48 protein-coding genes, 8 tRNA genes and 1 other RNA gene are annotated in these 57149 nt (G+C 65.1%); 28 read left to right on the forward strand and 29 right to left on the reverse strand.

The window, feature by feature from the left end; all coding sequences use genetic code 11:
- Positions 1–533: cyclic nucleotide-binding domain-containing protein (locus VLT15_09775; protein ID HSR45505.1), on the reverse strand; the 533-nt coding region annotated here is incomplete at its 3' end.
- Entirely contained in the window at positions 530–2188 is a 1659-nt protein-coding gene (locus tag VLT15_09780) for an FAD-dependent oxidoreductase (GenBank protein HSR45506.1), read from the reverse strand. The genes VLT15_09775 and VLT15_09780, both read right to left, overlap by 4 nt.
- A gap of 210 nt (positions 2189–2398) precedes the next feature.
- Here VLT15_09780 and VLT15_09785 point away from each other — a divergent pair, with 210 nt between their 5' ends.
- The 4 genes from VLT15_09785 to VLT15_09800 all read left to right on the forward strand — a co-directional run bounded on the left by VLT15_09785 (position 2399) and on the right by VLT15_09800 (position 6033).
- Entirely contained in the window at positions 2399–4195 is a 1797-nt protein-coding gene (locus VLT15_09785; GenBank protein ID HSR45507.1) for a sodium:proton antiporter, read from the forward strand.
- 84 nt (positions 4196–4279) lie between these two features.
- On the forward strand, positions 4280–4474 hold the full coding sequence (locus tag VLT15_09790; protein ID HSR45508.1) for a hypothetical protein: 195 nt from the start codon (positions 4280–4282) through the stop codon (positions 4472–4474).
- 66 nt (positions 4475–4540) lie between these two features.
- A complete protein-coding gene (locus VLT15_09795) occupies positions 4541–5203 on the forward strand; it encodes a glycerol-3-phosphate acyltransferase (GenBank protein HSR45509.1) in 663 nt (220 codons plus the stop codon).
- Positions 5200–6033: a DegV family protein gene (locus VLT15_09800; protein ID HSR45510.1), complete on the forward strand. Its 834-nt coding sequence runs from the start codon at positions 5200–5202 to the stop codon at positions 6031–6033. The genes VLT15_09795 and VLT15_09800 overlap by 4 nt, the downstream gene beginning before the upstream one ends.
- Positions 6034–6071: 38 nt before the next feature.
- Here VLT15_09800 and VLT15_09805 read toward each other — a convergent pair whose 3' ends face one another.
- From VLT15_09805 to VLT15_09840, 8 genes are all read right to left on the reverse strand, one after another.
- On the reverse strand, positions 6072–6809 hold the full coding sequence (locus VLT15_09805) for an alpha/beta fold hydrolase (GenBank protein ID HSR45511.1): 738 nt from the start codon (positions 6807–6809) through the stop codon (positions 6072–6074).
- Positions 6809–7477 (reverse strand): VC0807 family protein, encoded by a 669-nt coding sequence (locus VLT15_09810; protein ID HSR45512.1) that lies wholly within the window; start codon positions 7475–7477, stop codon positions 6809–6811. The genes VLT15_09805 and VLT15_09810 overlap by 1 nt, the downstream gene beginning before the upstream one ends.
- Before the next feature lie 387 nt (positions 7478–7864).
- Positions 7865–8584 carry a respiratory nitrate reductase subunit gamma gene (narI, locus tag VLT15_09815; GenBank protein HSR45513.1) on the reverse strand — a complete coding sequence of 240 codons (720 nt, stop codon included), beginning with the start codon at positions 8582–8584 and terminating at the stop codon, positions 7865–7867.
- Complete coding sequence (locus tag VLT15_09820) at positions 8581–9090, reverse strand: nitrate reductase (GenBank protein HSR45514.1); 510 nt, start codon at positions 9088–9090, stop codon at positions 8581–8583. The genes narI and VLT15_09820 overlap by 4 nt, the downstream gene beginning before the upstream one ends.
- Positions 9090–10601, reverse strand: coding sequence for a nitrate reductase subunit beta (gene narH, locus VLT15_09825; protein ID HSR45515.1), 1512 nt, complete (start codon positions 10599–10601; stop codon positions 9090–9092). The genes VLT15_09820 and narH overlap by 1 nt, the downstream gene beginning before the upstream one ends.
- An 11-nt stretch (positions 10602–10612) precedes the next feature.
- On the reverse strand, positions 10613–14230 hold the full coding sequence (locus tag VLT15_09830) for a nitrate reductase subunit alpha (protein ID HSR45516.1): 3618 nt from the start codon (positions 14228–14230) through the stop codon (positions 10613–10615).
- Positions 14227–15024 carry a c-type cytochrome gene (locus tag VLT15_09835; protein ID HSR45517.1) on the reverse strand — a complete coding sequence of 266 codons (798 nt, stop codon included), beginning with the start codon at positions 15022–15024 and terminating at the stop codon, positions 14227–14229. The genes VLT15_09830 and VLT15_09835 overlap by 4 nt, the downstream gene beginning before the upstream one ends.
- A 78-nt stretch (positions 15025–15102) precedes the next feature.
- Entirely contained in the window at positions 15103–15609 is a 507-nt protein-coding gene (locus VLT15_09840; GenBank protein HSR45518.1) for an Rrf2 family transcriptional regulator, read from the reverse strand.
- A gap of 173 nt (positions 15610–15782) precedes the next feature.
- Here VLT15_09840 and VLT15_09845 point away from each other — a divergent pair, with 173 nt between their 5' ends.
- The 4 genes from VLT15_09845 to VLT15_09860 all read left to right on the forward strand — a co-directional run bounded on the left by VLT15_09845 (position 15783) and on the right by VLT15_09860 (position 20177).
- Entirely contained in the window at positions 15783–17399 is a 1617-nt protein-coding gene (locus VLT15_09845) for an MFS transporter (GenBank protein HSR45519.1), read from the forward strand.
- Positions 17400–17457: 58 nt separating this feature from the next.
- Positions 17458–19059, forward strand: a complete 1602-nt coding sequence (locus tag VLT15_09850; protein HSR45520.1) for an antiporter — start codon at positions 17458–17460, stop codon at positions 19057–19059.
- Between the two features lie 93 nt (positions 19060–19152).
- Complete coding sequence (locus VLT15_09855) at positions 19153–19794, forward strand: cation transporter (protein ID HSR45521.1); 642 nt, start codon at positions 19153–19155, stop codon at positions 19792–19794.
- Positions 19795–19829: 35 nt separating this feature from the next.
- Positions 19830–20177, forward strand: a complete 348-nt coding sequence (locus tag VLT15_09860; GenBank protein HSR45522.1) for a Rieske 2Fe-2S domain-containing protein — start codon at positions 19830–19832, stop codon at positions 20175–20177.
- A gap of 12 nt (positions 20178–20189) precedes the next feature.
- Here the strand turns inward: VLT15_09860 and VLT15_09865 are convergent, their stop codons facing one another.
- Positions 20190–20495 carry a putative quinol monooxygenase gene (locus VLT15_09865; protein HSR45523.1) on the reverse strand — a complete coding sequence of 102 codons (306 nt, stop codon included), beginning with the start codon at positions 20493–20495 and terminating at the stop codon, positions 20190–20192.
- Between the two features lie 104 nt (positions 20496–20599).
- On the reverse strand, positions 20600–25636 hold the full coding sequence (locus VLT15_09870; protein ID HSR45524.1) for a BTAD domain-containing putative transcriptional regulator: 5037 nt from the start codon (positions 25634–25636) through the stop codon (positions 20600–20602).
- Between the two features lie 118 nt (positions 25637–25754).
- Between VLT15_09870 and VLT15_09875 the strand changes: the two genes are divergently transcribed.
- The 3 genes from VLT15_09875 to VLT15_09885 are packed head-to-tail and all read left to right on the forward strand — an operon-like array spanning position 25755 to position 29091.
- On the forward strand, positions 25755–25940 hold the full coding sequence (locus tag VLT15_09875) for a hypothetical protein (protein HSR45525.1): 186 nt from the start codon (positions 25755–25757) through the stop codon (positions 25938–25940).
- Positions 25940–26680, forward strand: coding sequence for an ABC transporter ATP-binding protein (locus VLT15_09880; GenBank protein HSR45526.1), 741 nt, complete (start codon positions 25940–25942; stop codon positions 26678–26680). The genes VLT15_09875 and VLT15_09880 overlap by 1 nt, the downstream gene beginning before the upstream one ends.
- A complete protein-coding gene (locus VLT15_09885; protein HSR45527.1) occupies positions 26680–29091 on the forward strand; it encodes an FtsX-like permease family protein in 2412 nt (803 codons plus the stop codon). Before VLT15_09880 ends, VLT15_09885 begins: the two co-directional genes overlap by 1 nt.
- Before the next feature lie 77 nt (positions 29092–29168).
- On the opposite strand, the gene VLT15_09890 is transcribed toward VLT15_09885, so the two are convergent.
- Positions 29169–29867 carry a DUF6544 family protein gene (locus tag VLT15_09890; GenBank protein ID HSR45528.1) on the reverse strand — a complete coding sequence of 233 codons (699 nt, stop codon included), beginning with the start codon at positions 29865–29867 and terminating at the stop codon, positions 29169–29171.
- Positions 29868–29965: 98 nt separating this feature from the next.
- Positions 29966–30040, reverse strand: a tRNA-Arg gene (locus VLT15_09895).
- An 87-nt stretch (positions 30041–30127) separates the two neighbouring features.
- On the opposite strand from VLT15_09895, the gene VLT15_09900 reads away from it, so the two are divergent.
- A complete protein-coding gene (locus VLT15_09900) occupies positions 30128–31798 on the forward strand; it encodes a DUF885 domain-containing protein (protein ID HSR45529.1) in 1671 nt (556 codons plus the stop codon).
- A 90-nt stretch (positions 31799–31888) separates the two neighbouring features.
- On the opposite strand, the gene VLT15_09905 is transcribed toward VLT15_09900, so the two are convergent.
- The 3 genes from VLT15_09905 to VLT15_09915 form a co-directional block, all read right to left on the reverse strand.
- Positions 31889–31978, reverse strand: a tRNA-Ser gene (locus VLT15_09905).
- Positions 31979–32088: 110 nt separating this feature from the next.
- Positions 32089–32178, reverse strand: a tRNA-Ser gene (locus VLT15_09910).
- 37 nt (positions 32179–32215) lie between these two features.
- Positions 32216–32306 (reverse strand) — tRNA-Ser (locus tag VLT15_09915).
- A 57-nt stretch (positions 32307–32363) separates the two neighbouring features.
- Between VLT15_09915 and VLT15_09920 the strand changes: the two genes are divergently transcribed.
- A complete protein-coding gene (locus tag VLT15_09920; protein ID HSR45530.1) occupies positions 32364–33575 on the forward strand; it encodes an arginine deiminase in 1212 nt (403 codons plus the stop codon).
- A gap of 64 nt (positions 33576–33639) precedes the next feature.
- Here the strand turns inward: VLT15_09920 and VLT15_09925 are convergent, their stop codons facing one another.
- Positions 33640–34098, reverse strand: coding sequence for a nucleoside deaminase (locus VLT15_09925; GenBank protein HSR45531.1), 459 nt, complete (start codon positions 34096–34098; stop codon positions 33640–33642).
- 22 nt (positions 34099–34120) lie between these two features.
- Here VLT15_09925 and VLT15_09930 point away from each other — a divergent pair.
- Positions 34121–34211: transfer RNA gene (locus tag VLT15_09930), tRNA-Ser, on the forward strand.
- A 171-nt stretch (positions 34212–34382) separates the two neighbouring features.
- An RNA gene (gene ffs / locus VLT15_09935) (signal recognition particle sRNA large type) lies at positions 34383–34650 on the forward strand.
- Between the two features lie 93 nt (positions 34651–34743).
- Here ffs and VLT15_09940 read toward each other — a convergent pair.
- The 4 genes from VLT15_09940 to VLT15_09955 form a co-directional block, all read right to left on the reverse strand.
- On the reverse strand, positions 34744–35376 hold the full coding sequence (locus VLT15_09940) for a class I SAM-dependent methyltransferase (GenBank protein ID HSR45532.1): 633 nt from the start codon (positions 35374–35376) through the stop codon (positions 34744–34746).
- Positions 35373–36629 (reverse strand): serine--tRNA ligase, encoded by a 1257-nt coding sequence (gene serS / locus VLT15_09945; protein HSR45533.1) that lies wholly within the window; start codon positions 36627–36629, stop codon positions 35373–35375. Before serS ends, VLT15_09940 begins: the two co-directional genes overlap by 4 nt.
- A gap of 46 nt (positions 36630–36675) precedes the next feature.
- A complete protein-coding gene (locus tag VLT15_09950) occupies positions 36676–37686 on the reverse strand; it encodes a hypothetical protein (protein ID HSR45534.1) in 1011 nt (336 codons plus the stop codon).
- A 114-nt stretch (positions 37687–37800) separates the two neighbouring features.
- Positions 37801–37884: transfer RNA gene (locus tag VLT15_09955), tRNA-Leu, on the reverse strand.
- Between the two features lie 78 nt (positions 37885–37962).
- Here VLT15_09955 and VLT15_09960 point away from each other — a divergent pair.
- The 6 genes from VLT15_09960 to pknB are packed head-to-tail and all read left to right on the forward strand — an operon-like array spanning position 37963 to position 44401.
- Positions 37963–38610: a DUF3662 and FHA domain-containing protein gene (locus VLT15_09960; GenBank protein HSR45535.1), complete on the forward strand. Its 648-nt coding sequence runs from the start codon at positions 37963–37965 to the stop codon at positions 38608–38610.
- Between the two features lie 7 nt (positions 38611–38617).
- Positions 38618–39031: an FHA domain-containing protein gene (locus VLT15_09965; protein ID HSR45536.1), complete on the forward strand. Its 414-nt coding sequence runs from the start codon at positions 38618–38620 to the stop codon at positions 39029–39031.
- Positions 39028–39738 (forward strand): PP2C family serine/threonine-protein phosphatase, encoded by a 711-nt coding sequence (locus VLT15_09970; GenBank protein ID HSR45537.1) that lies wholly within the window; start codon positions 39028–39030, stop codon positions 39736–39738. The genes VLT15_09965 and VLT15_09970 overlap by 4 nt, the downstream gene beginning before the upstream one ends.
- Positions 39735–41030 (forward strand): FtsW/RodA/SpoVE family cell cycle protein, encoded by a 1296-nt coding sequence (locus VLT15_09975; GenBank protein ID HSR45538.1) that lies wholly within the window; start codon positions 39735–39737, stop codon positions 41028–41030. Before VLT15_09970 ends, VLT15_09975 begins: the two co-directional genes overlap by 4 nt.
- Entirely contained in the window at positions 41027–42484 is a 1458-nt protein-coding gene (locus tag VLT15_09980; protein ID HSR45539.1) for a penicillin-binding transpeptidase domain-containing protein, read from the forward strand. The genes VLT15_09975 and VLT15_09980 overlap by 4 nt, the downstream gene beginning before the upstream one ends.
- Before the next feature lie 24 nt (positions 42485–42508).
- Positions 42509–44401 carry a Stk1 family PASTA domain-containing Ser/Thr kinase gene (gene pknB, locus VLT15_09985; protein ID HSR45540.1) on the forward strand — a complete coding sequence of 631 codons (1893 nt, stop codon included), beginning with the start codon at positions 42509–42511 and terminating at the stop codon, positions 44399–44401.
- A gap of 16 nt (positions 44402–44417) precedes the next feature.
- Here the strand turns inward: pknB and VLT15_09990 are convergent, their stop codons facing one another.
- Positions 44418–44978: an aminodeoxychorismate/anthranilate synthase component II gene (locus VLT15_09990; GenBank protein HSR45541.1), complete on the reverse strand. Its 561-nt coding sequence runs from the start codon at positions 44976–44978 to the stop codon at positions 44418–44420.
- 58 nt (positions 44979–45036) lie between these two features.
- Between VLT15_09990 and VLT15_09995 the strand changes: the two genes are divergently transcribed.
- Positions 45037–45273, forward strand: coding sequence for a cell division protein CrgA (locus VLT15_09995; protein ID HSR45542.1), 237 nt, complete (start codon positions 45037–45039; stop codon positions 45271–45273).
- Between the two features lie 41 nt (positions 45274–45314).
- Here VLT15_09995 and VLT15_10000 read toward each other — a convergent pair whose 3' ends face one another.
- Together VLT15_10000 and VLT15_10005 are read right to left on the reverse strand one after the other, a co-directional pair.
- The gene (locus tag VLT15_10000; protein ID HSR45543.1) at positions 45315–45557 is read right to left on the reverse strand and encodes a hypothetical protein; all 243 of its coding nucleotides are present in this window, start codon (positions 45555–45557) and stop codon (positions 45315–45317) included.
- A gap of 137 nt (positions 45558–45694) precedes the next feature.
- Positions 45695–46855: a thiolase family protein gene (locus tag VLT15_10005; GenBank protein HSR45544.1), complete on the reverse strand. Its 1161-nt coding sequence runs from the start codon at positions 46853–46855 to the stop codon at positions 45695–45697.
- A 116-nt stretch (positions 46856–46971) separates the two neighbouring features.
- On the opposite strand from VLT15_10005, the gene VLT15_10010 reads away from it, so the two are divergent.
- Positions 46972–47044 (forward strand) — tRNA-Ala (locus VLT15_10010).
- Between the two features lie 92 nt (positions 47045–47136).
- Positions 47137–47211: transfer RNA gene (locus tag VLT15_10015), tRNA-Ile, on the forward strand.
- A 56-nt stretch (positions 47212–47267) separates the two neighbouring features.
- Here VLT15_10015 and VLT15_10020 read toward each other — a convergent pair.
- Positions 47268–48521: a hypothetical protein gene (locus tag VLT15_10020; GenBank protein ID HSR45545.1), complete on the reverse strand. Its 1254-nt coding sequence runs from the start codon at positions 48519–48521 to the stop codon at positions 47268–47270.
- 352 nt (positions 48522–48873) lie between these two features.
- Between VLT15_10020 and VLT15_10025 the strand changes: the two genes are divergently transcribed.
- From VLT15_10025 to VLT15_10040, 4 genes are all read left to right on the forward strand, one after another.
- Positions 48874–49959, forward strand: coding sequence for a DUF2652 domain-containing protein (locus tag VLT15_10025; GenBank protein ID HSR45546.1), 1086 nt, complete (start codon positions 48874–48876; stop codon positions 49957–49959).
- A 52-nt stretch (positions 49960–50011) separates the two neighbouring features.
- Positions 50012–50911 (forward strand): phosphatase PAP2 family protein, encoded by a 900-nt coding sequence (locus VLT15_10030; protein ID HSR45547.1) that lies wholly within the window; start codon positions 50012–50014, stop codon positions 50909–50911.
- A gap of 390 nt (positions 50912–51301) precedes the next feature.
- Complete coding sequence (locus VLT15_10035; GenBank protein HSR45548.1) at positions 51302–51427, forward strand: hypothetical protein; 126 nt, start codon at positions 51302–51304, stop codon at positions 51425–51427.
- Positions 51424–52179: a hypothetical protein gene (locus VLT15_10040; GenBank protein ID HSR45549.1), complete on the forward strand. Its 756-nt coding sequence runs from the start codon at positions 51424–51426 to the stop codon at positions 52177–52179. The genes VLT15_10035 and VLT15_10040 overlap by 4 nt, the downstream gene beginning before the upstream one ends.
- On the opposite strand, the gene VLT15_10045 is transcribed toward VLT15_10040, so the two are convergent.
- The 3 genes from VLT15_10045 to gyrB all read right to left on the reverse strand — a co-directional run bounded on the left by VLT15_10045 (position 52163) and on the right by gyrB (position 57109).
- A complete protein-coding gene (locus VLT15_10045) occupies positions 52163–52651 on the reverse strand; it encodes a DUF3566 domain-containing protein (protein ID HSR45550.1) in 489 nt (162 codons plus the stop codon). The two genes, VLT15_10040 and VLT15_10045, sit on opposite strands and share 17 nt — an antisense overlap.
- Positions 52652–52759: 108 nt before the next feature.
- Positions 52760–55186, reverse strand: coding sequence for a DNA gyrase subunit A (gene gyrA / locus VLT15_10050; protein ID HSR45551.1), 2427 nt, complete (start codon positions 55184–55186; stop codon positions 52760–52762).
- Between the two features lie 12 nt (positions 55187–55198).
- The gene (gyrB, locus tag VLT15_10055; protein ID HSR45552.1) at positions 55199–57109 is read right to left on the reverse strand and encodes a DNA topoisomerase (ATP-hydrolyzing) subunit B; all 1911 of its coding nucleotides are present in this window, start codon (positions 57107–57109) and stop codon (positions 55199–55201) included.
- Between the last annotated feature and the right edge of the window lie 40 nt (positions 57110–57149).

Here is a 57149-nt window from a genome sequence, read left to right on the forward strand (position 1 = left end):
CGGACCATGGCGTCCGCCATCCGACCGGCGCTGCTGTTCACCGCCGCCGCCGGGTTGTTGAGCTCATGGGCCAGGCCGGCCGTCAGCGTTCCCAGTTGGGCCATCCGCTCCGACTGCTGAAGACTGGACTGTGTGTCTCGCCACCGTCCGAGCATCACTTCGAAGAATGCCCGGGAGGCCGAGGGGCTCGACTCGAGCAGCTCGTCGAGTCGGTCCTTGGGGATCGCCATCAACCTGGTGTCGGAGCGCGCCCGCACACTGGCGTTGCGCGGCGCGTCTTCGAGCAGCGCCATCTCTCCGACCACTCCCTCGGACTGGACGGCCAGCAGCACCTCACCGCCGACGGTCGCTTTGACGATCTCGATCTGACCGCCGAGCACCACATAGGCGCGATCGCCCGGGTCGCCCTCAGAGAACAAGAGCTCCCCGGCCGCCAGCGACACCTCCTCGGTGCCAACGCAGAGGCGCTCGAGGTCCTCGACCGGCAACTCGGAGAAGAGCGGAACCTCCCGCAGCTGATCGACAGTGCTCATGCCGTCTCTAGGTACTTGTGGATGAAACTGACTCCGATGGCACCCTGGCCGACCGCGGAGGCGACCCGGCGGATCACGTTGGCCCGCACGTCGCCGGCGGCAAAGATGCCGGGAACGCTCGTCTCGAGCAGAAACGGGTCGCGGTCCAGCGGCCAGGCCGGATGCCGGGCACCGTCGACCATGAGATCGGTTCCGGTGAGGATGAACCCCCGTTTGTCCCGTTCCACGACTCCTTCGACGAAGTCCGAGTGGGGGACGGCGCCGATGAAGATGAACAACCCGGAGGCATCCAGCGTCTGCTCGGTACCGTCCAGGCGGCTGCGCAGCGTGATCGCCTCGAGACGGCCCTCGCCGCTCACGCCGGCTATCTGGGTGTTGAGCAGCACCCGGATGTTCGGCGTACCCGCGATCTGATCGATCAGATACTGAGACATCTGGGCCTCGAGTGAGGCCCCGCGCACGAGGACCGTGACGGTTCCGGCATATTTCGACAGCATCATGGCCGCCTGGCCGGCCGAGTTGGCGCCGCCGACCACGAACACGTCCTCGCCGCGATAGGTGACCGCCTCGGCGACCGCCGCCCCGTACCAGATCCCGGCACCGATGAGGGGCTCGGCACCCGGGACCTCCAGTTTGCGAATGGTCATGCCGGTAGCGATCAGCAGGGCGCGGCAACTGAGTTCGGACCCGTTACTCAGAGTCAGGATCTTCGTTGGATCCTCAACTCGAACGGAGGTGGCCTCCACGGCCGTGAGGATCTCCGCCCCGAGACGCTTGGCCTGCGCCGTCGCCCGCCTGGCCAGATCGGCACCGCTGATGCCCTTCGGGAAGCCCAGGTAGTTCTCGATACGAGAGGAGGTGCCGGCTTGACCGCCCGTTGCGTGCCGTTCGATCAACGCGGTGCGAAGCCCCTCCGAGGCTCCGTAGACCGCTGCGCCGAGACCGGCCGGTCCGGCCCCGACGATGACCAGGTCGTAGTGAGAGGTGGACGCTTCAGTCTGCAGCCCGGCACGGTCGGCCAGGAGACGATGATCGGGGCGCTCCAGTCGCTCACCGTCGGGAAACACCACCAGCGGCAGCTGCGGCGCCGGGTCGCTTGCCGAGACGATCGCCCTGGCATCCGGGTCGATCTCGACATCCAGGAACCGGTAGGGCACCTGGTTGCGGGAAAGGAAGTCCTTGACGTCGTAGCTGTCCGGTGACCAGCGAACGCCGATGACCCGGATTCCGTCGTATGGCGTGGGAGCGTCGGCCTGCCAGTCCTCCAGCAGGTCATCGAGAACCGGATAGAGGTGCTCCTCGGGAGGGTCCCACGGCTTCATCAAATAGTGGTCGAGGCCCACCTCGTTGATGGCAGAAATGGCGGCTTCGGTATCCGCGTAGGCCGTGAGCAGGACCTTCTTGGCGTCCGGGAACAGTTCTATGGCCCGCTTGAGAAATTCGGTGCCGCTCATCTCGGGCATGCGCTGGTCGACCACGAACGAGGCGACCACGTCCCCGCGTCCCTGCAACTCGCTCAGGGTTGCGAGCCCCTCGGCTCCAGATGCTGCGCGCAGAACCCGATAGTGCTCCCCGTACTGCTGCCTCAGATCGCGGGAAACGGCGGCCAGCACCTGCGGATCGTCGTCTACCGCCAGAATCGCCGGTTTGCTCATGATCGAACCGCCTTGCGGAAGCGGCGACCCGTCAGTGGATATCGCTGCATGATTTCCCTCCTCAGACCGCCGGAACCGGCGTAACCCCCAAGATAGTTAGGCCGGGCAGTCTTGGGGTGACAGATCGCCGGCTTTCGGGGCAAATCGGCACTCTTCGTCTCTGTTTGCGGCCCGAACGGTTATCTTGCACGCAACTCGACAGAAAAAGACATGGAAGACCCTTCAGTTCAAATCGCACTGCTCGTGATTGTCGCCGTCGGCGTCACCTGGCTGGCCGGCCGTTTGCATGTGCCTTCGATACTCCTCCTGATTGCCATCGGCTTCGCGGTCGGGCCCGGCTTCAGGCTCATCGACCCGGACGCTCTCTTCGGCGAGGTTCTCACCCCCGCCGTCTCGCTGGCGGTCGGCATCATCCTGTTCGAAGGTGGCTTGAGCCTCCGGATTCGCGAGATCGAGGGCCATCAGCGTGTCATCTGGATGCTCGTGACGGTCGGAGTAGTCGTCACCTGGATGATCGGTGCCGCCGCGGCGGTGATGTTCACCGACCTGGGTCTCGGAGGGTCCTTTCTGCTCGGCTCCATTCTCGTGGTCTCCGGACCCACCGTGGTCGGGCCGATACTGCGCAGCGTCCGGCCCAGCAGGACCGTCTCCTCGATTCTCAAGTGGGAGAGCATCTTCATCGACGGGATCGGAGCCATGGTGGCGGTGCTCACCTTCGACGTGGTTCTCATCGGATTCGCCGGCGAGTCGCCGCTGTCCGTCTTCCTCGAAGTACTGGCCTTCGTCGTGGTCGGAGTAGCGAGCGGGGCGGTGGTGGCAGCATCGGCCGTCGTTCCGCTCAGGAGGCACTGGGTGCCCGAACAGCTTCTCTCGCTGTTCGGACTCGCCGCCGCACTGCTCGCCTTCACCGTGTCGAACATCGTGGTGCACGAGTCGGGCCTGCTGGCCACGACCGTCCTCGGACTGTATCTCGCCAACCACCGCCGCATCAAGACCGAGCAGATCATCCGCTTCTCCGAGGTCGTCCGCGTCCTTCTGATCGGAGTCCTGTTCATCGTCCTCACCGCCCGGCTCACCCGCGAAGACCTCTCGAACATCGGCTTCGGCGTCATCGGACTGGTCTTCGCGCTGGTCTTCATCGCCCGGCCCCTCGCGGTGGCGGTGTCGACCTGGCGGTCGGGACTGCCGAAATCGGCCCGGCGTCTGCTGGCAGGAGTAGCACCACGCGGGATAGTTGCAGCTTCGGTCGCCTCGGTGTTCGCCCTCGAACTCGAAAGCGCCGGATACGAAGGAGCGGAGAGCCTGGTGCCGCTCACCTTCGCCGTGATCCTGGCCACCGTCATCATCTACGGAATCGGCGCAGGGCCACTGGCGAGGAAGCTCGGCCTGGCGGAGAGCAACCAGCAAGGTGTGTTGATCGTCGGAGCCGGTCCGGTCGAGCAAGCCATCGCGAAGGCGCTGCACGAATCGGGCATTGCAGTTGTCGTCGCCACGACCAACCGTTCGGACGAACACCGGGTGCGCATGGACGGATATCGCACCTTCTACGGGAACATCCTCCACGAAGACGTCGATCTCGAACTCGAGCTCACCGGAATAGGCCGGCTGCTGGCGCTGACACCCAACGACGGGGTCAACACGCTCGCCTGTCAGAGGTTCGCGGAACTCTTCGGGGGTTCCGAAACGTACCAGCTTTCGGAGGGGCCTCTGCCTCCCGGGATCGAGTCGAGCAGGCAGGGTGGAAGAACCCTCTTCGCCGACGACCTCGGTTACGAACGCCTCCGCCATGAACTCGAAGCGGGTACGACCATGCGACGCACCCAGCTCTCCGATACCTTCACGATCGAGGATCTGGAGGCCGATGAGCCGGCAGTTCGTCCCGTCTTCGTCGTGCGCAACGGGCGGCTCAGCGTGGTGACGGCCGGAGGAGCACGGAAAACGATCTCGAACCTCGCCAAGGACGACACGCTCGTCTGGATACCGATCGCAGAAGACAAAGCGGACTGAGGTCCCCGGGCCCCGCACGCCTCCCCGGGCCACGAGCGCCGGGGTGGCCGGCAGTTCCGCGGGCCGCCGGATAGTCTCCGGCACATGACAGCTCTAGGCATCGTTCTCATCCTCTACTCGTTGTTCGTCTTCTACGTCACCTTCGCCAAACCGCCGCGGATCTGGAACATGAAGAAGATCCAGGGTTTCGTCGGCGCTCTCACCGAGGTCGGAACCGTCGTCTTCTTCACCGTTTGGGGCGTCGCGGCCCTCGTGATCGGAATAGTGCTGCTGGTCTGAGGACGGCGACCGGGGGCCGGTCGAGGTCGAACCACGCCCGGAGTCGAAGGTGGATAGGCTGAAACCATGCCGAAGCGGCCGGAACTCAAGCCCGAAATCGTCGTGGGTGCCGGCTATCTGGCCGGCGCCATCCCGTTCGCGAACCTGATCGCCCGGGCCACGAAGGGTGTCGACCTCCGCGAGGTGGGAACAGGGACGGTCTCGGGCACCGGCCTGTTCTACGAAACCGGCCTCAAGCCTCTCCTGGCGGCCGGGATCCTCGACGTCGCCAAGGGAACGGTGGGCCCGCTCCTGGCTGGAAAGGACCGTCCGGCGCTGGCCGCGGCCGCCGGGGGGGCTGCCGTGGTCGGCCACAACTGGTCGCTCTTCCTGCGCGGCGCAGGCGGACGGGGAATCTCTCCGGCCATGGGAGCGATGCTGGTCAACGGATGGCAGGGCAGCCTGGTGCTGCTCGCCGGAATCGCCGGGGGCCGGGCCGTTCGACTGACGTCCGTCGGTGCGTTCCTTGCCTATCTCGGTCTGGTACCCGCCCTCAAAGCGACTCGGGGACGGGACGGCGCGATTGCCGCGGCCGCGGTGGTCGCCCCGATGCTGCTGAAGAGGCTGGCCGGCAACCGGCCCCCGCCGGATTCCCGGCGGTCCGAGACCCTCCTGCTGCGGCTCATCTTCGACCAGGACACCTTGCCGTCCATCCACTGGAACCGCCGGCGCCCGGGGAACGACCGATGAGCGTCACCGTCATCACCGACAGCGTCGCAACGCTTCCCCCCTCCCTGGCCGACGAGTTGGGGATCATCGTCGTTCCGGAACGGCTGACGCTGGGTGAGGTGCCGTACGTCGACGGTCAACTGAGCCTCGAAGAAGTCGTCTCACGAATCGGCGAAGGTTTCACCACGTCCGGCCCGTCACCCGGCGACTTCGTGGAGGCCATAGAAGAGCACGGGTCCGACGACGGCACGGTCATCATCACCGTGGCGCGGGAACTCGCCTCCAGCACGTTCGACGCCGCCCGCACCGCGGCCCGGCTGTCCGGACGCGGCGTGCAGGTGCATGACTCGCGTACTGCTGCCGGTGCGCAGGGGCTGGTGGTCCTGGCCGCGGCAAGAGCAGCCCGGGAGGGGGCGACGGTCGACGAAGTGGCCGCCGAGGCAAGTCATGTCGGGGGGAGGGTCCGGCTGGCCGCCCGCCTCGACGATCTGAGCTGGCTGGCCCGCGGAGGGCACGTTCCCTATCTGGCCGCCAGGGCGGGCGACATGGTGGGGGTCAAACCGATCGTCGAGGTCCGTCACGGGAGAGTGCACACGCTCAGACCGGCGCTCAGCCTCGAGGGCGCCAGCGAACGACTCCTGGAGATCTGGCGCAGCTCGAATCCGGGAAAGGCTCGCCTCCACATCGCCGGCCTCCATGCTCTGGGTGAGAACACGGCCGCCCGTCTGCTGGCGACCATCCGATCCGAGGTGACCCCCGCCACCGAGTTCATCGGGCGCTTCGGAACCGTGATGGTCATGCACTCCGGACCGGGCCTGACCGGCCTCGCCTGGTGGTGGGATGAGAGGTAACAGGCACAGCGAGCCTGCGGCCCGTCCCCGCGTCGCTTCTACGCCGGGTTGAGTGCCAGAACCCAATCGATCGATCGCCTGATCGAAGAAATGCCCAGCTTGTCGAAGGCGTGCCCCATGCGGGGGACGAGCTCCAGGCGGGTCGGGCCCGTAGCTGCGGAAGCCAGCCTTCTCGCCTCGCCGGAACTGATGAAAGCATCGGCCTGTCCGTGGACTACTGCGAGCGGCACCTTGATGTTCGAAACCAGGACTTCGGGTGGAGACGGGTTGGTCCACTGCGGGTGGATGTGTACGCGCAGGAACCGGGCGGCCAGGTAGCGGCCGAGCCTCGTACGGGTCATGAGTATCGCCAGGAGTGCAGATGCGCTTCTCGGCACCCGCCAGCGGGCCGGGGCGCTCAGGCTCACCGCGCCCGCCAGTCCGTGGTCGGTGGCGGCATACCGGAGCGCAGCAATGGCCCCCATCGACGCACCGAATACCACCACCCTGCTGGATCGCCTGCGAGCCTCCCGCACGGCTGCCTCAACATCGAACTGCTCGCTGTCGCCGAGGGTGCACAGGCCCTGGGAGTCCCTGTGTCCCCGGGAGTCGTAGGTCAGCACGTCGTGGCCGGCCTCGGCCAATCCGCGCGCGAACTCCTCCACCTCCGGGTTGTCTTTCGATGCGGTGAAGCCGTGGGCAATGACCACGGCCGTTCCGCGGGGATCGGAGGAGGCTTCCCTCCAGTGCCCCTGCAATGAAACGCCGTCCCGGGTGATCAGTCGGACCAGATGCATCAGGAGACGGTGAGCGCGCCGGCGGGCAAGGCCGGCTGTGAGATAGACAACAGGCCGTGCCGCCGCATCGACCGGAAGAACACCACCGTTGAAACCGCAATTGCGGCACCGGTGAGCACGAGACTGCCGGCGGTCTTGGCGGCCAGGAACACCGGGACGGGCTGACTGATGAGCAGCCAGAACGCCAGGGCCGCGTTGGCTAGTTGCACGAGCGCCCACAGCAGCGTGATCCGAAGGAAGTACCGGCGGACGGCCGGGTGTTCCCGGAAGGCGTCGGGCATGGGCAGGAAATCCTCGGCGAGTCTGGCGGCCAGGGGCCGGCCGGCGGGAACCGAGAGCAGAAAAGCGCCGGCCACCACGACGGTGCCGAGTGTCGGCTGCAGGAAGTAGAAGAAGACCGACTGCGTCGACACTGCCAGGACGGTGCGAACGGTCATGCCGAGGGCACCGAGCATGAGTATTCCGGGGACGCGCTGCCTCTTGGCCAGTCGATAGGCGACCGCTCCCCACGACCAGATCAGGGCAACTGTGATCGCCCCCCAGACTCCCGACTGCCACAGAAAGGCGTAGAAGAGGGCCAGCGGGATGATTACGCCCTCGAGCACGGGCCTTACGGCGTGCCGCGCGAGCGTCAGCAGCGGGGGAGGTTGGAAGGAGGTGATGGGCATGGAAGTAAATCGGCGCCGTACCTCGGACCTTGAGCGATCCGGTCGACGCCGGGGCCAGCTTACCGGTCGGTCGGCAAAGCGCAAGAGGTAGTTTGTGGGAATGCTTCGCTTCGCCGCAAGACCAACTCGGATCGAGCACGGTGGGTCCGGAGGAGGCCGTTTGCCGGCGGCCGCCGGATCGATGTGAGAGGCACGTCAACGCACGGTTTCGTGTCGGGCAGTGACGGGCGAGGTTTGCCCCCTCTCCCTTCGAAGACTCAGGGATCTCCCCCGCCGGAGCGGGGGAGAAAACGCGAAAAAGAAGCTTCACCGCAAGACACACCACCTCACGACTCCCCCCACCCCAAAGCCCACCGCCCCCGCCGGAACAGAGGAGATGGGCCCGGTTCAGACCCCGGTTCCGACCCTGGCCGGAACCTCCTGTTTCGGAGCCGTCCGCTCGCGGCGGACCCAGCGGACCAGCTGCCAGGGGCGGAGCAGATACTGGAACGGCACAGTGATGATGTGCACCAGCCTGGTGAACGGGAACACCACCAGGAACAGCCAGAAGAGTGTCACGTGCGTCTGGAGGACCAGCGGGAGGTTGGCAACCAGCTCCGGACGGGGCCGGAGTGTCAACAGCGACCAGATCCACGGGGCGAATACTCCGGTTCCCCAGAAGGATCCCCACCGGTAGCCGGCCGCGATCCACAGTCCTGTGACGATCTGGGCGAAGATAAGCGTCAGGACGACGAAATCCATCCGGGTGGTCACCACGCGGACACGGCGCGAGGTCAAGCGGCGGTGAGCGAGCACCACCAGTCCGCCGAGAGCCCAGATCCCGAGAGCGAACCCGGTGATCTCGAGCAGATACAGCCTGACCGGCGAACCGTTCCAGGCCTGGAACCCGACCGGCACGAGCAGCACCAGCAGATGCCCGGTGAGGATCGCCACGATCCCCCAGTGGAACGACACCGAACCCCAGAAGAGCTGACGATTCTCCAGCAACTGGGTCGACAGCGAGGACACGGAGAACTTCCGGTACCGCAGCCGGTAGACCGAGCCGACTATTGCCAGCGTCAGCGCGACGTACGGAAGAGCTACGAAGAGAAGGACGCCGTCAGTCATTGCACACCTCCGATAGGCGCCGGAACGTCGATTTCGGCGATGGCCGCCAGGAGATGGCGGTAGGGGTTGTCCCGCTCCGCCTCCCTGAGCTCCGAACGCATCTTGTCCAATGCCCCGGGGAGCACTTCGAGCAGCTTGTCCGGCAGGGGGTTCGCCGCCGCCAGCAGTCTCAGCACCGGCTCCAGGTGGTCGGGCAGTTCGCCCGACGGGTCGACGCCGAACGTCTCCTGGGCCACCTTCAGTTCTGCCATGAACTCACCGCGGTGGTAGTTCTCACCCCAGACCACGTAGCCGACATAGGGAACGAACAGCGGGCCCAGATCGAGCGTGCGGGTATGGAGTTCCTCCCATTCCGCCAGGGTCAGCTCGCTCATCGCCTCGACGAACCTGCCGAAGCGCCTGCGCGCCCCTCCAGACTCCAGTTGATCGAGGGCCGACCGGAGTTCCTCGACACGGCCGGGGTGCGGATATCCGAAACCCGCGGCGAGAAGCTCGAAGTCTCTCATCACGCACCTCGCTTCGGTGCGTCGGTGTACCCGAACCCGGTCTCTCCCTTGCGGGCGAGAGGATCGCCGTACACCGTCTGCGCGGACATCTCCCTGTGATAGGGCGGGAACACGAACCTCTCCTCCATCGTCGGGAGGGTGGTCATCCGGTAGATGGCTTCGATCTCCTCCGGGGTGGTACCGGCCGACTCGATCAGCGCCTCGGTCGCCTCGTCGATGAAGCCTTCCACGCTCTGCCGGCGTTTGTATATGCGGACCGCCAGCATCTTGCGGAGGATCCCCTCGATGACCTCCTCGTTGCCGGCCGAGAAGAGGTTCGCCAGGTACTTGATCGGCAGCCGGGCCTTCTCGAGACCCCGGAACAGCTCGAAGTCGATCTGGTCCGGAGATATGTCCAGCCGCACCAGGCCCTGCTCGATGGTCGACACCACCGGCGAGAGCGGCGGAATGTAGAACATCATGGCAATGGTCCGGTATTCGGCGTGCAGCGGCAACGCCAGTTTCCATTCCTTCACGAACTTGTAGGCAGGCGAGTTCTGCGCCGCCGCGATCGTTCCGTCGTCGAGTCCGTTCTGCCTGGCTGCCGCGACCACGGCCGGATCGAACGGGTCGAGGATCACCTCGTTCTGTCTATCGAATAGCTCTTCCTCCGGACCCTCCGCCGCCCACTGGATCAGGTCGGCGTCGTAGAGCAGGACCCCCATATAGCGGATTCGACCGACGCACGAATGTGCGCAGGCAGGGGCCTGGCCGGTTTCCATCCGCGGGAAGCACAGGATGCACTTCTCAGACTTGCCGGTCGACCAGTTGTAGTAGACCTTCTTGTAGGGGCATGCGGAGACGCACATTCTCCAGGCCCGGCACTTGTCCTCGTCGACCAGGACAACCCCGTCCTCGCCGCGTTTGTAGATTGCCCCGCTGGGGCAGGCAGCCACACACGCCGGGTTGAGGCAGTGGTTGCAGATCCGGGGAAGGTAGTTGAACACCACCCTCTCTATCTCGGACATCTGCTCCCGCACCTCGGTGGCAATCCCGGCCATGTTCGGGTCGTTCGCCGCGTAGATATTGGATCCCGACAGGTCGTCGTCCCAGTTCGGGCCGGCCTCGATATCGATGGGATCGCCGGTTATCGCCGAGATCGGAACAGCGGTCGGCTGATGGTCCCCTTCGGGTGCGCTGAAGAGGTCCTCGTATCGGAAGGTGAAAGGCTCGTAATAGTCGTCCAGTTCCGGCAAGGCAGGGTTGTAGAACAGGTTGGCGAGGCCCTGCGGCCGGTTGTGCAACTTCAGTTCGACCCCGACCCAGCTCTTCTCCCAGCCTCCCCGGTAGTGCTCCTGGTCTTCCCATCCGGTCGGGTAGCCGGTCCCCGGACGGGTCTCCACGTTGTTCCACCACATGTACTCGGCGCCCTTGCGGTCGGTCCACAAGTTCTTGCAGGCGACACTGCACGTGTGACATCCGATGCACTTGTCGAGGTGGAACAACATGCTCATGTGGGCTCTGACGTCCATGGCTCCTCCTCTCAGTAGGTCGGCTTGTCGATCCGGCGGACGTACACGAACGTATCCCTGTTCACGCCGGTCGGACCCCAGTAGTTGAATGCGTAGGTGAACTGGGCGTAGCCGCCGCTCATCAGCACCGGTTTGAGCCGGGTCCTCGTCAGCGAGTTGTTCATACCGGCTCGCTTCTTGCGGAGCGGCGAGATCGGGATGCCGACGGTTCGCTCGGTGGCGTGATACACGAAGACGGTTCCCTTCGGAATGCGGGCCGAAGTGATGCACCTCTGCACGAACACGCCGTTGTCGTTGAACAGTTCAACCCAGTCGTTGTCCGAGATCCCCATCTCGGCGGCCTCCTTGTCGTTCAGCCAGACCGGATAGCCACCGCGGGACAGCGTCTTCATACGGATGTTCTCCGAATACGTCGAGTGGATGCTCCACTTGCCGTGCGGGGTGATGTAGTTGAGCATCCGGCCCTGCGCCTCGTTGGCACTGAACTCGGTCTCCGAGAGCATCGTGTGATCGGGACGCGGCTTGTACGTGGGCAGATGCTCCCCCCAGTCCAGGTAGTTCGCGTGGTCCAGATAGAAGTGCTGACGTCCGGTCATAGTCCGCCACGGGATGAGTTCCTCGACGTTCAGGGTGAACGGGCTGTAGGCCCGACCGTGGTTGATCTTGCCGCTCCAGGTTGGAGTCGTCAGCACCCGCCGCGGCTGGGAGACCAGATCCGAGAACCGGATGCGCGTGCTGCGCTGGCCGTCGGACAGGTGCGTGAGCGACAGCCCGGTCTTCTCCTCCTCGGCCTCGAAGGCACGATGGGCCAGTTCCCCGTTGCTGGCCGGGTCGAGGTGCAGGATGGCTTCGCAGACCTCCCGATCCTGTTCGAGCGATGGATAGGGCCGGCCGTTGAGGGCTGCCACATGGATATCACGCGGCTGGCGCTCGGTGAGTTCCTGGTAGGCATCGGCGACCGGGATGGTCAGGCCGTGGGCATTGACGCCGTTCTTCTCCACACCCCGCCCCAGCGACACCATCTTCTCGTACAGGTTCTTGTAGTCGCGCTCGACGACCCGGAACTTGGGCATCGTCTTGCCCGGAATGGCTTCGACCTCACCCTTGAACCAGTCCAACGGCTCCGGCTGAGCGAGCTCGTCCGGCGTGTCGTGTTGCAGAGGGAGCATCACGACGTCCTTGACCGGCTCCGGGAAGTGGGCGGCCGACAGCTCGGCGACCTTGGCGGCCACCGACCTGAAGATCAGCCAGTCCGACTTGGACTCCCAGGAGGGCGGAACCGCCGCCTGCATCGGGTTGATGTAGGAGTGCATATCGGTCGAGTTGAGGTCGTCCTTCTCGTACCAGGTGGCGGCCGGCAGCACTATGTCCGAGTAGAGAGCGCTGGTGTCCATCCGGAAGTTGAGGTCGACCACGAGGTCGAACTTGCCGATGGGGGCATCCGCCCGGAAATTGATCTCTGAGACGGTCTCACCGGCCAGTTCCCCGGCGACCGCCGTCGAGTGCGTGCCCAGATAGTGGCGCATGAAGTACTCGTGGCCCTTGGCACTGGTTCCGATGGCGTTGCCCCGCCAGATGAACCAGGTTCTCGGCCAGTTCTCGGGAGCATCCGGGTCGTCGATGGCGAACTCGACCGCCCGGCTCTTCAATCCTTCCACCACGTAGGAGATGATCTCCTCGTCGGTCGTCGCTCCGCTCGCCTGAGCTTCCTTGACGAGTTCCAGCGAGTTCTGCTTGAACTGCGGGTAGAACGGCAGCCAGCCCCGATGGACCGCACGGACCTGGTGATCGATCGTGTGATCGTCGGTGGTGGCGTTCTCGGGGAGGGTGTCGTAGTCCGAGTAGCCGCGCTCGTAGCGCCACTGGTCGCTGTGGACGTAGTGGAACGAAGGCGTGTTCTGATGGCGGGGAGCCACTCCCCAGTCGCCACCGAAGGCGATCGCGCCCCAGGAGGCTTGGTTGACCAGCTTTTCCTGTCCGACGTAGTGGCCGAGGCCTCCACCGTTGACACCGACGCAACCGGTCAGCATCAGGGCAACGATGCCTGATCGATAGAGCAGATTGTTGTGGTACCAGTGATTGGCCCCGGCGCCGATGATGATCATGTTCTTGCCGTTGGTCTTCTCGGCGTTGTCCACCCAGTCGCGGGCGAAACGAATGACGGTGTCCCGGTGGATGCCGGTGAACTGCTCTTGCCAGGCAGGTGTGTAGAGACCTTCCGGATCGTTGAAGTCGGCCGCATAGTCGCCGTCGAGACCGCGGTCGACGCCGAACTGGGCGACCATCAGATCGAAGACCGTTGTCACCGCCACCCGGCCCCGGTCCGTCTCCACGTACCGGATCGGGACGCCCCGCCGGACGGTGCCGCCGCCCGCGAAGTTGTCGAACTCGATCTCGACCGTGCCGTCGTTCGACTCCAGGAAGCTCAACTCCGGATCGAGTGCTTCGCCGTTGAGTCCGTCGACCGGGCTGAGGTTCCATTTGCCCTTGTCCTCTTTGGCCCACCGGTAGCCGATGGTGCCCTGCGGCATGCGCGGGCGCCCGGAGATCCGATCCCACCAGAGAAGCTTCCAGTCGGAGTTCTCGGAACCGCGGTACTCGCCCACCCGGCCCGCTCGCAGGCAGCTCCCGGGTCGGGAACCATCTAGCTCCACCAGGAAAGGCATGTCCGTGTACTGCTTGACGTAGTCCCGGAAGTACGGGACCTCACGGTCCACGTAGCTCTCCTTCAGGATCACGTGGTTGACCGCCATCCAGAATGCGGTGTCCTGTCCGGGGTTCGAAGGGATCCACCAGTCCGCATACTTGGCGACCTGGCTGAAGTCCGGGCTGAACACAGTGAGCTTCGCCCCGGCGTGACGCACTTCCGAGATGAAGTGGCAGTCGGGGGTTCTCGTCATGTTGAGGTTCGCTCCCATGACCGCAACGAAGCGGGAGTTGTACCAGTCGGCCGACTCGTGCACATCGGTCTGTTCACCCCAGATCTCCGGTGAGGCAGGGGGAAGGTCGCAGTACCAGTCGTAGAAGCTCATCACGACGCCGCCGAGGAGGCTCAGAAACCGGCTCCCGGCTGCGTAACTGATCTGAGACATGGCCGGGATCGGCGAGAAGCCGATAACGCGGTCGGGTCCGTGTTCCTTGGTCGTGTGCACCACGGAGGCAGAGGCGATCTCCAGCGCTTCGTCCCAGGACATGCGGCGGAAGCCGCCCTTGCCCCGCGCCGTCTGAATGCGCTTGCGTTTCTCGGGATCGTCCATGATCGACGCCCAGGCGTCGACCGGGTCCCCGTGGACCGCCTTGGCTTGCCGGTAGAGGTCGATCAGCGCCCCGCGGCCGTAGGGGTACTTGACCCGGATCGGGCTGTAGAGATACCAGGAGAAGCTGATCCCGCGTTGACACCCGCGCGGCTCGTAGGGGGGCAGACCGTCTTCGAGTTGCGGGTAGTCGGTGGCCTGGAGCTCCCAGGTGACGATCCCGTCCTTGACGAACACTTCCCAGCTGCACGACCCGGTGCAGTTCACGCCGTGGGTTGTGCGCACCCGCTTGTCGTGCTGGAACCGGTTGCGATAGAACTCCTCCCACTTCCGCTCGGCCGGAGCCTCTTTGTCTCTTATCCATTCGGTCGTCATCGTTGGCTCCTCAACTGCCGTGCGAACCCCATGCGCCGACTCCGCGGCGCAAGCAACATCAAGGCGAACAGCGCCACCGCGCCGGCCGCACCGCCCAGAAGGAGGACGTCTGGTCCTCCGGACGGCTGCACATTCGATATGGAGGCGAAGTAGGCGGCCAGGTCGGCCCTCTCCTGATCGGTGATCGGGTTGTCGGCGAAGAGAGGCTGCATGGTCGCCGAAGGGGGGCTGACCAGAGCGGCCGCCACCGCTTCCTCGCCGCCGTAGCGGTTGGCAATGTCTGTGAGGTCCGGGCCCCAGGCGGGTCCGTTCAGAGCCTGGAAGCCGGCTGCGGTGTGGCACGAAGCACAAGCCGGAGCCCCGTTCTCCAACCGGTCGCTTCCCGTGAACAGGTCCTTCCCTCTGGCAGCGTCACCGGGTTCGAGTCCCCCCGTCTCGGCAGGAATGAACACGCCCGCCTGGATGTAGGCGACGAGCGCATCCATCTCCGCGGCGGTGAGGTCCGGAAACGACGGCATCTCGCCGTCATAGGAGACACCCAGAACATCCATCGGACCCGACTTGCCTTCGGAGATGACGGATGTGAGATAGGCGGTGTCCTGCACCCTGTCGTTGCCGGCCAGCGGCGGGAATGAGCCGCTCACGCCCAATCCGGTTCCCTGGTGACAAGCCGAGCAACTGGCGAGGAAGACCTCCCGGCCATCGACCTCCTCCTGAGCTCCGACCGCGGGCCCGAGCAGCAGCAGGGCTGCGGTGCCTCCGACGATCAGGGCCAGGCTCAGTGACCGTTTCATGCCCTTCCTTTCCTTCTTCGATCTCTCGAGTGTCCTCATCTCCCCGGTGCCTTCTGATGTGCGATTGAATCTGGCTTGCTATCCGTCCCTCTTGCCGGGCTTCCGGGGCAGACGGGTTGTTGGAATCCTGTGAGGTGGCGTGTCCTCGGGGAGTTGGTGAGTTCCGGCAGCCAGGTCTCCGTCGATCCCGACCAGATCCGCCAAAGACGTTGTCGAGAGCTGCTCGGCCATGGCGTTCTGGGCGCGCGCCCAGGGAATATGCACCGGGCAGGAGGTCTCCCACGAGCAGGGCCCTCCCCGCAGTACACACACATCGAGCGCGATCGGGCCTTCGGCGGCTTCCACGATCTCGAGAAGCGAGATCTCATCGGACGGACGGGCCAGCACGTACCCGCCGCTGGGGCCGGCGACGGCCGCCAGCAGGCCGTGCTGAACCAGATTGGCGAGGATCTGAGTGAGATAACGGTTCGGAATCCCCATCTCCGAGGCTATCTCCCGGGCTTTGCGACGATCGCCGCGGCCGCGGGCTATGTCGATCAAGGCCCGCACCGAGTAGTCGCCTTTTCTTCCGAGAGACGCCTGCATATGTCGATCCTAACACTTAACGTTTAGCAATGCACTTGACGTTGAGAAGATTTTCCGCTACAAACACGTCGCGGGCGTTCATCGAGGACGCGGCTTGGTGCCCGATCTGACACCAACGACCCGGGAGTCGGGGTACGCCGGTTGGACAACAGCTCGGTTCAAAGGAGAGGAACATGAGTCAGGACGATCGGTCGCCGTCCACGGGCGAGACGCCGCCGAAGCTGCTCGACTTCAGCCAGGAACGAATCCGGACGCTCCACTACACGTGGATCGCTTTCTTCATGACGTTCTATGTGTGGTTCAACATGGCGCCGATGGCCACCACGATGCTGGACTCGGTCGGTTGGCTCACGGACGAGCACGTGAAGGTGCTGCTGATCGCCAACGTCGCACTGACGATTCCCGCCCGCATCGTGGTCGGGGCCCTGATCGACCGCTTCGGGGCGCGTGTCGTCTTCTCGGGCCTGATGATCGTGATGGCGCTGCCCGCCCTGGCTTTCGTCCTCGCCGACTCCTTCCTGCAGATGCTGATCGCCCGCCTCGTGCTCAGTTCGGTCGGTGCCGGATTCGTCATCGGGATCAAGATGGTCGCCCAGTGGTTTCCCCCGAAATACATCGGCAGAGCCGAAGGGTTCTACGCCGGCTGGGGGAACTTCGGATCGGCTTTCGCCGCCATGACGCTCCCCTGGTTCGCGATCACGGTCATGGACGGCTGGTTCGGACTCGGCGACAACGCCTGGCGGTGGGCGCTCGGAGCCAACGGCTTCGTCATGGGCGCCTACGGAGTGCTGTATTACTTCCTCGTCCGGGACGTACCGGCCGGCGAGCAACTCCACAAAGCCAAGAAGACGGAACCGATGATGGTTACGTCGTACCGTGACCTGGTCCAGTATCTCGCCTGGTCGTTCCCGCTCGTAGGTGCTCTCGGGGTTCTCGCCTGGCGAATCAGCAACGTCGAGATCGACGGCGAGGCGGTCATCTCCGACGGAGCGCTGCTCGTCATCTACGGCATACTCCTGGCGGTCTATGCGGGTCACGTCTTCAAAACCCTGCAGATCAACCTGCCGTACCTGCGTGCGGGCGTTCCCGACGGGGACAGGTACCACTGGGGCAGCGTGGCGGCCCTCAACAGCACCTATTTCGCCAACTTCGGTGCGGAACTGGCCGTCGTGTCGATGCTGCCGAAGTTCTTCGAGAACACCTTCGTTCCCCTCAAGGACAGCGGCGGAAGCCCTCTGGTCACCGCCACCGTCGCCGGGGTGGTGGCGGCATCGTTCGCGTTCGTGAATCTGGGAGCCCGGCCGCTGGGCGGATACCTGTCCGACAAAATGGCCAACCGCAAACGAACCATGCTGATCTATATGGTCGGCATCGCAGTTGGATTCCTGCTGATGGCCTTCATCGGCAGATGGGACGGCGGGGTCGACGCCGACGGGCTCAAGACGGTCGTTCCGATGTTCGGAGGGCTCTGGTGGCTCGTCGTGGCGGTGGCCATCACGATCTTCGCCTCCGTGTTCGTGCAGGGAGCGGAAGGCGCCACGTTCGCCATCATCCCGATGATCAACAAGCGGATGACGGGACAGATAGCAGGAATGGCGGGCGCCTACGGCAACGTCGGGGCCGTCATCTACCTGGTGCTGTTCTCGCTGGTCGACTCGAAGACCTTCTTCTTCGTCCTGGCATCCGGCGCGGCGCTCAGCTTCATCGTGACGCTGTTCATGCTCGAGGAACCCGAGGATTCGTTCGTAGAGGAGTTCGTCCACGACGCGGAAGGTCGCCTCGAGGCATAGTCGAAGTACCAGTAGCAGGCCGGCATCGCGGGCGTGCCCGCGGGAAGAGGAATTGAGAATGGCTGACATCTACGAGTGGGACGTCGAAGACGAGGCATTCTGGGAGAGCACCGGGAAGAAGGTCGCCAAGCGGAACCTCTGGATATCGATTCCGAGCCTGCTGTGTGGCTTTGCCGTCTGGCTCTACTGGAGCGTGATCACAGTCCAGATGCTCAATCTGGGGTTCCCGTTCACAAACGCCGAGCTGTTCACCTTGTCGGCCATCGCCGGCCTGACGGGAGCCAGTCTTCGCATCCCGAGCAGTTTCTTCATCCGGCTGGCCGGTGGGAGAAACACCATCTTCTTCACAACTGCCCTGCTGATGATTCCGGCGGCCGGCACCGGGTTCGCCCTCCTGTCTCAGGACACTCCGCTCTGGGTCTTTCAGTTGCTGGCCGGCTTGTCCGGTCTGGGCGGCGGGAACTTCGCCTCGTCGATGTCGAACATCAGCTTCTTCTACCCCAAGCGCATGCAGGGCCTGTCGCTCGGGTTGAACGCCGGTCTGGGAAACGCGGGCGTCACGACTATGCAGGTACTGATCCCGTTGATGATGACCTTCGGCTTCTTCGGCGGGGGCTCGATGATCCTCGAGACGACATCCGGAACCCTCATCGGCAAGATCGCCGAAGGGACCGAGACCTGGATTCACAACGCCGGGTTCGTGTGGCTCGTGTTCCTGATCCCGCTCGCCTTCCTCGGCTGGTTCAAGATGGACAACATCCGCGCCGAGCACGTGTCTCCGAACATCGGGTCGGCTCTGAGTTCGTTCGTCAAGATCACCGGCATGCTGGGCCTTGCTTTCATACCGGCTGCGATAGGTCTCTTCTTCATACTGCCGAGCCCGACGGGACTGGGATGGACCTGGGCCAAGTACCCGATCATCGGACTCGTGATCTGGGGAACGGTTCTGCTCCTCAAGCAACTGCGCGGCGAGATCAAACCGAACCTCGAACGCCAGTTCAAGATCTTCGGGAACAAACACACCTGGATCATGAGCGTCATCTACACGATGACGTTCGGGAGTTTCATCGGCTACTCGGCCGGATTCGCCCTGGCCATCAAGGTCATCTTCGGGTTCCAGCACATAATGGTGGACGGGGTCATGACCCACGATCTCGTCAATCCCAACGGCCCGTCGGCGTTGACGTTCGCCTGGATGGGCCCGTTCATCGGGGCATTCATCCGCCCTGTCGGCGGATGGATCGCAGACAAGCTGGGCGGGGCGCGGGTGACGCAATGGGTGTCGGTGACGATGATCGCCAGTGCCCTCGGCGTCGCCTACTTCATGAAGCAGGCCTACCAGTCCGCAACTCCTGAGGACTTCTTCCTACCCTTCTTCTTGCTGTTCCTGGTCCTGTTCGCGGCGACCGGCGTCGGCAACGGATCCACTTTCCGCACCATCGCCATGGTCTTCGACCAGGAGCAGGCGGGACCGGTGCTCGGGTGGACCTCCGCGGTGGCCGCATACGGTGCGTTCGTCGTGCCCCAGGAGTTCGGCGAGCAGATCACCAAGACCACCCCCGAGATCGCCCTCTACGCATTTGCCGTCTTCTACGCCATCTGCCTGTTCCTGAACTGGTGGTACTACCTGGGCCCGAAGGCGGAGTTCCAGAACCCGTAGGGCGCCGGCTCGACGACTCTCCATCTCCGCCGGCGGTTCCCTCCTGCGTGAGACGGACGCCGGAGCCGAAATGTCTGGCACAATGCGGCGTCCATGACCGACCGCGACCGCTCCGACCTCAACCGAAGAGCCCTCCGGCTCGAGTACGCGACGATCGGGTGGAACCTCGGAGAGGCGGTGCTGACCATCGGGCTGGGAATCGCGGCCGGGTCCCTGGCCCTGATCGGATTCGGATCCGACTCGATCATCGAGGTGTTCGCATCCGCCGTCGTCGTCTGGCATTTGATACCGGGCCACGATTTCGACCATCCGGAGCGGACTGCCCTCGCCCTCCGGCTGGTGTCGGTGGCGTTCGCCCTGCTCGCCCTGGTTCTCGTCTCGCTCAGTATCCGGGACCTGGTCGGCGGACGCCGTCCGGAGGAGTCCCCGTGGGGAATCGCCTATCTGGCCGTCACTGCGGTGGTCATGTTCACCCTCGCCGGATTCAAGAAGCGCCTGGCCGACAGGCTCGAGTCGGCTCCGCTGCGCTCGGAGGCGTCGATGACGTTCCTCGACGGGATACTGTCCGCAGGCACCATGCTCGGGCTGACGCTGAACGCCCTGCTGGACTGGTGGTGGGCGGACCCGGCAGCCGCCTTGCTGGTCGGCCTGGCGGCCGCCAGCGAGGCCAGGGAGAACTGGGCAGAAGCCGCCGAACTCGCCGAGATGGGAACCGGAGGCTTCGAGTCTCCCTAAGCTCATCCGGACCAGCTACGAGAGGAGCCGCGCCGATGTCCGAGGAGATCGAAGTAGGACCCGCGGCCGAGCTGCCACCAGGTACGGTCGTCGGGGCCGGCCACTATGCGGTCGGCAACGCCGGCGAGGTCTTCGCCGTCTCGCGCAGGTGCCGCCACCTGTACGCCGACCTCGCCGGCGGCACCGTGGACGAGGAGGGGTGTCTCGTTTGCCCCTGGCACGGCGCCAAGTACAACACCAAGACGGGGCGCATGGTGCGCGGGCCCCAGGGGATCTTCGCCAGGATTCCGGGTCTCGGAACGGCATTCAAAGCCCTGACGCTGGTCATGCCGCTGCGGCGGGGCAAGGTGGTCGAGCGCGACGGAGTCCTGTTCGTCGAATGACCTCCGGGGCGCTCAGAGGTCGAGGCCGAATGCCGCGACCGGGGTGGTGACGGTCATTTGCGGAGGACCGTCGGCCAGCGGTCCGAACGCCGACATGGCCGCTCGCATCGCCTCACCCCGACCGTGGTTCCGCATCGATTCCTCGTCTGCCATCAGGGCGAAGAACCAGAAGGTGTTGCCTTCGCCGCGGTGGTACGAGTAGATCTCGACCCCTGTTTCGCCGCGCGCAGCCTCGACCATGGCGGTGAGAACCTTCTCCATCTCTCCGGCCTTGCCGTCCCGGCACGTAATCGTGCCGATTACCGATACCTTGCTCATGGTCGTCTCCTCCGCAACCGGGATCGCTTCAAACTAGCCATCCTGGGCCGGTGCATCCCACCGAGCCCGGCAGGCCGAGCCGCCTCCCGTTGCTCGCGACGAACTCAAGATTCACCGCAGCCGGCTTCGAGGGAGAACCGTTCGCACTCCTCGAGCGTCAACCCCCGGCTCAGCCGATCGATTGCACTGTGGAACAGCTCATCTTCGGGAACGATCAGCATCCGGGCAGATCCATCGGCTCCGGGCACGACGAGCCGGGTGCCGTCGGCATTGAAGGAGATCGTTCCCGGTGAGGTCACCCCCGGGAGGCTCAGCAGTTCTGCACCGTCCGGGGTCCAGAGCCTGACCGAGTTGTCGAGGCTCGACGAAGCGAGCAGAGTGCCGTCCGGACTGAACTCGACGTCGAGCACTCCCCCCGTGTGACCGGTGAGGATCCGGATCTCGGTGAGCAGAACGTCTGCGTCTCTGTCGACCTGATAGAGGACGATCGTCCCGTCGGCTCCGGCTACCGCGAGCAACGCGCCGTCCGGACTGAATGCGTGGTCGAGCGCGGCCCCCTGGTTGTTGTCGAGGGTGAAGCGAGGCGCCATAGTGCCGGCTTCGAAAACGCTCACACCCTCGCCGATTGCATAGATGAGGTCCTCTGCCGGACCGAAGCCGACCGAGAAGACCCCTCGCCCGCTGAGGTCGATGGTGGCTGAAGCGGTTCCGGCTGCCACATCCCAGATCCGCACCGTACTGTCGAGGCTGCCGGTCAGCAGGACGTCACCCGCCGCGCTGAAGTCGACACCCCACACGCCGTCGCCGTGATCGGTCAGCACATGCAGCAACCGGCCGGTCCGAACCTCCCAGATCCGGGCCGTCGTGTCCTCGGCGGCAGTGGCCAGCAGCGCACCGTCGCCACTGAAGGCCGCCCCGAAGATCCGTCCCGTGTGGCCTTCCAGCCGATGCAACAAGCGGGCGTCGGCCGTTCCCCACAGAATCCCGGACCCGTCCTCGGCACCGGTGAAGAGAACGCTGCCGTCTTCGCTGAGCCGGGCCACCGTCATTGAAGCACCGTCATCGGCAAAGACGGCGTCCTCGCGGCTTCCGCGGCCGGACACCTCCCACACCCTGGACGTCTTGTCGCCGGAAGCGGTCGCCAGTCGTCTCCCGTCGGGACTCAGCCGCGCTGCCCCGATCCCGGCGCGGTGGCCGTAGAGAGTCAGCTCGAGCTCTCCTGTTGCGGCATTCCAGATTCGCGCCGTTCCGTCCTCGGCCGCCGTGACCAGCCTCCGGCCGTCTCGACTGATGTCGACACCACACACCGGGCCGGAGTGGCCCTGGATCGCCCTCATCTGCTCGCCCGTCACTGCATCCCACAGAACGGCAAGGCCGTCCTGTCCGCCGGTCATGAGCAGGGTCCCGTCCCGATCGAGAGCGACTGCGCAAACGCCGGCACCGTGGCCGGAAAGGCGCAGCAACTCGGTTCCGTCGACGGCGACGACGGCGGCGCCGCTCATATCGAGGGCGACGGCCAGCCTTCCGTCGGGAGCCATCGCCGCATCGGTGACGATGTCGTCGAACGAGTACGTCGCCAGAGGCTCGCCCCCGGCGGCAGACCAGAGACGAACGGTGCCGTCTACCGAGGTAGTCAGCACCTGCGAACCGTCGGGACTGAAGCTCGCGCTGGTCAACCAGCCGCGGTGACCGGCCAGGGTCTGCAACTCGCGGCCGCTCGTCGCGTCCCAGAGACGAGCCGTCCGGTCCATCGAAGCCGACACGATCAGGCCTCCGGTCGGGTCGTAGGCGGCGTCGGTGGTCCGGCCGGTATGCCCTTCCAGCGTGATGAGTTCCTCTCCGGTGGCCGCATCCCAAACCGTCAACGTTCCTCGCGCCGGCCCGCCACCCATAACCGTGCCGGGATCGGCGGTCACGAGGCGAGTTCCGTCCGGACTGAGAGCTCCCGCCCCGCCGGGCACCGCCACCAGGACCCGGTCGGCGAGGAGGGCCCGGTGCAGCGCCTCGACCGTTTCCCGCAGCACCGGTTCGCCGGCCGCCTCCACCGTGCGCGCCGCTTCCAGTGCGAGGAGAACCGACAACTCGGGATCGGCCTCCAGGTTCCCGACCGCCTCGGCAGTGAGTGCCCTGGCGGTCGAGACGGCGAGGTTTCGCTCCGCCTGCCGGGTCTGGCTCCTCGCCACCACCGTCAGGGCGCCGGCGATCAACGTGGAGACTGCCAGGACGCCGACCAGGATCCGGAGCCGGCGAGCGGAGCGACGCTCGAGCACCAGTTCCCGCTGCCGGCGCTCCTGCTCGACCGCTTCGAGGGTCGCCCTGCGAGCCAGGCTGGCGTCGAGATAGGACCGTTCGCCGGCAGTGAGCGCAACGTCGGCGGCACCGGACCACATCTCATACTGGGCGAGACGGCTGCCGGACAGAAGGTAGCCGTCGTCGTTCCCGGACTCTCTCCACTCGGCGGCTGCCGCCGCCAGGCGGCGTCCGAGCCGGAGGTCCTCGCGAGCATCCCCGATCCAGTCACGCAGCCGGGGCCACTCCTCGATGAGGGCGTCGTGGCCGATGTCAACCGTCGGGGCGCGGGTGACTGGGTCGTGGTCGAGTGTGAGAAGCCTGCTCGCTGCGAACTTCTCGATGACCGTCTCGACGTCTCGCCGGTCCTCTATTCCGGTGAGTTCGGACCGGGCAACCCGCCGGCGGATGGTCCCGCCGCCGGATTCGGGCACCACCAGCCGCAGGAAGAGCTGGCGAGCGGTGGCCCGTCCGTCCGCGTCGAGGGACTGAAATGATTCCTCGGCGCGTCTGGCGAGAGCGCCCAGGACCCCGCCGATCTCCTGGTAGGAATCGGAGGTGAGCAGGGAGTCCGTCCGCCGGTCGAAGAGTTCGGTCATGGCGTACTGCAGCAGCGGCAGCGCCCCGGGCTGATCGGCCACGTCTGCAACGATCCGCACGTCCAGTTCCGGCTCGACTGCCACCCCGGAACGCGCCGCCGGACCGGATATGGCCTGTTCCAGCTCTTCGGGTGTCATCGGGTAGACGGTCTCCATGCAACGGCTGAAGATCCCCGCCAGTGCGGGATTCTCCAGAGGCCGGTCGTAGAAGTCGGCCCGCATGGTGATCACGACGTGCAGTTGTCCGTTCGGCTCTGTGCAGGCGACGAGGAGGCTCTCGATGAACCGGTCACGGTCCGCCCTTCCGGCCCGCGTGAAGAGATCCTCGAACTGGTCGACCACCAGCACCAGTTCGACTCCGGGACCCGGCAGAACGCGACGGACCGCTCTGAGCAGTCCGCGCGAGTCTCCCTCCAGTTGCTCGAGCAGCGTGGCGGGCGGATTCACCGCCACCCTCAACAGCGCGGTCTCCAACTCCTCGAACGGACTCGCCCCCGGGGACATCTCGGCTATGAACCACTGCTCGGATCCGGGAAGCTCTCCTCGCCGCAGGGCCGGTACGAGCCCGGCCCGAACGACGCTCGACTTGCCGCTTCCGCTGGGTCCGACGATCGCCAGGAACCGCTCATCCCGTTCCGCCATCCGGGCCAGCAGGCTGCGCGTGAGGCTCCGGCGGCCGAAGAAGTCGGGGGCGTCTGCCTCCGTGAACGCCTTGAGTCCCTTGTAGGGGTTGGCGGCCGGGCGGGGAGCGCTGGGCGCGGCTGCGTCCGGACCGGAGCCGGCCGCAGCCCGGAACTCGGCCAGGAACTGCTCTACGTTCCGTCCCGCCGGATCGTCGAGAGCGCTCGTCAACGCTGCAACGATCGCGGGACCCACCGACCCGGGGAGCAGAGGATGCCCTGCCGGATCCACCCGACTCCCGCCGAGGGCCTCGGAAACGAGACGGGCGAGGTCGGCCAGATCGGCCGCCGCAGCCGACTCGTGCGGGACATCACCACGCGTTCCGTCCGTTGCGAGGCCGAACCTGCCCAGGTATGCGTTGCCTGCCCGATCGAGCAGCACGGCAGCAGGGTCGAGGCGGCCGTGGGTCACTCCGCTCCGGTGAGCCACTGCCAGGGCGGGGGCGATCTGCCCGACCATTCGCAGCACGGACCGGGTCGTCCATGGTCCGGTCCGCAGCGCATCGGCCAGGGTTCCTCCCTCGTACCAGCGTGTGACGAGGCAAGCACTGCCGGGTTCTCGCCAGTAGTCGAGCAGCGGAACCAGGTGCGGGTGCTCGAGCCGGGCAACGGCGGCGGCCCTGGGCCCGAACGTGCGGACAAAACCGGCCTGGTCCGAGCGCGGGGCCCCGATCACCTCGATCGTGACCTCCCGGCCGACCGCCGGGTGATACGCCCGGAACAGGCGCGTCTCGCCGTCGTCGAACAGCGTTTGTCTGAGCTCATAGCCGCGCACGGTTCGCCCGGGTTCGGGCAGCGCCGGCGACGGCACAGTCGTTTCGACCACCCCGCCGAGTTCCGGGTCCTGCTCGAGTATGCGCTGCTCGAGCCGTTGCAGTTCCGGCGACGGGTCTATTCCGAGTTCGTCGGCGAGGAGGCGCCGGGCCTTCTGGAAGGTCCTGAGTGCATCCCCCTGGCGGGCCGATCGGTAGAGAGCCAGCATGAGCTGCTCCCAGAACCGCTCCCGGAACGGGTACTGGACGGTCAGGTTCTCCAGTTCGGGCACCATCGTCTGATGCCGGCCGAGAGCCAGATTGGCGTCGATGCGGAGTTCGACCGCGGTGAGGCGGAGCTCTTCGAGCCTCCCGGCCAGGTTTCGCAGCACGGCGGACTCGTCCGCCACATCGACGAGCGGGATTCCGTACCAGAGGCCGAGCGCATCGGTGAGGCGCCGGGCGGACTCGGCCGGGTCGCCGGCCAGCACGGCGCGAGCCTGCATGACCTGTGATTCGAAGTGCAGCGCGTCGACGTGGCGCGATTCGACTTCGAGCACGTAACCGGGTGGGCGGCCACGAAGCATCTCGCTGCCGACGTTGACTGCTTTGCGAAGGTTGGCGACATAACTCTGAAGCGATTTACGAGCAGCTTCGGGCGGGACCTCTCCGTACAGCTCGTCGATGAGGAAGTCGGTGGACACGACCTTGTTCGCGTTCGCCAGCAGGAGCGCCAGAACGGTTCGCTGTCTCGGCCCGCCCAGCGTGATCTCCCGTCCGTCGTCCTCGACCATGAGTGGACCGAGCATCCGGAACTCCATGCCGAAACCCTACGCGGTCGATGCCGGCTGCGTTGAACTCACAGCCCCGCGACAGCCCGACCACAGCCGGCAGCCCGGACGATGGATTCAGGACATTGACCAGAGAAAGGAACCGGCGATGTACCTCCTTGACTACACCACCGCCCGGGTGCTGATGGAAGCGAGGCTGCTCGAGGCCGAACTCGCCCGGCGCGCGAAGGGAGTTGGAGCCTCAGGGTCCGAAACGAACTCCCGTCGGGTCCCGGCTGTGCGGTCCGCTCCGGCGTTCCGGCCGCCTATTCACACGGCCGGGGAGTCCCGCTGATGATGCGACTGCATGCACCCGGGACAACACGGCCGGCCGGCGCCGGGCCCGTGAAAGGCAGCGGAATCCGGCTGTCGGCCGTCGAGAAGACCTACCGGACCGGCAGGGTGGAGCACCAGGCGCTGCGCGGGGTGGACCTCGCAGTCGCCGAGGGTGAACTGGTGGCGATCGTCGGTCCGTCGGGAAGCGGCAAATCGACGATTCTCAATATCATCACGGGAATCGATCGCCCCACCGGCGGATCGGTCACCGTGGCCGGTGAACGGATAGATCAGATGACGGAGGAGGATCTGGCCGGCTGGCGAAGTGCCAATGTGGGCATCGTGTTCCAGTTCTTTCAGCTGATACCGGTGCTGACCGCCCTCGAAAACGCTCTGCTGCCCATGGAGTTCAACGGCCGGCGAAAAGAGCCGGGACACGCCAATCGGGCCGCCGGCAACCTCGAGCTGGTGGGCCTGGGTGATCGCCTCGACCATCTTCCGGCCGAGCTCTCCGGCGGCGAGCAGCAGCGGGTAGCCATCGCCCGGGCACTCGCCAACCATCCGCGGCTGCTGGTTGCCGACGAACCGACCGGCAACCTGGACTCGGCCACAGCCGAGCACATGATGGAACTTCTCGTGGCCCTGAACCGGGACGGCACCACCATCGTCTTCGTGACCCATGATGAGCGGCTCGCCGGATACGCCCATCGGGTGGTGTCCGTCCGGGACGGGCGGGTGGTCGATCGCGGAGGTTTGTGATGCCCTCGACGCTGACCAGGAAAGCATTTCGTGACCTGAGGCAACACCCGCTCCGCTCGAGCTTCACGATCATCACGATCGCCGCCGCAGTTGCAGCGGTGTGGACTCTGGCCGCGCCGCGCGCCCTGGACACGGCGATGGGACACCGGCGCGATATCGACATCGCCCACCACATCCGCCTATCGCCACAGAACCTCTGGTACTCCGGGGATGGGGCGGAGCCGCCTCCCGCCGAAGCCGAGATAACGCCTGCACAACTGGAAGGTCTCGCAGCCCTATCCAACGTGGCGGCGGTCGACAGCCGTCCGGTCTGGCAAACCATGGCCCGTGTAGAGGGTCGGGAACATCAGGTCTGGCTGGTCGGCGTCGATGACTTCACCGATCAACCCGTCAACGTTGTCGCCGTGGAGACGGGCAGTTTGCCGGCCGCCGACGGCCTCGAGGCCATCCTGGACGCAGCCACCGTCAGGTCGAACCGCCTGCAGCTCACGGCGGGGGCCGGCGTCGAGATTCGTGCCGGAAACGCCGAGTTCTACCCCTTCACCGTCTCGGGCGTCGGCGGTACCACCGGCTTCAACCCTCATCCGGAGGACGAATCCCCCGTCTTCTACGTATCTTCCGACATCGTCCGCCTCTTCCTGGCAGCCGAAGGATTCAACTCGATCGAGATACGGCTGGCCGACGCCAACCTGGCCGACGCCACCCTCAAAGACGTCAATGCCTACCTTGCCCGGGTAGCCCCGGAAGCCGCCTACTGGCGACTGTCCGAGACGGTCAGACCCGGTTCCTGGGCAGGTCACGAGCAGCTCGATCGTCTGCTCCCGCTCCTCTACGTACTGGCCGCAGTCGCCACCGGATCGGCTTTGATCCTCATCTCCACGACCATGAACACGATCGTGCGCGGGCAGGCACGCGAGATCGGCATCATGAAGGCCCTCGGCGCATCGCGCCGGGCGATACGCGGAAGCTACCTGAGGTCGGCAATGCTGCTGGGCGGCGCGGGAGCGGCGCTCGGCACAGCCGTCGGCCTGCCGGTCGAATGGGCTCTGGGCGCCTACGCCCAGGAGAACCTCCTCGGTATCGAAGCGACCTGGAGATTCGACCTCCCCGTCGCGCTGGCCGCCATAGTGGTCGGACTGACCGCCACCACGCTCGCCGCGCTGCCGGCGATGCGTCGCGCTGTGAAACTCTCCGTGCACGAGGCCCTCACCGATCACGGCACGGGGAACCGGTTCGGGCGGAGCGCCCTCGACGGAGCGGCCGCCGGTATTCCGTTCCTTGGAAGCATGGCCCGGATAGGGGTTCGCAACGTCGCCCGCCGGAAGGCCCGCAGCCTCTCGGCGGTCGCACAGGTGGCACTCGGAATCGGTGCGGCGATCGGGTTCGGGGCATTTGCGCTGACGGGCGTTTCGCTCTCCAGCGAGACGCTCGCCCGGGAAGGCAGCGACATCACGGTGTACGGGGAGATGCGCATTCTCGACCCCGAAGCCGCCGGGGCAATCACCGGCCTGTCCGGGGTGGCCGCCGTGCAACCGACGGTGGACGCCAGGGCCCGGTACGACGGAGGAGAACTGACAGTACGGGGACTTCCGGTCGACCCGATCTACGATCCGATCCTCACCTCCGGCCGCTGGTTCACCGCCGACGAGGTCGACGGCTCCGCACTGGTCGGCGTCGTCGGAGCTCCAATCGCCGACATCACTGGTACCGGCATCGGGGACGCGCTCGAGATCAGCACCGGGACCGGCATTCGTTCCGTCGAGATCATCGGTATCGACGGCGGACTGGTTCAGGACGGCAAGTTCCTCTGGATGCCGATGACGACGGTGCTCGCCATCGAGGAGCTACCCGCCCCGCCGGTCTACTGGGTCGAGACCACCTCGCCGGAACCGGAGGTCGTCGATCGGGTGGCGGCCGAGATCAGCGTCCTGCTCCGGCAGCCGGGAAACCCGATCACGGTCCGCCCCCGCTACGCGGACCTCGAAGCGGCACGACGGGAAGACAGAATCGTCGGAGGCGTCATCCAGTTGTTCGCCTTGCCCATCCTCGCCGTCGGAATGATCGGCCTGGTGAGTGCCATGACTACCAACGTGCTCGAACGGACCCGGGAAGTCGGGGTTCTCCGCGGCCTCGGGGCCCGCTCACGGGACCTGCGCCGCATGTTCAGAGCAGAGGGCGTGACAATATCGGTCGGCGGGTGGTTGGTCGGAATCCCGATCGGCTACGGACTGGCCGAGCTCATAGTCTGGATGTTCGGACGGGCGCTCCACGCTCCTCTCGACCTCCTCTTCCCGGTATGGCTGCCGTTCGCCGCTCTGCTGGGCGTGATCGTGGTGGCGAGACTCGCGTTGCGGCCACCGTTGCGGAGGGCCGTCCGCATGCAGCCCGGCCTGGCGATCCGCTATGAGTGAACCGGACGGCCGCATGCGTCATCCGCCGTCGGAGCAGAGCAGGTCGCTCCACCGGAGCCCTCCGACGCGGCCCGGGTCTAGTACGAATAGCGGACGCCGGTTACCCGGATACGGATGTACTCGAGGTCGCCGTCCTCGAGGGCCCACACGGCACAACCTCGAGACGGGAGTTCGATACCGTCGAAGACGGCGTGTTCGGTCAGCGGCGTGGACCACCGCGCCATCTCGAATCCCGACTCCACGGAACGGTAACGATCGGCCCGGAAGTCGACCAGGTGCCCGTCGTGGTCGAACCGGAACTCGGCCCCCACCGTCAGGTCGCCCACCCGTACCGATCCGAGCGCAGACGTCTCGTCGATAGGCTCCCAGGAGATCACGTCGGTCGCCCACACCGCCGGAAACCACATGGTCTCGTTCAACCACCGCACGACGACACCCTGGTCCATCTCCAATCCGGTCGCATCCACCACGTTGAGCAAACCCAGCAAACGCACATGCATCCGGCCGTGCCCGGCGGCAAGCGAATCGGTTGCCCGACCCACGGTCAGACCACCCAGCTTCAGTGCGGCTTTCCAGACGAATCCGGGCGGATCGAGGTCGTACTCCTCACGGGCGGTGAAGGAGATCCAACGGCTCTCACGCCCTTGCCGGAGTCTTCCCTCCTGCCACACGGTGGCGACGGTGGGTGTTTCCCGGCCGACGACCCCCGAACGGAGAAGGCAGCGCCGGACCGGGGCAGGCAGTTCCGCGACGGCCTCTTCCAGCACTACGGGCATCACCAACTCCTCGAACGACGAGAGTCACAGTGTGTCACAAGGAGTACGGGATGCGATCACACCGGCTGTGCCGATCGGTCCGGGATCGGTCTCGGCGGCACGCCCGGAGGGACTCGAACCCCCAACCTTCTGATCCGTAGTCAGACGCTCTATCCAAATTGAGCTACGGGCGCTTGTGTAAACCCAAAGGTAGTCGTACTCCGACGGATCGGAAAGCCGGTATAGGCTCTTGGCGCAGGATTTACGAGAAAGGCTCAGACGTGCACGAGGGACTCAGAAATCTAGGAGACGAGTATCGCGAAGCTTGGCTGCGACGCTCCCCCACGACTGCTTTGATGCTGGGCGATCACCGCTACGACGACCAGATGGAGGATCTGTCGCGTGAGGCAGAAGACGATGCCATCGCCGAGCTCAGATCGTTCGCCGATCGGGCAGAAGCGATAGACCCGGCCGACCTCTCACTCCAGGAACGCCTGAGTCGGGAGGTCCTGATCTTCGAAGCTCGCACCGGCGCCGCCGTGACCGAGACCCGCCAGGCCGAACTCGAGGCCAACCCGGCCATGAGCCTCCACGTGCTGCTCCCCACTGCCGCCGCGCAGTTCCCGATCATCGAACCGGAGCATGCCGAGGCGCTCGTGGTCAAGTGCGAGAAGCTCGGCAGAGCGATCGAACAGTGGGCCGTACGCCTTCAGGAAGGCGTCGCAAACGACCGGACCCCACCGGCACTGATGGCAGAGAAAGTGGTCCACCAACTCGACGAATACCTGGCCAGCCCCCTGGAATCAGACCCGCTGGCAACGGGAGTCCGGGCACCCGCCGCTTTCGACGAGGCAACGGAGGAGGCCTGGCGAGGCCGGCTCCGCGAAAGGGTCGGATCCCACGTTCGGCCCGGCTTCGCAGAGTTGCGCAGGGTCCTGGCCGAGGAGGTGCTTCCAGTCGCCCGCCCCGACCATGAGGTGGGCATCCAGTGGATCGAGGGCGGCGAAGAGGCATACAGGGCCGCCATACTCAACAACACCTCGGTCGACATGACGGCCGAGGAGATCCACCAAATCGGATTGGACACCATCGCCTCCATCGAGGACGAATACCGACTGCTGGGTTCCGAGGTCTTCGGAAGCCGGGACCTTCAGACGATCTACTCGAAACTGAATGAGGACCCGAACCTGCGCTACGAGACCGCCGACGAGGTTGTCGCGGCCTCCGAAGAGGCCTTCGCCAAGGCCAAGGCGGCCATCGGGGGCTGGTTCGGTCGGCTCCCCAAGGCCGACTGCCTCGTCTCGACCGTCACCCAGGGTCCCGAGGCGTTCTACTTCCCGCCGGCCGAAGACGGCAGCCGGCCGGGCATCTTCTTCATGAACGTCGCAGAACCTTCCTCCTGGACCAGGTATGCGCTGGAAGCGACCGTCTTCCACGAGGGTATCCCGGGCCACCACCTGCAACTCGCCATCGCCCAGGAACTCGAGGACATCCCGGAGTTCAGGAAACACACTTCGGTGACCGCCTACGCGGAGGGTTGGGGCCTGTATACCGAACGGCTCTCGGACGAGATGGGGCTCTACAGCGGTCCTCTGCAGCGGATGGGGATGCTCTCGGCCGACTCTCTGCGGGCCTCCCGCCTGGTAGTCGACACGGGCATGCACGCACTGGGGTGGAGCCGGCAACAGGCAATCGACTACATGACGGCCAATGTGCCGGCCAGCGGCGTTTCCCTCACCAATGAGGTCGACCGCTACATCGGTCTGCCGGGCCAGGCACTCGCCTACATGATCGGGCGCAGGGAGATCATGCGGATAAGGTCCAAGGCGAAGGCGGCATTGGGCGGGTCGTTCGATATCAAGAGCTTCCACGACACGATCCTCGGCTCCGGAGCGCTGCCGCTACCCGTGCTGGCGCACCTAGTCGACGAATGGGTGGCCGGACGAGCCTGAATCCATGTTTTCTCGGCAATACTGTTGCGCGTGGAGAACCACAGTATTGCTGAGAAAATCTGAGGGCCCGCAGGTGCGGGCCCTCAGTTGCGGAGAGGGAGGGATTTGAACCCTCGAGGAGGCTTTAAACCCCCTACTCGCTTAGCAGGCGAGCGCCTTCGACCGCTCGGCCACCTCTCCAAAGCCGACCGAAGGTCGGCCGTACGGCGCACAACGTACCCCGTACGGCGCCATTCTACGAGTCCGCGACCATCTCAACGACTCGGCCGGTACTTCCCGGCCCGCCGCGGCGGAGGGAGTGGGATTCGAACCCACGGAACCGCTTAACACGGTTCAACAGTTTTCAAGACTGTCGCCTTCGTCCGCTCGGCCATCCCTCCGGGCGCCCGGCTTCGCCGCCTCCGGCGGCCGGCCCGGCGGAGGGAGTGGGATTCGAACCCACGAGGGCGGGTAAACGCCCTACGGCATTTCGAGTGCCGCGCACTAGGCCGGACTATGCGATCCCTCCGAGGAACCCGGATTGTACACATCGCTTTCCGACCGAAACCTGTGTGAGAATGCTCCCATGGATCACGGTGCCGCCATCAGCTCAGAAGTCGGACGGTTGCGAACGGTCGTCATCCACCGGCCCGACCTCGAGCTCTCCCGGATAACCCCGGGCAACAAGGACGAGTTGCTGTTTGATGAGCTGATCTGGCTTGAACGGGCCCAGCACGAGCACGATGCCTTTGCCGACATAATGAGGAGCAACGGCACCGAGGTCCTCTACATCACCGACCTCCTCGAAGATGTCCTGACCGATCGAAGCGTCGCCGATGCAGTGATCGCCGGGCACGTCACGCCCGACCTCTGCGGGGCCCGACTGTCGGCCTGGGTCAGGCGGTTCCTGGCCGAGCTCTCTCCAATGGAACTGGTGCGGCACTTGATAGGCGGCGTAACGCTCGACGAGGTCGGAGCGACCGGCGGCCTGGTCGCGGCCCTGCACGGGCCCCACGACTTCCTGCTTCCGCCGCTCCCGAATATGGTCTTCATGCGAGATTCGTCCATCTGGATCGGCAGCGGCGTAGTCCTGTCCCCAATGAACAGGATCGTCCGCCGCAGGGAGACCGACCTGCTGCGCCTGGTGTACTCACTTCACCCACGGTTCGCAGGTTCACAAATATGGTTCGGAAACGAACCGGGTGAGCACTTTCCCGCTTCGGTCGAGGGGGGTGACGTGCTCGTGGTGGGCGAACGTGGGATCGCAATCGGAGTGTCCGAGAGGACCTCCCCGACCGGAGCCGCCGCCCTGGCCGCCCGCCTCTTTGAAGGGGATGTGGTCGACCGAGTACTGGCCGTCGAACTGCCCAAAGAGCGCTCCACGATGCACCTCGATACCGTCGTGACGATGGTCGACCGGGACCGGTTCGTGCTCTATCCGCGCATCCGCTCACGCGTTCGAGCACTTCAGGTGACGCCGGGTTCCGAGTTGGGGCTACACGTCGAGGGAGAGGTCGACCTGGTCGCCGGGCTCGCCTGGGCCGCCGGCCTCGAGGCGGCCGACGTGATTGAACCGTCGATGACGAGTATCCAGGCAGACCGGGAGCAGTGGAACGACGCCAACAACACCTTTGCGATCGGTCCCGGCGAGATAGTTGCCTACGAACGCAACGTGGCGACCAACGAGATCATGGAGGAGGCGGGTATCACGGTGCATCGGATGCCGTCGTTCGAGCTGCCTCGCGGGCGGGGTGGACCCCGTTGCATGACCTGTCCGGTTTCCCGAAATCCCTTGTAGGAGGATTTCTCAGCAATGCTGTTGCGCGTGGAGAACCACAGTATTGCTGAGAAATCAGAAGGGTTCAGCGTTTCGGCTCGAAGAAGCCCCTCAGCAGCTCTCCGCATTCCTCTGCGCGGACTCCGGCGATCACCTCGCACCGGTGGTTCAACCGGCGGTCCTGCGGAATGTTGTACAGGCTCCACACGGCGCCGGCCTTGAAGTCGGCCGCACCGTAGACGATCCGGTCCAACCGCGACCACATCGCCGCCCCGGCGCACATCGGACACGGCTCCAACGTCACGACCAGCGTGTGGCCCGTCAATCGCCAGTCGTCCAGTTCCCGGGCGCGCCGCGAGACGACCAGCATCTCCGCGTGCGCCGTCGGGTCGGATAGTTCCTCCCGACGGTTGTGATCCGAAGCGACCACCTTCCCGCCGGCGTCGAGCAGCACGGCACCAACCGGAACGTCCCCGTGTCCGAGGGCGGCACCGGCTTCTTCGAGGGCAAGTCCCATCGCGTCGGTGAAGTCGAGGTCTTTCACGGCCCCTACACTATGTCACCCTGGAGGGATCGCATAGTCTGGCCTAGTGCGCACGCCTGGAAAGCGTGTAGGGGGTGCAAGCTCCCTCGCGGGTTCGAATCCCGCTCCCTCCGCAAACTCTCTTCCCGCGGGCGAGCAGCCGCACCGGTTCCCGGTCGTGGACGGTCCGCCGGGGCCCCGATACCGGCGGACCGTCCGGCCTCCGCCGACTCTCAGCCTCCAGTACCCGGCCTCCTGCCCGCCCGGCGCCGGAGGAGAACGGCGAGCGGGCTACAATGCTCTTTCCGTGCTAAGTGGGGCGCTAGGGGTGCCCTGAACCCGAAATCCTCTACATGCGGGACTGAATTCCCTGCCCGAGCGTGACGGCGGTCGGGTTTGCACCGGGCACGTGGTGTTGACGGCCGGGTCCTGCGCGGCGGGGTCTCGTGAATCGGGTCAGGTCCGGAAGGAAGCAGCCCTAAGCGATACACCCCGGGTGCCGCAGGAGCGCCTGGTCCGAGCCAACGATCCGGAAAGCGCCGGTCGCTGCTCATGCGACGGCAGGGTGCACGGGAACCTCGCCCGGGAGGCGAGGCGGCCTCCGGCGTCCCCGGGCAACCCGTTGCGGGCCTTCCACGGGAGCCGAGGGGACGTGTCGAACAGCCGCTACGGCTTCCGCATGACCGCTCCATAGACGAAACCCAGCGGACCCATCCTCCATACGCGCTCCAACGTGAGCGGACCGGAGGCGAACAGCTCCTCGGGCGGCGCCAGTTTGTCCAATGACCGGTGCAGATACCAGTACTCGCCGGGTGATCCGATCATCAGGCCGGCCAGGGGCAGGAACACCGCAGAGCCGATCCTGTGCAGGAGGCGGGCATACCGATTGCGCGGCCTGCCGAGGCCGACAACCACCAGCACCCCTCCCGGCCGCAGCACCCGGGCAACCTCTCGCAGCGTCGCCGGAATCGAGCTCAGATTGCGGAACACGTAGGCCGAGAAGACACCGTCGAACGACTCGTCGGCGAAAGGCAGTCCCTCGCCGTAGGCCACCACCCGCGTCCCGATCGGGTTCAGTTCGAGCATCTCGGGAACCGGATCGAGGGCAACGACCTCGCGGCCTCCGAACACCGGCTGCGCCGCGCCCGTGCCGCTGCCGAGGTCCAGAACCCGACCCTCAGGCAGGTACACGACACCCCGCCGCCGCCACTCTTGCTCCCGACCGAACGACAGAACCCTATTCAGGAGGTCGTACCGGCGGGCGATGCGAGAGAAGATCTCCCGCGGACGATCGCTCATGCCTCGATGACGTCGAAGCCCACGTAGGGACGAAGCGCCTCCGGAATCACGATCGAACCGTCCGCTTGCTGATTGTTCTCGATCAATGCCAGGAGGGTCCGCCCGACGGCAACCGCCGTTCCGTTGAGCGTGTAAACGAGTCGATTGCCCTGCTCGGACCTGAACCGCGCCTTGAGCCTCCGTGCTTGATAGTCCGTCGTGTTCGAGCACGAGGTGATCTCCCGGAACGCCTCCTGGGAGGGGATCCACGCCTCGATGTCGTATTTCTTCGCAGCCGACGCACCGAGGTCGCCTGCCGCGACGTTGACGACCCGGTACGGCAACCCGAGCGCCTGGACGATTCCCTCTTCCATCGCCAGGAGCATCTCGTGTTCCTCCCAGCTCCTGTCCGGGTGGCAGAAGGAGAACATCTCGACCTTGTCGAACTGGTGAACGCGAAAGATACCCCGCGTGTCCTTGCCGTAGGTGCCGGCCTCGCGGCGGAAGCAGGTCGAGAAGCCTGCATATCGGACCGGCAGGTCCGCCTCGTCGAGGATCTCGTCGAGGTGAAGCGCCGCCAGCGAGACCTCCGAGGTTCCGACCAGGTACAGATCCTCACCCTCGATGGCATACACCTGCTCGCGGTCGGCCGGGAAGAAACCCGTTCCGTACAGCGCCTCTTCGCGAACCAACACCGGGGGAATGACCGGCGTGAAGCCGCCCTCGATCAGTCGATCCATGGCGAAGCGGACCAGGCCGAACTCGAGAAGGGCCGCCTTTCCCTTCAAATAGGCGAACCGGCTGCCCGAAGTCTTGACTCCGCGCCCCACGTCGATGATGTCGAGGGCCTCTCCGAGGTCCTGGTGGTCCCGTACCTCGAACCCGAAGGCGGGGATGTCCCCCCAGCGCTTTACCTCGACGGCGTCGTCCTCGGTCGTGCCGTCCGGGGCCGAGTCGTGGGCGAGGTTGGGCACCTGCACCCAGAGGGCTTCGAACCGCTCGTCGATCTCGTCGGCTTCGGCGGTCAGGCGCTTGTAATCCTCCGAGAGGGCGGCGGCACGGGTGATGGCTGCCTGTTTCTCTTCGCCCTGGAGGGAGGCAATGGCCTTGCCCGACTGCTTCTGTTCGGCCCGCACGCTCTCCGCCTGGTGGCGAACCTCACGCCGCAGGCGGTCGAGTTCGATCAGTTCGTCGACGCTGATGCCGGAGGCTCGTCTGGCGAGTGCGCCGCGAAGCGACTCTGGATTCTCACGAAGAATGTTGACATCGATCATTGCCGGATGATGGTACCCCGGGGAACGGCGGCAGAGGTTGCCGGCTTCACGAAGCAGCTTGGACGAAGAAGGAAAGCGTCTCGGTGTTGTTGTCCGTGTCGATGTCGTCGACGACCGCGGTCGCTATTGCCAGCACCTGGTGGGTAATGCCCTCAACGACGGGAATGTCGAAGAACTCGACCGTGCGCGAGGCGCCCGGTTCGAGCGACAGGATCGTCGTTTGATCGCTGAAGACGTTGAGGCCGTCGGCCAGGGTCGTCACCCGCACCACGACGACCAGGTCGGTCTCGGGCAGGTTGCCGGCATTGGAGACGACCACCCGGGCATTGACGAGTTCGGTGAAGGCCAGAACACCCACCCCGTCGTTGTCGCCGCCGGTGAAGCCCGGTTCCAGCTCTATCTGATTGATTCTGACGTCGTGAAAGGCCGCCACCTCACCCGCCCCGCGCACTGCCGTCGCCAGGAGCTCGCCGCTGAGCACCAGGCCGCTCGAAGGGGCATAGGCGATCAGCGGCATGACGCCGATATCCATCTCCAGGTCTGTGCGGAGGTCCCCCACAGACAGAAGGAAACGCTCGTAGAGGCGGTCGCCCACCCGGATCTCCGTCAGGGCGTTGTCGATGGCGATGATCGGAATCGGACTGAGGGGCTCGTCGGCAGCTGCGAGCAGTCCGGCCTCGAGTGCCGAAGATCCGGCCAGCCACGCCTCGAGGGCCTCGTTGAACAACGCCTCGGAGTTTGCTCCGCTGGCGGGAACGGTGAGTTCTGCGAGATCGGTGAGCGAGTTGGTGATCGCCGTCTCTACTCCACCGAACATCGTCCCGATCCGATCGCGGTCCGCGCCCTGGATCTCGAAGTTCAGAAAGTCACGGAAGTCTGCCGCCAGCGCCTCTTGCGCGAGGGAGGACACTTTTGCCAGGTCCACAAACTCGCGGAGATCGGCACGATCACTCCGAAGGTTGGCGAAGACGAGTGCACTGGCTGTGAGAAGCGTGACGGCAATCAGGGCAAATAGCCTGCCGCGACGCTTCCGATACCTGGGCGGTTCCGGAAACATGTAGTCGGCCTCACTTGATGAACCGGGTTCATCTTGCTGGTGGACTGCAAGTCTGTAGTGAACCGGCGAGCCGGTCCGGTACAGACATCATGGGCCGAATGCAATCGGCACCGGTGGGCGAGGGGGGACTTGAACCCCCACGAGCTATTGCTCACAGGCACCTGAAGCCTGCGCGTCTGCCAATTCCGCCACTCGCCCGTGGACGGCGCGAAATGGTACCACGACGCCCTCGCGGAGGATTCGTCGGCCCCGACCGATAAACTCCGCGTCGTGGACATGGTGCGCAATCTCGAAAGACGCCTCGAGCGCCTCGTTGAAGGCCTGGCCGGCAAGGTCTTCCGGGGACCGCTGCATCCCGTCGAGCTCGGTGCCCGCCTGGTACGGGAAGCCGACCTGGCGCTCCGGGCCGGCGCGGCGGGGCCGACGGCGCCCAACTCCTACGTTGTCCACGTGCATCCATCCGAGCTGGGGGAAGGTCTGATTCCCGATGGGCTGGTGACCGAGCTCTCCGCATATATCGAAGACACCGCCACCGAGCGGGGTTGGCGCTTGGAGGGGCCGGTCGTGGTGCATCTGGAGTTGGACAACGCAACTGCGGTAGGTTCGGTCCGGTGCCGGGCCGAGGTTGTCCCCGGGGTGCTGCCGGCCTGGGGATTCCTGGCCGGCTCCGCAACGAAGGTCGCACTTCGACACAACCGGATCGTGATCGGTCGCGGCGCGGACAGTGATCTGGTCGTCGACGATCCGACAGTGAGCAGAACACACGCACTCATCTGGCGCGAAGGAGGGTCCGTATGGGTCATGGATTCCGGTTCGTCGAATGGAACGACCGTCGACGGACTGGCGATCGATGCGCCCGCCGCCCTCGAGAACGGTTCGCTCCTGGCTTTCGGCTCGATGACCTTCACGTTCCGGAAGGAGTGATCAATCCATGCCGGCTCTGATCCTCACCCTCCTCAAGCTGATATTCGTGGCGTTGCTGTTCCTGTTCGTCTGGCAGATATCAAGGGCGATCACGAGCCACATCAGCATCGGCGTAACCCGGACCTCCACCAAGCGCTCCAAGGAGCTGGTGCTCATCCGCTCCGACGATCGGCCGGCGGAGACCTACAAAGTCGTTGACGTACTCATGTTGGGCCGCAGTCCGCAGGCAGATATCGTGGTCGACGATCCGTATGCGTCGGAGTTCCACATGCGCTTCGTCGGCGGGGATGAGGGTCTCGTCCTGCATGATCTCGGAAGCACGAACGGAACATACGTGAACGGACGCCGGGTCACGGCACCGCAGGTTCTGGTCAAGGGAGACGCAGTGCAGGTAGGCAAGACCGTGCTGGAGGTGCGATGAAGTACGTCTGGGCGATAGCGACCCACCGCGGGATGGTGCGGGAATCGAATCAGGACGCCGTGACTCCGACGTCCGGCGGGGCCGGGCCCGGACCCCTCCTGGTGGCGGTTGCCGACGGGATGGGTGGTCACGCCGGTGGTGAGGTGGCCAGCAGAATCGCCATAGAGACCGTCTCGAGCGGCAGCAAGACCCGGCTCGACGAGCGCATCCTCGATGCAAACGAGGCCATCGCGGCCGAGAGCCGGGCCGATCCGGCGCTGGCCGGAATGGGAACGACGGTGTCTGCAGCAGAGATCTCAAAGGACGGCACCGCTCTCATCGGTCACGTCGGAGACAGCAGGGTCTACCTGCTGCGCTCCGGGATTCTCCGCCAGTTGACCACCGATCACACCCTCGTGGCGCAATGGGTAGCCGAAGGCCGCCTGACGGCTCAAGAAGCGGCCGTGCACCCCCAGCGCAGCATGATCATGCGAGCAGTCGGACACGGACGTCCACTCGAAGTGGACCTCATCGAGGAACGATTACTCGACGGAGATCGTTTGATGATCTGTTCAGACGGATTGTCCGGGATGATTGATGACGAACTGATCGCCAACCTGTTGTCGAATGGCACGGTCGAAGAGTCAGTGTGGGCGCTCGTGGAAGCCGCCAACTCGGCAGGCGGACACGACAACATCACCGTGGCCGCAGTCGACGTCGGCTCGTGACCCGCTCTGCCGAGGCGGCGTTCCTGCTCGGAGCGTCCGCTCTGGCCTCGTTCGGAGTCGCCATGGCCAACCTCGCCGGCGGCGGCGGAGTCGATGCGCAGGTGGCCCTGACCTTTCTGGTCTTCCTGATCGCTTTCGGAAGCCTCCACCTCGCGCTGCGCCAGTGGGCGCCGCGGGCGAGTTTCTACCTCCTTCCCCTGGTGGCGGTGATCACAGCCGTCGGCCTCACGATGATTTACCGGCTCGACCCCGATCGTGCCGGGCTGCAGCGCTGGTGGCTCCTGATCGCCGCCGCGCTGGCCGTCGGCCTCTTGTTCGCGGTCCGCTCGACCGGGCTCGAACCCCTCCGGCGCTACCGGTATCTGCTGCTGCTCGGATCCCTGCTGCTCCTCGTGCTTCCCCTGCTGCCCGCCGACTGGTCCATCCCGTTGCGCGGCAAAACCGTCAACGGCTCGCGGCTCTGGGTCGAGTTCATCGCCGGGCCCGTCGAAATCCAGTTCCAGCCGGGAGAGATCGCCAAGCTCCTGCTCGTGGTGTTTCTCGCCTCCTACCTGGCGGAGCGGCACACGGTCCTCACCTCGGGAACTCGCACAATCGGAAGGCTGCGGCTCATAGAGCCCCGCCAGCTCGTCCCGGTCCTCGTCGCCTGGACCGCCAGTTTCGGGGTCCTCGTCTATCAACGCGATCTTGGCGCTTCCCTGCTCCTGTTCGCCGTCTTTCTCACGCTCCTGTACATGGCGACGGGAAGGGCCGCCTACCCCATCATCGGGACTGGAATGTTCTTCGTCGGCGCCTTCTTCGCCTGGCAGTCGTTTTCACACGTCGAACGCAGGGTGATCGCCTGGCTGCGTCCGTTCAGCGACTTCGACGGGGCCGGATATCAGATTGCCCAGGGGCTCTTCGCAATGGGGTCCGGGAGCCTGGCAGGATCCGGGGTCGGGCTCGGCCGGCCCGAGCTGATTCCGTTCGCGCAAACGGACTTCCTGTTCGCGGCCATCGGTGAGGAGTTGGGACTGGCCGGCGCCGTGGTGGTCCTCTGTGCTTTTGCCCTGCTGACCGCGGTCGGTTTCGGGATTGCCCTGCGGTCGCGGGACCTCTTCAGAAAGCTGCTCGCGGCCGGCCTGACCTTCGTGCTCGGCCTTCAGACCTTCCTGATCATCGGAGGCGTCGTCCGGGTGCTTCCGCTGACCGGAATCACCCTGCCGTTCATGTCGTACGGGGGGTCGTCCCTCGTTTCCAACATGGTGCTCATCGCACTCCTCGCACGCCTTTCACACGAGGAACCGGCATGAACGGTCCGATTCGCAAGGTCGCCATCGCCGTCTTCATCGCGTTCGCCGTTCTGCTGCTCGACATCACATACATTCAGGCGATTGCCGGACCCGGATACCGCGACGATCCGCGCAACCCGCGTGTCCAGATCGGGATCGCCGGAAAGGAACGTGGACTCATTCTCGACGCGGGCGGGGTCCAGCTGGCCAGATCAGAGGCTCTGGAAGACGACCCCAACCTGTTCGTGAGGGTCTATCCCGAAGGTCCCCTCTTCGCGCACAGCGTCGGATTCACTTCGAGCTTGTTCGGCGATTGGGGCCTCGAGTCGAGCTACGCCACCGAACTCCGCTCGAAGCGCGACCTGACGATATCCGACCTCATCGACGCCTTGCTCGGCCGGGACCTGCAGGCTCAGAACCTCGAACTGACTCTCGTGGCAGAGCTGCAGAGAGTGGCGGTCGAGAGCCTCGGCGATCAGGCCGGCGCGGTGGTGGCCCTCGATCCCTCGACCGGAGCCGTCCTCGCCTTTGTCTCGTCTCCAACTTTCGACCCGAACTCGATCATCGCCAAGTCTGCAACGCCGGCCTGGGAGGCACTGGCGGCCGACCCCGCCGAACCCCTGAAGGACCGCGTGTCGCGGGAGAGCTATGCCCCCGGATCCACCTTCAAGGTCATAACTGCAGCCGCGGCCATCGAGGCGGGGGTGGCCGGACCCGATACCACCTTCGCCAATCCGCCGCAGCTCGAACTCCCCGGATCAACTGCGGTCATCCGCAACTTCGCCGGAACCCTGTGCGGCGACGGCGACGAGGTGACGCTCAGAGAGGCGTTCCGTCGATCATGCAACACCGTTTTCGGGCAACTCGCCATGGACCTCGGTGCATCCGTGCTCGAGCAACAAGCTGAAGCCTTCGGATTCAACCGGCAGGTCCCGTTCGAGTGGGAGACCCTGACCGCATCCTTCCCGACCGCCGCCACTCTCAGTTCGAACCTGCCGGCACTGGCCCAGAGCGGCCTCGGACAGCGAGACGTGCAGGCGACTCCTCTCCTGATGGCGATGGTGGCGGCCACCATCGGCAACGGGGGTTTGCAGATGGAGCCGTACATGGTCGCCCGCACCTACGACGCGGCCGGCGACATCGTCGACGAGCACCAGCCGTCCGTATGGGCGACTCCCATCTCTCCCGCAACCGCCGACGTTGTCGCAGCAATGATGGAGCAGGTAGTGGCAAGCGGAACCGCCACACGGGCCGCAGTGACGGGCGTGCGCGTGGCCGGCAAGACGGGCACCGCCGAAACAGAGATCGGCCCGCCCCACGCCTGGTTCATCGGCTTCGCTCCCGTCGACAATCCGACCATCGCCCTGGCCGTTGTCGTGGAAGAAGGCGGAGACGCCGGAGAGAACGCCACCGGCGGCTCCGTCGCCGCGCCGGTGGCGAAGAGGCTCTTCGAGTTCTGGCTCCTGAATCGATGACAATGACCCCTACAATCACACCGAATGATGACCCAACGCACGCTCGCTGATCGGTACGAGCTCGTCTCCCACATCGCAAGAGGGGGGATGGCCGACGTCTATGAAGCGCGCGACACGCTCCTCGGACGGAGAGTCGCCGTCAAGGTCCTCCACTCGCAGTTCAGCTCCGACGAGGCCTTCGTCAAACGTTTCCGGCGCGAGGCACAGGCAGCGGCCAACCTGAGCCATCCCAATATCGTCTCGATCTACGACTGGGGCGAAGACGGCGACACCTACTTCATCGTGATGGAGCTGATCGAGGGACGCACCTTGCGGGACGTCCTGAAGAGCGAGCGCCGGCTGCTCCCCCGTCGTGCCAGCGAGATCGGTGCCGAGGTCGCCGCGGCACTCTCCGTCGCGCACAGAGCCGGCCTGGTTCACCGGGACATCAAGCCCGGCAACATTCTTCTCGCCCCCGATGGGACGGTGCGCGTCACCGACTTCGGCATCGCCCGCGCCTGGGATGACTCACAGGAACTCACCAAGACCGGCGCGGTGATCGGAACGGCCACCTACTTCAGCCCGGAGCAAGCCCAGGGAATGACGGCCGACGAACGCTCCGACCTCTACTCGCTCGGAGTCGTCATCTACGAGATGATCACCGGTTCGCCTCCCTTCACCGGAGACAGCCCGGTTGCGGTGGCATACCAGCACGTGTCCACTCCCGTCACCCCGCCCTCAACGCTCAACCCGGACATCCCGGCGGACCTCGAATCGATCATCAGCAAGGCGCTCGGCAAGGAGCCGGAGAGCCGCCATCAGACGGCCGACGAAATGCGGGCAGAGCTACTGCGCTTCTTGAGGGGAGAGGCGCCCGCCACCGTTCCCGGCTCCGATGCCCCGACGCAGATGATGCCACCCGTTACCCCACCGACGGTTCCGCCGGACGAGACCTACCGCCGGCTCGCCGAGGAACGGCCGCCCAGCCAGGTCCCCTTCATTCTGACCGCCTTCGCCCTGCTCGTTGCATTGGGAGTCGGTTTGTTCCTCATCTTCGACCTCATGAACAGCGGCACCAGCGACGGGGTCGAGCTGGTCGCAGTTCCCGAAGTTGCCGGCCTGGAGCAAGATGCTGCTCTGGCTTTGCTGCAGGACGCAGGCTTGAAGGTGCGGCCGGTCAACCAGGCCGATCCCGAGGTACCCTCCGGATACGTCATAGGCACCGATCCGGCTGCCGGCGAGCAGGTCGACGCCGGCGGTTACGTCAACGTGCTGGTCTCAACGGGCGTCGGGGCGGCGAACGTGCCGCGCGTCGTGGGCGAGACACTCACCGAAGCAATGCGTCTCATCAACCTGAACGGCCTGACGGTGGGTGTCGTGCACGAAGAGCCCAACGACGTCCAGCCGTCCGGCACCGTGATAGACCAGAGCCCCGCCGCCGGCCAGAAGCAGCCACCGCAGACGGCCATCGACCTGTGGGTGTCGACCGGACCGAACTCTGTGCTCCTGGAGGATTTCCGGGGTCGCCCCGAGATCGACGCAACTTTCGTGATCGAGAACGCCGGCCTGATCGTGGAGCGGGACGAGGAGTTCGACGAAGAGGTCGAAGAGGGGCGGGTTGCCAGGACGGAACCACAGGCGGGAACGCTGGTCCCGGCCGGTTCGACCGTCAAGCTCTGGATCTCGCTCGGACCCGAACCCGTGCTGGTTCCCAACATCGTCGGAATGACGCCGGAGGCGGCCCGCGCCGCGCTCGAAGCGGTGAACCTCGTCTATCGGGAGAGCGTCACCACGGTCCAGGTCGAGGAAGCTTTCAACGGGCTGGTCGCGGAGCAATCGATCGGTGCCGGTACCGAGGTAGACCCGGGCACCATGATCACCGCCACAATCGGCGAGGCTCCTCCACCGACGACCACGACAACAACCCTCGCCCCGTAGCCGTCCGGGCCGGGGATCAGTTGAGGAAGTTGGAAAGCAGCTTCTTGCCTTCGAAGGTCAGCACGCTCTCCGGATGAAACTGCACGCCGCTCATCGGGAGCTCGCGATGGCGTATGCCCTGGATCACGCCGTCGTCTTCGCTCCATGCGCAGGCTTCCAGTTCCTCGGGCAGCTCAACGACGGCCAGCGAGTGGTAGCGGGTCGCGATGAACGGGGTGCTCAGGCCGGCGAAGACGCCCTTGCCGTCGTGCCGGATCTCCGACGTCTTGCCATGTCTCGGCTCCGGTGCAAGATCAACCCTCCCCCCGAATGCGGCCGCAACCGCCTGGTGGCCGAGACAAACGCCGAGACTCGGGATCTCGGTGCCCAGCGTCTGCAGGAACTCGACCGACCTGCCCGCGTTCTCAGGCCGCCCGGGGCCGGGCGAGATCAAGAGACGGTCGGGCTTCAGGGAACCGGCTTCGACGGGAGTGATCTCATCGTTGCGCACGACCACCGGGTCGGCGCCCAGCTCACCCAGGTACTGCACGAGGTTGTAGGTGAACGAGTCGTAATTGTCGACGACGAGTATCCGCATGAGAGATGAGCATACCTTTGGTCGTTGGGACACAAGCAGACGACTACGCTGTACGCCCATGCCTGAATCAAAGCGACGCAAACCCAAGTACATGGGCCCCACCCCATCACGGAAACCCAAAGAAGTGACCCGCGAGCCGTCACCTTCCTGGTACGTGGTGCTGATGTTCGCGATGATGGCGCTGGGGGTGAGCCTCGTCTTGCTCCGCTACTTCCTGAGCTGGGACAACATCGTGCTTGTGGCCGGTCTCGGATTCATCGCCGGTGGGTTCCTGATGACGACCGGATATCGGTAGCCCCACCCCGAGGATCGGATCTCAGCCGACGGCCGGCCGTCTCACTGCCCGCCCGGGACTTCGTCCATCTCTTCGCGGCAGTGCTTCGGCGCGGAAGCCTCGCTGGTCGACACCGCCGTCATCGTCACCTCGGTGCCGCATATCGAGCACCGGTACTTCGTGTCGGCGGTCACTATCGAACCCGGATCGATCTCCGGAGGCGGCTCGGCGAGCATCCGGATAACGCGGATCGCCACCGTCCAGATGGCAACGCCGACCGCGAGCGCAATGAGGAACTTCAGCATGGCACGATTCTTCGTCCCCGGCCGCATGTTGCAGAGGACGGCCGCATTTCGCCCGTGCCGGGTGGCCGGTCGGCGGTGGTCGATCGGCGGCTGCGCGGCACGGCCGTCACCTCATCTCCACAGATGCCGGACCTCCATCAGACGAGCTCCAGGATCGTGGCGTTGGCCATGCCGCCGCCTTCGCACATGACCTGCAGGCCGTAGCGACTTCCGGTTCGTTGCATCTCGTGAACGAGCGTCGTCATCAAACGCGCTCCCGAGGCACCGAGCGGGTGACCAAGCGCAACCGCACCGCCGTTCACGTTCGTTCGCTCCCACAGGGCGTCGGGATCACCGTGACCGTGCTCCCGGCGCCATGCTGCGATCACCGTGGCGAAGGCCTCATTGACCTCGAACAGGTCGATGTCGTCGACCGACATGCCTGCCTTGTTCAAGACCTTGCTGGTGGCCGGAATCGGAGCGCTCAGCATGATGACGGGATCCGCAGCCGTGACCGCAAAAGCCTTGAACCGGGCCATCGGTCGGTAGCCGAGCTCATCGGCGACGTCCTCGCCCATGATGAGCAGGGCGGCCGCACCATCGGAAATCTGTGAAGAGTTGCCAGCAGTGACGACACCGTCCTCCCTGAACGCCGGCTTCAACCCTGCCAGCTTCTCGAGCGATGTATCCCACCTGATGCCGCCGTCCTGTTTGACGATTCCCTCCGAAGTGTCGACCGGGACTATCTGCTGGTCGAAGCGGCCCTCTTCCGTCGCTCGCCCGGCACGCTGATGGGACTCCAACGAGATCTGGTCCACCTCGTCCCGGCCGATGCCCCACTTGTCGGCGATCATCTCCGCCGACAGACCCTGCGGAACCAGCCGGTGGTCGTAGCGGTCGCTCATGCGTGGACCGAACGGTACGCCGGGACCCTGTGCATTTGATCCCATCGGGACCCGGGTCATCGATTCGATGCCGGCAGCCACGACAACGTCGTACGCACCGGCCATCACTCCCTGGGCTGCGAAGTGGGCAGCCTGCTGGGACGAGCCGCATTGACGATCGACCGTCGTGCCCGGGACCTCCTCGGGATAGCCGGCCGCCAGCGCGGCATTGCGGGCGATGTTTATCCCCTGCTCTCCGGTCTGCGTGACGCATCCCATGATCACGTCGTCGATGCGGCCGGGGTCGAGGTCGTTGCGCTCGACGACTGCCTTGAGCGCCTCCGACGCCAGATCCACCGCATGCAGGTCCTTCAAGAAACCGCCGCGCCTTCCAACCGGGGTACGCACGGCATCGACGATCACGGCATTCCTCATGAGGGCTCCTTCGTCCACGTGTGAGGTACATCGTACGCCGCAACGAGCCGGCCGGCCGCCGTGACCCTCCACCGTCTGGCATCATCGGAATACCGACGTATCATGTGGCAAACCAAGGGGATGTAGCTCAGTTGGCAGAGCACCTGCTTTGCAAGCAGGGGGTCGTCGGTTCAAGTCCGATCATCTCCACGCCGGTGGCCTCGGACCACCTTCAATCCGGCCCATCGGGCAGATCCACCGGATGGGCCCTGCGGGTCAGCTGGTATGATCCAGTCCCTCACGGGCCCATAGCTCAGCTTGGTTAGAGCGCATCCCTGATAAGGATGAGGCCCCTGGTTCAAGTCCAGGTGGGCCCACGACGAAAACCCCTGTATGCAGGGGTTTTCGCAGATCCTTCTTCCCCGGTCGCCCGTCAACCAACCGTCGCGGCGGTGACCGTGCCTCCGGTGATCGTCAGGTTGACGCGCGAGGTGCTGTAGTCGTCGGTCGCGGGGAACTGCTCGCCGTCACGAGAAACTACCCGCACCTCCCAGCCGCGCTCTGCGGCCACGGCCAGCGCCTCGTCCTCAGAGAGCCCCACGAGAGCGGCGGCATCCGCTTCGCTGATCGCCGTATCGTCGTACACGACATCAGGAGGCAGCGGAGCAGGCTCGTCTATCGCCGGATCGACCAGGGCGTATTCGACGATCAGGTACTCGTCCGTGACCGCGGGCACCGTGTAACGGCCACCGTCGGCGTCCAGGAACGTGAAAGCCGGGAGGAGCCAGGCGCTGCCGTCGGAGTCCCACGTCCACCAGAGCTCCTGGCGTACGCTGGTGATGGTCACCTGAACATGCTCCGGCTCGACCGGCAGCGACTCGCAGTCCGCCGCCTCCTCACAGCTCAGTTCCGGAGCTCCGATACCGATGGTGTCCTCCACAAGCGGCATGATGCCGCCGTAGTAGCCGTCCTGCAGGCGGGCAACGGCAGTTTCCAGATCGATGAGCGGATACGGTCCCACCTCGACCGGTTGAGCCAGCACGCCTCCCGCGTAGTCGAGACGGCCCTCGGCGCCGAAGCCGAAGTACCAGCCGATCGGCGAGACCGACTCGTTCAGCCGTTGCATCGCCGACACGGATGCAAACCACTCGTCCGCGTAGACCTCGAGTTCGAAATCGGCCGGATCTGCACCGACCTTGCGGAGCAGCTCTACCGCCCGGGAGCGGGCTTGTTCCGACGTCAGCACGCCGGTGGGGGGCTTTGGCTCCTCGTAAACGCATTCCTCGGCCGGATCACCGGAGGCACCGGACTCGTCGCCCGGCTCGACGGAAGGCACAACGGCGTCGCTACCGTCGTCCACGGGAGCCACCTCCGTGACCGTGGCACACTCCACCCTCGTGGCGGTCACCGGCGCATACGGGGCGTTGAACCACCAGCTGAGCTGCCCGTCCGCCGCGACCCACAAGGCCGGCCCGGAGCCGTCGTCCGGACCCACCGTCCAGCCCCCTCCCTGCTCGACCGACCTCTCGACGGGATCGCCCTCCACCCCGAGTGCCGCGGCTATCTGGGCTATGCGGTCCATGTCGGGGACGGCGTCCGGCGGGTACTGCCATCCATTGGCCTCAACGGGAAGAGGAGACAAGCCGGTTCCGACGACGAAGTCGTAGACCACCCAGGGGGCGATCATTCCCATGCTTGGCGCAGCTTCGCCGACGGCAAGGGTATCGGCAGCTTGCAGGCCAGGCCCGGCGGGACCGGAGCCGGCACCACCCGAGACATGAACGGGTATCGGGGCCATCAACTCCGGGGAAGAGGTGGATTGCGTCGCGCCGTCCGCGCAGGCAGACAGCATCAAGGCCGTTGCCAGGCCCAACGCAACTAGCGGTCTTTGAAGGTATCGGTCGTATGTCATACAGATTGGACGGCGCACAGCACGTCCTGGTTCCCGGGCCGTCGAACCGGCAGCCCTCTTCCTCCCGGATCTGACGGCGCGCACGCCCCCGAACGCCTTGCGCCCTCCCCCGACTACCCTCTCCCGAATGGCATTCGACATGGGCGCACTCGAGAGGGGATGTTTGCTTCTCGCCGATATCTCGGGATACACCGAGTACATGGGCGGAAGTGAACTCATGCACGCCCAAGACGTCGTCGCAGACCTCCTGGAGACGATCGTCGGCACCATCGAACCGGTGTTCAAGCTCTCGAAACTCGAGGGCGACGCCGCATTCGCCTACGCAGATCGGGCGTCCATCAATCCGGCGATCGTTCTGGACACCGTCGAGTCGGCCTATTTCGCATTCCAGAAGCGGCTGCGGGACATCACCCACTCGACGACTTGCGAATGCAACGCCTGTATTCGCATCCCAAGCCTCGACCTGAAATTCTTCGTCCACGACGGCGAATACGTAGTGCGCCATATCGCCCGTTCCGAGGAACTCGCCGGGCCGGACGTGATCCTCGTTCACCGCCTGATGAAGGGCACGTCGGGCGCCACGGTCGGAATACCCGCCTACGCCGTGTTCACGGCAACGACACTCGAGACGATGGGGATGGATCCCGCCATCCTCGGATTCGTCTCGCACACCGAGAGCTTCTCCGACATCGGCGACGTGCCCGTCTACGTCCACGATCTGACCACCCGGTGGGCGCTCGAGAAGGAACGGAGCCGGGACTTCATCGCCGGCGACCAAGCCGCTCACGAGAACACGATTGAGACGACGGCTCCGCCGCCCCTCGTTTGGGAGTACCTGACCAGCCCCACGAAGCGGATCCTCTGGCAGAAGCACGTCACCGGCGTCGAAACCCAAACGGAAGGCCGTTTCGGGCTGGGGAGCATCAACCACTGCATGCACGGAGCCGACATAACCATCGAGCACGTGGCCGACTGGAGACCTTTCACCTACATCACCACCCGCTACGAGGGTGAGGGCTACGAAGGCGTGCGAAGGCTCGGCTTCACCTACCAGTTGGACGAGATGGGATCGGGCACGAGGCTCACGACCAGGATCGAAAGCCCGGGAGACGAGCAGTGGGCCGTCATCGGAGAAGGGCTGGCCGAAATCACGGTCGCCAACACTCAACACCTGCTCGAGGAACTCGAGAAAGCCACCCGCCAGGCGACCTGATGTCCGGCCTCTGATGCTCTAGGTTGTCGCGGACGACGGACGGAGAAACGAAATGGACGGGATGCTCGATTGGGGCATCGACGTGGTCCTGTGGTTCCAGCAGACCAGCCCTGCTCTCGATGGCCTCTTCAAGTTCCTCACGTTTCTCGGAGACGAAGAGTTCTATCTCGTTCTCCTGCCGCTCGTCTACTGGAGCATCGATCGTGCAACCGGCGTCAGGTTGATGCTCATTGCCTTGTTCTCCAGTCTCGTGAACGCCACCGCCAAGGAGCTCGGAGGACAGCCCCGGCCGTTCGGATACGACGATCGCGTCGTCCCTCTGGTCGATGCCGGCGGATACGGTCTACCCAGCGGCCACGCGCAGGGAGCCGTCGTCGTATGGGGCTTCATCGGCCTCGAGGCCCGCCGCCGGTGGATGTGGGCGGTTGCCGTCGCTCTGATGCTGGGCATCGGGCTGTCGCGGATCTACCTCGGCGTCCACTTCCCGACCGATGTATTGGGCGGGGCAATACTCGGGCTGGCTCTGCTCTTCGCCTGGAAACGGTACGGCCACCGCGCCGAGCGCTGGTTCTGTGCCCTGACGACTGCCGCACAGTTGCTGCTGGCGGCTGCCGTACCGCTCGTCGTGATGATGGCGTTCCCCGCCGAGGACGTCGTGACCGCCTCGGCGACGTTCCTCGGAATGAGCACCGGTGTGGTTCTCGAGCGCCGCCACCTCGGCTTCGAGACGGCCGGCCCCATTACGTCGAGAGCCCTCCGGTTCCTGGTCGGCGGTCTGCTCCTGGCGGGATTGTGGCTCGGCCTGCGCACTCTCTTCGCCGGCCTCGAGCCCGCCCTGCTTCTCCGGCTGGTCCGTTACGCGCTCGTGGGCTTCTGGGGAGCGTTCGGTGCCCCGTGGCTATTCCTGCGCCTCTCCCTGGCCGATCGAGCCACTTCACCGGTAAACGAGTGAATCCTCCCGATATCGGGAGGATTCACCTCAGTTCCCCACAACCCCCTCAAACCTATACCACCTGCCGCGAGATTGCGGGGAAGCCCCACGACAGCGAGCGCCCGGGTTGGAATCCGGACGCTCGTGCCCGAGCCCGGGCAGTCGCGAACACGCCGGAAGAGTCCTTGGGGAACCACGTGCTCTCCCTGCCCGGAAGGCCTCCTCGGTCCAATCGAACCCAAGGTACCAACTCGCCCCCAAATACTACGCAGAGTGGCCGCCTGGGGGAATGGGTCGTCCGGCCCATTTCGCCGGGCTTCTGACTTTCTCAGCAATACTGATGCTCTCAGGCAACCACAGTATTGCTGAGAAATGTATCCGGCCTGGGAGGGAGCCCTACACTCACTCGATGTGAAGTCACGATCTCTGCTTCTCCTGGGTGGAATCCTCGCCGCAGCCCTGGTGCTGGCATTTCGGGCGCGGCAGACAACTCCGCCTGCAGTCCCGTCTGGAACGTGGACACCCAGCAACCAATGAGGATCGCGCTTGCCGCTTCCGGTTCGCTGGGCCTGAGGTCCGGGCGGGTGCTTCTGGCCGACGCGCGTATCGGCTCGCTCGGAGTGCTGGGCAGGCAGTTCCAGTCCCAGGACTCGCGGGTCGTTTCAATCGATTCTCTCGACGGCTGGGACCTGGTCGTATCCGATGCTTCACCGGGCGAGGCTCCGTTCGAGGAGGCTCTCCGCACCGGGATCCCCCTCATCTCCCCTCACACCGCCGAAGAACTCGCAGAGGTAGCTGGAAGCGCCCCCATGCTCGCCGCGGCGTCTCCCCGCTCGGGACTGCCGGCTGCGCTCGTTATCGAGGCTATGGGCCGCCTGGACGCCGTTACGGCCGCCTCAGTTGCGATCACCGTCCCGGCCAGGCGAATCCCACATCGTTTCGCCGTGTCGTTCCCGACTCCCGTCGGCGGCCTGTGGTCGGAGAGAACCGACGCGCCCGTCTCGATCCCCAACGTTCCGCACTTTTTCGAGGCCCCCTACGACGGGCCGCTCTTCGGGATCACGGTGAGCGCCGAGGGAACCATCGCCGGGGAGTCGGCCACGGTCGTGCGCGGCATCGTCGACGATCCCGAGTTTCTCGCGGCTATCGCATTGGCCGGGGCTGCTTTGATGCTGATCGATGGCGCATTGCCCGACGGGACCACCGAGGTGCAGGACGAAGCTGCCTGCTATCTCGAAGCTTGTGCCGGCGCCGGAATGGGCGTGGCGTCGTTCAACCCCGGGTCTTAGCTACTTCCTGCGTGGGCTCGTCGAGGATCACCGACGGCTTCGCCGGGGGCGGAACCCCGTTCGAGGGCCAACCGGCCGGCACCCGGGGCTGGGGAGCCGACGGAACGTTCATCGTCTCCTCCAACACGACGACCTCGATGCCGCCGACCACATCGCTGACCAGGTTGTACATGACTGCGGTCAACGTCGTCATACCGGTCATGAACACGGTCCAGGCAATCGCCAGGAAGACGGAAGACCGGAGCAGTTGCTCGCTGTCCGGAATGATGTTGGTCGAGTCGAAGAGGGCCAGTTCTGCGAAGAAAGTCTCGATCTTCTGAGGGATCTCAACGGCATTGATGACGGACCATACGATCACGAGACCGAGCACCAGAGCGAGACCCATGACGGTGTACAACACCAGCGAGACCTTCAAGACGGTCCACGGATCGAATTTTCTGATGATTCTGCGTACCCGTCTCACCGACGTCATCGCACTCCTTGCTGAACGCCGCGATTGTACCGGCATCTGGCGATTGTCCGGGGGATACCGTCTCGTTCAACGTCCTGCGAACGCGCCCGGTTCCCGAACGGGGCCCGTTTACTCTTCGTCGTTCTCGACCGGAGCGAAGGCACTGACCGATACCCCTTCCGGCAATCTGATCACCTTGACGCCGCTTGCCTCGCGTTTCTGCCGGCTGACAGAGTCGACCTTCGTCCGGATGGCGACGCCGTTGGAGGCGATCACGAACACCTCCATGCCCTTGGTCACGGCCCGTGCCCCCGCGACGATGCCGCGCACTTTGGTCAGCTTGATCGACTTCACGCCTATTCCGCCCCGCTTCTGGTCGCGGAACTGATCCATTGCGGTCCGTTTCCCGTAGCCGCCGGAGGTGAGGATCAGCACATGGTCTCCGTCGGCGCTCGATGCCGCCGCCACGACCCGGTCTCCTGCCCTGAGCTTGATTCCGCGCACACCCTGGGTAGCCCGTCCCATCGGACGGAGCTCGGACTCCTTGAAGCGGATACCCATTCCGTTCTCGGTGAAGATGAGCAGATCGTTGTCGCCCATCGTCGTCCGAACCGCCACCACCTCGTCTCCCGCCTGGAGCTTGATGGCAACGAGGCTCGACTGGCGCGAGTCGTACTCGCTGAACAACGTCTTCTTCACCACACCCTTGCGAGTCACCATCACCAGGTAGCGCGAAGTTTCGTAGTCCCGGGTATCGACGATGGCCTCGACCCTCTCGTCCGGCTCAATTGGCAGGACCGCCTGGGCCAGCACACCCTTGGCCGTGCGCGCCTGGCGCGGAATGGCATGGGCCTTGATCCGGTGCACTTTTCCTTTGTTCGTGAAGAACAGGAGATACGCATGAGCGGTCGTATGGACCATATGGTCGACGACGTCGTCCTCGCGCAGCTCTGCGGCCTTCACTCCCCTGCCGCCGCGTCCCTGTAGCCGGTAGGCGCCCGCCAGGACGGACTTCAAGTAGCCGCCGTTGCTCACCGTGACAATGAGCTCGTCGTCTGCGATCAGGTCCTCCAGGGAGAGGTCACCCTCATCGACAACGATCCGCGATCTCCGCGGCTCGGCGAACTTCTCCCGGATCTCGATCAACTCCTCCTTGATGATGGCCCTGCGCAGCAGCGGGTCGGCCAGAATCGCCTCGAGTTCGGCGATGATCGCGTGCTGCTCCGCCAGCTCTGCCCGCAGCTTCTCGGTTTCGAGGGCGGTGAGCCTCCGGAGGGGCATGTCGAGGATTGCGTTCGCCTGAATCTCGCTGAGCCGGAACCGCTCCATCAAGGCTTCCCGCGCGCTCGAGGTATCCGAGGACCCTCGAATGATCCTGACGACCTCGTCGATGTTGTCGACGGCGACGATCAGTCCCTCGAGGATATGGGCGCGGGCCTTCGCCTTGGCCAGACGGAACTGGGTCCGCCGCTCGATGACCTCCATCTGATGATCGAGGTAGTAGCCGATCAGCTCACCGAGGTTCAACGTCCTCGGGATGCCGTCCACCAGGGCGACGGTATTGACGCCGAAACTGTCCTGCAGCTGGGTCATCTTGAAGAGCTGATTGAGCACGACCTGCGGAACGGCGTCCTTCTTCAGCTCGATCACGAGACGGGTACCCACCCGCGCTGATGAGTCGTTGCGCAGATCGGAGATCCCCACGATCTTCTTCTCGTGAACCAATGCGGCGATCTTTTCGAGCACCCTGTCCTTGGAGACCTGATAGGGAAGCTCCGTGACGACGATTGCGTTGCGGCCCTTCCGCACCTCCTGCACGTCGGTGACGGCCCGCATCTTGACCGACCCGCGTCCGGTCGTGAGCGCTTCCCGGATCCCGGCCGTTCCCACGATGTAGGCACCCGTCGGAAAATCGGGCCCCTTCACAAACTGCATCAGGTCCTCGACCGACGCGTCGGGATTGTCGATCGCGTAGACGCAGGCGTCGATGATCTCACCGAGGTTGTGCGGAGGGATGTTCGTTGCCATTCCCACCGCGATGCCCTGGGACCCGTTGACGAGCAGGTTCGGGAACCTGGAAGGCAGAACCGTCGGCTCCTGATGCTCACCGTCGTAGTTCTCCGCGAAATCGACCGTGTCTTCAGCGATGCTCTCCAGCAGCTTGGTGGAGATCGGGGCTAGGCGGCACTCGGTGTAGCGCATCGCGGCCGGTGGATCGTCGATGGTCCCGAAGTTTCCCTGCGGATCGACGAGCGGGTGGCGAAGCGAGAAGGCCTGGCCCAGGCGGACCAGCGCGTCGTAGATAGCGTCGTTCGAGTGAGGATGGAACTTGGCCATCGTGTCACCGACGACGGTGGCGCTCTTCTTGTGGCGCGAACCTGCCCCCATGTTCGCTTCGTTCATCGCGTAGATGATCCGCCGCTGAACGGGCTTCAACCCGTCGCGGACGTCCGGCAGGGCCCTCGATACGATGACGGACATGGCGTAGTCGACGAACGACTGTGCCATCTCATCGTTGATGTCTATCTCGCGGATATTCCCGTGTGGATCGGTCATGCGGTCCTCTGCTCAGATGTCCAGGAAACGGACGTCTTTGGCGTTTTGCTGGATGAAGGCCTTGCGCTCTGCAACGTCGTCTCCCATCAGGGTCGTGAAGATCTCCTCGGCCCTGGCTGCGTCTTCGAGTTCGACCCGGATGAGCGTGCGCGTTTCTGGATTCATGGTTGTTTCCCACAACTCGTTGGCGTTCATCTCGCCGAGGCCCTTGAACCTGGTGGGGTTGACCTTCGGATGGTCTGTGCGGAACTCTTCCAGCGCGACGTCGTCCTTCAGATAGTGAACCTGGGACCCGACCTTCACGCGGTAGAGCGGTGGCTGCGCCACATACACATAGCCGGCTTCTATCAGGCCGCGCAGGTGGCGGAACAACAGCGTCAGGAGAAGCGTGCGAATGTGCGCGCCGTCGACGTCGGCGTCGGTGAGCATCACGATCTTGTGATACCGGGCTTTGGTTACGTCGAACTCCTCACCGATTCCGGTTCCAGAGGCAGTGATGATCCCTTGCACCTCGTTGTTCTGAAGCGCTCGCGCCAGGCGGGCCTTCTCAACGTTGAGGATCTTTCCCCTGATCGGCAGGATGGCCTGGGTCACAGAGTCCCGGCCCTCTTTGGCCGGGCCGGCGGCCGAGTCACCCTCCACGATGAAGAGCTCGCTCAACGCCGGGTCACGGGAAGAACAGTCGACCAGCTTGCCGGGGAGGCTGGTCGACTCGAGAAGCGACTTCCTCCTGGTCAGCTCCCTGGCCTTGCGGGCCGCTTCACGGGCCTTGGAGGCGGTTATGCACTTGTCGACGATGCGCCGTGCTTCCGCGGAGTTCCTCTCCAGCCATTCCGGAAGCATCTGATTCAGAGCCTTTTCTACATACGACCGGATCTCCGTGTTGCCGAGCTTCGTCTTCGTCTGACCCTCGAACTGCGGCTGCCTCACCTTGACCGAGATCACCGCGGTTAGCCCCTCGCGGATGTCCTCACCGCTGAGGTTCACTTCCTTCTCCTTGAGGATGTTCTTGGAACGCGCGAAGTCGTTGATCGCTTTCGTGAGCGACTTCCGGAAGCCCTCCTCGTGAGTTCCGCCCTCGTGGGTGTTGATGTTGTTGGCGAAGCTGAGGACGGTTTCGTTGTACGACCCGGTCCACTGCATCGCAATCTCGAGTTCCGAATCGTCAGCCTCGTGGTCGAAGTAGACGATGTGGGCGTGCAGAGGTTCGCGATTGGAGTTGAGGTGCTTGACGAAGTCGATCAAGCCGCCCCTGTAGAGGAAGGTCTTCTCCGGCCTCTCCTCGTCCCGCTCGTCGGTGAGGCGGATCTCGAGGCCCTTGTTGAGAAAGGCCATCTCACGAAGCCGGGACGCGATCGTGTCGTAATGGAACTCGGTCGTCTCGGTGAAGGTCTTCGGGGAGGGCCAGAATGAGATGGTGGTACCGGTACGCCGCGCCGGGCGGATCTTCTTGACCTTGCCGCTGGGCCGACCGTCGTTGAACGTCTGTGCCCAGAGGAACCCATCCCTCACGATCTCGGCTTCGAGGCGCGTGGACAGCGCGTTCACCACCGAAACTCCGACGCCGTGCAGGCCGCCGGAGACCGTATATGCCCCTTGCTCGAACTTGCCGCCGGCGTGCAGCGTTGTGAGAACGGTCGTCAGTGCCGAGTCCTTGGTCTTCTTGTGGTTGTCGACCGGAATCCCGCGACCGTTGTCCCTGACGCGCACTCCCCCATCCGCGAGCAGCGTGACGTCGATTCGCGTACAGAATCCTGCCATCGCTTCGTCGACGGAGTTGTCCACGACCTCCCACACCAGATGGTGCAGGCCGCGTGGCCCGGTCGAGCCGATGTACATTCCGGGCCGGCGGCGAACGGCCTCGAGACCCTCGAGGACGGTGATATCGCCAGCGTCATAGGACGATGGATTTGGGGCAGTCACAGGACTCCTTCAGCGTTCATCGATCTCAATAAACGGGGCC

The organism is Acidimicrobiia bacterium (assembly GCA_035471805.1).
In the GTDB taxonomy this organism is placed as follows: Bacteria; Actinomycetota; Acidimicrobiia; order Spongiisociales; family JAHEDJ01; genus JAHEDJ01.

Bases quoted from the DNA above. Each gene is read 5' to 3' on its own strand.
- VLT15_09995 (HSR45542.1), top strand. From the start codon at position 45,037: ATGCCTGAATCAAAGCGACGCAAACCCAAGTACATGGGCCCCACCCCA.
- VLT15_09940 (HSR45532.1), bottom strand. From the start codon at position 35,376: ATGAGCGATCGTCCGCGGGAGATCTTCTCTCGCATCGCCCGCCGGTAC.
- VLT15_09880 (HSR45526.1), top strand. From the start codon at position 25,940: ATGATGCGACTGCATGCACCCGGGACAACACGGCCGGCCGGCGCCGGG.
- gyrA (HSR45551.1), bottom strand. From the start codon at position 55,186: ATGACCGATCCACACGGGAATATCCGCGAGATAGACATCAACGATGAG.
- VLT15_09835 (HSR45517.1), bottom strand. From the start codon at position 15,024: ATGAAACGGTCACTGAGCCTGGCCCTGATCGTCGGAGGCACCGCAGCC.
- serS (HSR45533.1), bottom strand. From the start codon at position 36,629: ATGATCGATGTCAACATTCTTCGTGAGAATCCAGAGTCGCTTCGCGGC.
- VLT15_09850 (HSR45520.1), top strand. From the start codon at position 17,458: ATGGCTGACATCTACGAGTGGGACGTCGAAGACGAGGCATTCTGGGAG.
- VLT15_09795 (HSR45509.1), top strand. From the start codon at position 4,541: ATGCCGAAGCGGCCGGAACTCAAGCCCGAAATCGTCGTGGGTGCCGGC.
- VLT15_10030 (HSR45547.1), top strand. From the start codon at position 50,012: ATGGACGGGATGCTCGATTGGGGCATCGACGTGGTCCTGTGGTTCCAG.
- VLT15_09830 (HSR45516.1), bottom strand. From the start codon at position 14,230: ATGACGACCGAATGGATAAGAGACAAAGAGGCTCCGGCCGAGCGGAAG.
- VLT15_09875 (HSR45525.1), top strand. From the start codon at position 25,755: ATGTACCTCCTTGACTACACCACCGCCCGGGTGCTGATGGAAGCGAGG.
- VLT15_09810 (HSR45512.1), bottom strand. From the start codon at position 7,477: ATGCCCATCACCTCCTTCCAACCTCCCCCGCTGCTGACGCTCGCGCGG.
- VLT15_09970 (HSR45537.1), top strand. From the start codon at position 39,028: ATGAAGTACGTCTGGGCGATAGCGACCCACCGCGGGATGGTGCGGGAA.
- VLT15_09990 (HSR45541.1), bottom strand. From the start codon at position 44,978: ATGCGGATACTCGTCGTCGACAATTACGACTCGTTCACCTACAACCTC.
- VLT15_10040 (HSR45549.1), top strand. From the start codon at position 51,424: ATGAGGATCGCGCTTGCCGCTTCCGGTTCGCTGGGCCTGAGGTCCGGG.
- VLT15_09855 (HSR45521.1), top strand. From the start codon at position 19,153: ATGACCGACCGCGACCGCTCCGACCTCAACCGAAGAGCCCTCCGGCTC.
- VLT15_10005 (HSR45544.1), bottom strand. From the start codon at position 46,855: ATGAGGAATGCCGTGATCGTCGATGCCGTGCGTACCCCGGTTGGAAGG.
- VLT15_09790 (HSR45508.1), top strand. From the start codon at position 4,280: ATGACAGCTCTAGGCATCGTTCTCATCCTCTACTCGTTGTTCGTCTTC.
- VLT15_09800 (HSR45510.1), top strand. From the start codon at position 5,200: ATGAGCGTCACCGTCATCACCGACAGCGTCGCAACGCTTCCCCCCTCC.
- VLT15_09780 (HSR45506.1), bottom strand. From the start codon at position 2,188: ATGAGCAAACCGGCGATTCTGGCGGTAGACGACGATCCGCAGGTGCTG.
- VLT15_10025 (HSR45546.1), top strand. From the start codon at position 48,874: ATGGCATTCGACATGGGCGCACTCGAGAGGGGATGTTTGCTTCTCGCC.
- VLT15_09845 (HSR45519.1), top strand. From the start codon at position 15,783: ATGAGTCAGGACGATCGGTCGCCGTCCACGGGCGAGACGCCGCCGAAG.
- pknB (HSR45540.1), top strand. From the start codon at position 42,509: ATGATGACCCAACGCACGCTCGCTGATCGGTACGAGCTCGTCTCCCAC.
- VLT15_09890 (HSR45528.1), bottom strand. From the start codon at position 29,867: ATGCCCGTAGTGCTGGAAGAGGCCGTCGCGGAACTGCCTGCCCCGGTC.
- VLT15_09840 (HSR45518.1), bottom strand. From the start codon at position 15,609: ATGCAGGCGTCTCTCGGAAGAAAAGGCGACTACTCGGTGCGGGCCTTG.
- VLT15_09950 (HSR45534.1), bottom strand. From the start codon at position 37,686: ATGTTTCCGGAACCGCCCAGGTATCGGAAGCGTCGCGGCAGGCTATTT.
- VLT15_09860 (HSR45522.1), top strand. From the start codon at position 19,830: ATGTCCGAGGAGATCGAAGTAGGACCCGCGGCCGAGCTGCCACCAGGT.
- VLT15_10020 (HSR45545.1), bottom strand. From the start codon at position 48,521: ATGATCGCCCCCTGGGTGGTCTACGACTTCGTCGTCGGAACCGGCTTG.
- narI (HSR45513.1), bottom strand. From the start codon at position 8,584: ATGACTGACGGCGTCCTTCTCTTCGTAGCTCTTCCGTACGTCGCGCTG.
- VLT15_09805 (HSR45511.1), bottom strand. From the start codon at position 6,809: ATGCATCTGGTCCGACTGATCACCCGGGACGGCGTTTCATTGCAGGGG.
- VLT15_09980 (HSR45539.1), top strand. From the start codon at position 41,027: ATGAACGGTCCGATTCGCAAGGTCGCCATCGCCGTCTTCATCGCGTTC.
- VLT15_09920 (HSR45530.1), top strand. From the start codon at position 32,364: ATGGATCACGGTGCCGCCATCAGCTCAGAAGTCGGACGGTTGCGAACG.
- VLT15_09865 (HSR45523.1), bottom strand. From the start codon at position 20,495: ATGAGCAAGGTATCGGTAATCGGCACGATTACGTGCCGGGACGGCAAG.
- VLT15_09960 (HSR45535.1), top strand. From the start codon at position 37,963: ATGGTGCGCAATCTCGAAAGACGCCTCGAGCGCCTCGTTGAAGGCCTG.
- VLT15_09870 (HSR45524.1), bottom strand. From the start codon at position 25,636: ATGGAGTTCCGGATGCTCGGTCCACTCATGGTCGAGGACGACGGACGG.
- VLT15_09885 (HSR45527.1), top strand. From the start codon at position 26,680: ATGCCCTCGACGCTGACCAGGAAAGCATTTCGTGACCTGAGGCAACAC.
- VLT15_09820 (HSR45514.1), bottom strand. From the start codon at position 9,090: ATGAGAGACTTCGAGCTTCTCGCCGCGGGTTTCGGATATCCGCACCCC.
- VLT15_09785 (HSR45507.1), top strand. From the start codon at position 2,399: ATGGAAGACCCTTCAGTTCAAATCGCACTGCTCGTGATTGTCGCCGTC.
- VLT15_10000 (HSR45543.1), bottom strand. From the start codon at position 45,557: ATGCTGAAGTTCCTCATTGCGCTCGCGGTCGGCGTTGCCATCTGGACG.
- narH (HSR45515.1), bottom strand. From the start codon at position 10,601: ATGGACGTCAGAGCCCACATGAGCATGTTGTTCCACCTCGACAAGTGC.
- VLT15_10045 (HSR45550.1), bottom strand. From the start codon at position 52,651: ATGACGTCGGTGAGACGGGTACGCAGAATCATCAGAAAATTCGATCCG.
- VLT15_09965 (HSR45536.1), top strand. From the start codon at position 38,618: ATGCCGGCTCTGATCCTCACCCTCCTCAAGCTGATATTCGTGGCGTTG.